The 57,671-nt window shown below is 60.1% G+C and carries 46 protein-coding genes and 2 tRNA genes (1 of these 48 running past the window's edge); 14 read left to right on the top strand and 34 right to left on the bottom strand.

Annotated elements, in window-relative coordinates:
* The 10 genes from BK660_RS26980 to rnr form a co-directional block, all read right to left on the bottom strand.
* A protein-coding gene (locus BK660_RS26980) for a circularly permuted type 2 ATP-grasp protein (protein ID WP_123435900.1) crosses the window boundary here: on the bottom strand, window positions 1-549 show its beginning. Its footprint begins 1,938 nt before the window's first position; 549 of the gene's 2,487 nt are visible here — the first part of the coding sequence; the start codon lies at window positions 547-549; its stop codon lies off the left edge, out of view.
* Window positions 550-637: 88 nt separating this feature from the next.
* On the bottom strand, window positions 638-3,913 hold the full coding sequence (locus BK660_RS26975; protein ID WP_123435899.1) for a transglutaminase family protein: 3,276 nt from the start codon (window positions 3,911-3,913) through the stop codon (window positions 638-640).
* A 402-nt stretch (window positions 3,914-4,315) separates the two neighbouring features.
* Entirely contained in the window at window positions 4,316-6,619 is a 2,304-nt protein-coding gene (locus BK660_RS26970; protein ID WP_123435898.1) for a YgiQ family radical SAM protein, read from the bottom strand.
* A gap of 131 nt (window positions 6,620-6,750) precedes the next feature.
* Window positions 6,751-8,145, bottom strand: a complete 1,395-nt coding sequence (gene dnaB, locus BK660_RS26965) for a replicative DNA helicase (protein WP_007947521.1) — start codon at window positions 8,143-8,145, stop codon at window positions 6,751-6,753.
* Window positions 8,146-8,267: 122 nt separating this feature from the next.
* Entirely contained in the window at window positions 8,268-8,714 is a 447-nt protein-coding gene (gene rplI / locus BK660_RS26960) for a 50S ribosomal protein L9 (RefSeq protein ID WP_003197251.1), read from the bottom strand.
* Window positions 8,715-8,733: 19 nt separating this feature from the next.
* Entirely contained in the window at window positions 8,734-9,627 is an 894-nt protein-coding gene (locus BK660_RS26955; RefSeq protein WP_027921974.1) for a YybS family protein, read from the bottom strand.
* Between the two features lie 36 nt (window positions 9,628-9,663).
* Window positions 9,664-9,894: a 30S ribosomal protein S18 gene (gene rpsR / locus BK660_RS26950; protein ID WP_002551829.1), complete on the bottom strand. Its 231-nt coding sequence runs from the start codon at window positions 9,892-9,894 to the stop codon at window positions 9,664-9,666.
* A gap of 28 nt (window positions 9,895-9,922) precedes the next feature.
* Window positions 9,923-10,345: a 30S ribosomal protein S6 gene (gene rpsF / locus BK660_RS26945; protein WP_003217491.1), complete on the bottom strand. Its 423-nt coding sequence runs from the start codon at window positions 10,343-10,345 to the stop codon at window positions 9,923-9,925.
* 315 nt (window positions 10,346-10,660) lie between these two features.
* Entirely contained in the window at window positions 10,661-11,428 is a 768-nt protein-coding gene (gene rlmB / locus BK660_RS26935) for a 23S rRNA (guanosine(2251)-2'-O)-methyltransferase RlmB (RefSeq protein ID WP_123435896.1), read from the bottom strand.
* A complete protein-coding gene (gene rnr / locus BK660_RS26930; RefSeq protein ID WP_123435895.1) occupies window positions 11,425-14,055 on the bottom strand; it encodes a ribonuclease R in 2,631 nt (876 codons plus the stop codon). The genes rlmB and rnr overlap by 4 nt, the downstream gene beginning before the upstream one ends.
* A gap of 226 nt (window positions 14,056-14,281) precedes the next feature.
* On the opposite strand from rnr, the gene BK660_RS26925 reads away from it, so the two are divergent.
* From BK660_RS26925 to BK660_RS26910, 4 genes are all read left to right on the top strand, one after another.
* Window positions 14,282-14,368: transfer RNA gene (locus tag BK660_RS26925), tRNA-Leu, on the top strand.
* Window positions 14,369-14,535: 167 nt separating this feature from the next.
* Window positions 14,536-14,622: transfer RNA gene (locus BK660_RS26920), tRNA-Leu, on the top strand.
* 334 nt (window positions 14,623-14,956) lie between these two features.
* The gene (locus BK660_RS26915) at window positions 14,957-15,967 is read left to right on the top strand and encodes an iron ABC transporter substrate-binding protein (protein ID WP_123435894.1); all 1,011 of its coding nucleotides are present in this window, start codon (window positions 14,957-14,959) and stop codon (window positions 15,965-15,967) included.
* Window positions 15,967-17,532: an ABC transporter permease gene (locus BK660_RS26910; protein ID WP_123435893.1), complete on the top strand. Its 1,566-nt coding sequence runs from the start codon at window positions 15,967-15,969 to the stop codon at window positions 17,530-17,532. The genes BK660_RS26915 and BK660_RS26910 overlap by 1 nt, the downstream gene beginning before the upstream one ends.
* 97 nt (window positions 17,533-17,629) lie before the next feature.
* Here BK660_RS26910 and BK660_RS26905 read toward each other — a convergent pair whose 3' ends face one another.
* The 12 genes from BK660_RS26905 to BK660_RS26850 all read right to left on the bottom strand — a co-directional run bounded on the left by BK660_RS26905 (window position 17,630) and on the right by BK660_RS26850 (window position 32,629).
* On the bottom strand, window positions 17,630-19,564 hold the full coding sequence (locus BK660_RS26905) for a methyl-accepting chemotaxis protein (RefSeq protein WP_123435892.1): 1,935 nt from the start codon (window positions 19,562-19,564) through the stop codon (window positions 17,630-17,632).
* 150 nt (window positions 19,565-19,714) lie between these two features.
* Window positions 19,715-21,004: an adenylosuccinate synthase gene (locus tag BK660_RS26900; RefSeq protein ID WP_123435891.1), complete on the bottom strand. Its 1,290-nt coding sequence runs from the start codon at window positions 21,002-21,004 to the stop codon at window positions 19,715-19,717.
* A 54-nt stretch (window positions 21,005-21,058) separates the two neighbouring features.
* Window positions 21,059-22,246, bottom strand: coding sequence for an ATP phosphoribosyltransferase regulatory subunit (locus BK660_RS26895; protein WP_123435890.1), 1,188 nt, complete (start codon window positions 22,244-22,246; stop codon window positions 21,059-21,061).
* Window positions 22,247-22,545: 299 nt separating this feature from the next.
* Window positions 22,546-23,415 (bottom strand): protease modulator HflC, encoded by an 870-nt coding sequence (hflC, locus tag BK660_RS26890; RefSeq protein ID WP_027921982.1) that lies wholly within the window; start codon window positions 23,413-23,415, stop codon window positions 22,546-22,548.
* Complete coding sequence (hflK, locus tag BK660_RS26885; protein WP_123435889.1) at window positions 23,415-24,587, bottom strand: FtsH protease activity modulator HflK; 1,173 nt, start codon at window positions 24,585-24,587, stop codon at window positions 23,415-23,417. Before hflK ends, hflC begins: the two co-directional genes overlap by 1 nt.
* Window positions 24,588-24,683: 96 nt before the next feature.
* Window positions 24,684-25,985 carry a ribosome rescue GTPase HflX gene (gene hflX, locus BK660_RS26880; RefSeq protein ID WP_123435888.1) on the bottom strand — a complete coding sequence of 434 codons (1,302 nt, stop codon included), beginning with the start codon at window positions 25,983-25,985 and terminating at the stop codon, window positions 24,684-24,686.
* Between the two features lie 12 nt (window positions 25,986-25,997).
* Window positions 25,998-26,258, bottom strand: coding sequence for an RNA chaperone Hfq (gene hfq / locus BK660_RS26875; RefSeq protein WP_007902656.1), 261 nt, complete (start codon window positions 26,256-26,258; stop codon window positions 25,998-26,000).
* 92 nt (window positions 26,259-26,350) lie between these two features.
* Entirely contained in the window at window positions 26,351-27,322 is a 972-nt protein-coding gene (gene miaA / locus BK660_RS26870; RefSeq protein ID WP_123435887.1) for a tRNA (adenosine(37)-N6)-dimethylallyltransferase MiaA, read from the bottom strand.
* Complete coding sequence (gene mutL / locus BK660_RS26865) at window positions 27,322-29,232, bottom strand: DNA mismatch repair endonuclease MutL (protein ID WP_123435886.1); 1,911 nt, start codon at window positions 29,230-29,232, stop codon at window positions 27,322-27,324. Before mutL ends, miaA begins: the two co-directional genes overlap by 1 nt.
* Window positions 29,229-30,671 (bottom strand): N-acetylmuramoyl-L-alanine amidase, encoded by a 1,443-nt coding sequence (locus BK660_RS26860; protein WP_123435885.1) that lies wholly within the window; start codon window positions 30,669-30,671, stop codon window positions 29,229-29,231. The genes mutL and BK660_RS26860 overlap by 4 nt, the downstream gene beginning before the upstream one ends.
* Window positions 30,672-31,142 (bottom strand): tRNA (adenosine(37)-N6)-threonylcarbamoyltransferase complex ATPase subunit type 1 TsaE, encoded by a 471-nt coding sequence (gene tsaE / locus BK660_RS26855; RefSeq protein WP_123435884.1) that lies wholly within the window; start codon window positions 31,140-31,142, stop codon window positions 30,672-30,674. It lies immediately after the preceding gene.
* Entirely contained in the window at window positions 31,130-32,629 is a 1,500-nt protein-coding gene (locus BK660_RS26850) for an NAD(P)H-hydrate dehydratase (RefSeq protein WP_123435883.1), read from the bottom strand. Before BK660_RS26850 ends, tsaE begins: the two co-directional genes overlap by 13 nt.
* A 63-nt stretch (window positions 32,630-32,692) precedes the next feature.
* Between BK660_RS26850 and queG the strand changes: the two genes are divergently transcribed.
* Window positions 32,693-33,781, top strand: coding sequence for a tRNA epoxyqueuosine(34) reductase QueG (queG, locus tag BK660_RS26845; protein ID WP_123435882.1), 1,089 nt, complete (start codon window positions 32,693-32,695; stop codon window positions 33,779-33,781).
* On the opposite strand, the gene BK660_RS26840 is transcribed toward queG, so the two are convergent.
* The 3 genes from BK660_RS26840 to orn all read right to left on the bottom strand — a co-directional run bounded on the left by BK660_RS26840 (window position 33,778) and on the right by orn (window position 36,356).
* The gene (locus BK660_RS26840; RefSeq protein ID WP_123435881.1) at window positions 33,778-34,827 is read right to left on the bottom strand and encodes a Fic family protein; all 1,050 of its coding nucleotides are present in this window, start codon (window positions 34,825-34,827) and stop codon (window positions 33,778-33,780) included. The two genes, queG and BK660_RS26840, sit on opposite strands and share 4 nt — an antisense overlap.
* A gap of 155 nt (window positions 34,828-34,982) precedes the next feature.
* Window positions 34,983-35,594 carry a trimeric intracellular cation channel family protein gene (locus BK660_RS26835; protein WP_027921991.1) on the bottom strand — a complete coding sequence of 204 codons (612 nt, stop codon included), beginning with the start codon at window positions 35,592-35,594 and terminating at the stop codon, window positions 34,983-34,985.
* Window positions 35,595-35,813: 219 nt separating this feature from the next.
* Window positions 35,814-36,356: an oligoribonuclease gene (gene orn, locus BK660_RS26830; RefSeq protein ID WP_007995036.1), complete on the bottom strand. Its 543-nt coding sequence runs from the start codon at window positions 36,354-36,356 to the stop codon at window positions 35,814-35,816.
* 107 nt (window positions 36,357-36,463) lie between these two features.
* Here orn and rsgA point away from each other — a divergent pair, with 107 nt between their 5' ends.
* The 4 genes from rsgA (at window position 36,464) to BK660_RS26810 (ending at window position 39,562) form a co-directional block, all read left to right on the top strand.
* Complete coding sequence (gene rsgA / locus BK660_RS26825; protein WP_027921992.1) at window positions 36,464-37,495, top strand: small ribosomal subunit biogenesis GTPase RsgA; 1,032 nt, start codon at window positions 36,464-36,466, stop codon at window positions 37,493-37,495.
* Between the two features lie 212 nt (window positions 37,496-37,707).
* The gene (locus tag BK660_RS26820) at window positions 37,708-38,115 is read left to right on the top strand and encodes a TIR domain-containing protein (RefSeq protein ID WP_123435880.1); all 408 of its coding nucleotides are present in this window, start codon (window positions 37,708-37,710) and stop codon (window positions 38,113-38,115) included.
* 2 nt (window positions 38,116-38,117) lie between these two features.
* The gene (locus BK660_RS26815; protein WP_123435879.1) at window positions 38,118-39,077 is read left to right on the top strand and encodes a caspase family protein; all 960 of its coding nucleotides are present in this window, start codon (window positions 38,118-38,120) and stop codon (window positions 39,075-39,077) included.
* Window positions 39,077-39,562, top strand: coding sequence for a toll/interleukin-1 receptor domain-containing protein (locus tag BK660_RS26810; RefSeq protein ID WP_123435878.1), 486 nt, complete (start codon window positions 39,077-39,079; stop codon window positions 39,560-39,562). The genes BK660_RS26815 and BK660_RS26810 overlap by 1 nt, the downstream gene beginning before the upstream one ends.
* A 42-nt stretch (window positions 39,563-39,604) precedes the next feature.
* Here BK660_RS26810 and motB read toward each other — a convergent pair whose 3' ends face one another.
* Window positions 39,605-40,648, bottom strand: a complete 1,044-nt coding sequence (gene motB, locus BK660_RS26805) for a flagellar motor protein MotB (RefSeq protein ID WP_123435877.1) — start codon at window positions 40,646-40,648, stop codon at window positions 39,605-39,607.
* A gap of 162 nt (window positions 40,649-40,810) precedes the next feature.
* A complete protein-coding gene (motA, locus tag BK660_RS26795) occupies window positions 40,811-41,662 on the bottom strand; it encodes a flagellar motor stator protein MotA (RefSeq protein ID WP_027921997.1) in 852 nt (283 codons plus the stop codon).
* Window positions 41,663-41,828: 166 nt separating this feature from the next.
* On the opposite strand from motA, the gene BK660_RS26790 reads away from it, so the two are divergent.
* From BK660_RS26790 to BK660_RS26775, 4 genes are all read left to right on the top strand, one after another.
* Window positions 41,829-43,367, top strand: coding sequence for an HDOD domain-containing protein (locus tag BK660_RS26790; RefSeq protein WP_123435876.1), 1,539 nt, complete (start codon window positions 41,829-41,831; stop codon window positions 43,365-43,367).
* 42 nt (window positions 43,368-43,409) lie between these two features.
* Complete coding sequence (locus BK660_RS26785) at window positions 43,410-44,225, top strand: rhodanese-like domain-containing protein (protein WP_123435875.1); 816 nt, start codon at window positions 43,410-43,412, stop codon at window positions 44,223-44,225.
* Window positions 44,226-44,241: 16 nt separating this feature from the next.
* A complete protein-coding gene (gene asd / locus BK660_RS26780; RefSeq protein WP_077045404.1) occupies window positions 44,242-45,102 on the top strand; it encodes an archaetidylserine decarboxylase in 861 nt (286 codons plus the stop codon).
* Window positions 45,103-45,243: 141 nt separating this feature from the next.
* Window positions 45,244-47,001 carry a molecular chaperone gene (locus BK660_RS26775; RefSeq protein ID WP_123435874.1) on the top strand — a complete coding sequence of 586 codons (1,758 nt, stop codon included), beginning with the start codon at window positions 45,244-45,246 and terminating at the stop codon, window positions 46,999-47,001.
* 136 nt (window positions 47,002-47,137) lie between these two features.
* Here the strand turns inward: BK660_RS26775 and serB are convergent, their stop codons facing one another.
* Window positions 47,138-48,352, bottom strand: coding sequence for a phosphoserine phosphatase SerB (gene serB / locus BK660_RS26770; RefSeq protein ID WP_027922002.1), 1,215 nt, complete (start codon window positions 48,350-48,352; stop codon window positions 47,138-47,140).
* A 135-nt stretch (window positions 48,353-48,487) separates the two neighbouring features.
* On the opposite strand from serB, the gene BK660_RS26765 reads away from it, so the two are divergent.
* Window positions 48,488-50,020, top strand: a complete 1,533-nt coding sequence (locus BK660_RS26765; protein WP_123435873.1) for an AhpA/YtjB family protein — start codon at window positions 48,488-48,490, stop codon at window positions 50,018-50,020.
* Window positions 50,021-50,284: 264 nt separating this feature from the next.
* Here the strand turns inward: BK660_RS26765 and BK660_RS26755 are convergent, their stop codons facing one another.
* The 6 genes from BK660_RS26755 to BK660_RS26730 form a co-directional block, all read right to left on the bottom strand.
* Window positions 50,285-50,998, bottom strand: coding sequence for a PqiC family protein (locus BK660_RS26755; protein ID WP_123435871.1), 714 nt, complete (start codon window positions 50,996-50,998; stop codon window positions 50,285-50,287).
* A gap of 176 nt (window positions 50,999-51,174) precedes the next feature.
* Window positions 51,175-53,442, bottom strand: a complete 2,268-nt coding sequence (gene parC, locus BK660_RS26750; protein WP_027922005.1) for a DNA topoisomerase IV subunit A — start codon at window positions 53,440-53,442, stop codon at window positions 51,175-51,177.
* Window positions 53,443-53,449: 7 nt separating this feature from the next.
* A complete protein-coding gene (locus BK660_RS26745; RefSeq protein ID WP_123435870.1) occupies window positions 53,450-53,974 on the bottom strand; it encodes a retropepsin-like aspartic protease family protein in 525 nt (174 codons plus the stop codon).
* Window positions 53,971-54,960, bottom strand: coding sequence for an esterase-like activity of phytase family protein (locus BK660_RS26740; protein WP_123435869.1), 990 nt, complete (start codon window positions 54,958-54,960; stop codon window positions 53,971-53,973). The genes BK660_RS26745 and BK660_RS26740 overlap by 4 nt, the downstream gene beginning before the upstream one ends.
* Entirely contained in the window at window positions 54,960-56,864 is a 1,905-nt protein-coding gene (gene parE, locus BK660_RS26735; RefSeq protein WP_123435868.1) for a DNA topoisomerase IV subunit B, read from the bottom strand. Before parE ends, BK660_RS26740 begins: the two co-directional genes overlap by 1 nt.
* Before the next feature lie 54 nt (window positions 56,865-56,918).
* Entirely contained in the window at window positions 56,919-57,527 is a 609-nt protein-coding gene (locus BK660_RS26730; protein ID WP_123435867.1) for a YqiA/YcfP family alpha/beta fold hydrolase, read from the bottom strand.
* Between the last annotated feature and the right edge of the window lie 144 nt (window positions 57,528-57,671).

The raw sequence follows: 57,671 nt of genomic DNA, 5'->3' as shown, positions 1-57,671 counted from the left end.
GCGGTTTTCCAGGGCGTAACCGGCGCCTGAGGGGGCTTGAGTCCGGTCTGCGGTGACCCACCAGCGGCCATCGGGTGTGCGCGCCAGATCGACGGCGTACAGATGCAGAAAAGCCCCGTCGGGCGGAGTAATGCCCTGACAGGGCCAGAGGAAGTTGTTGTGACCGAACACCAATTCTGCCGGCAACAGGCCTTCGGCAATCAAGCGTTGCGGGCCGTACAGGTCCGCCAGCACTGCATTCAACAGACGCGCCCGTTGAGCGATCCCGGCCGATAACTGCGCCCATTCATCCGCGGCAATCACATGCGGCAACAGATCCAGTTCCCACGGCCGATCCGCGCCCTTGGGATCGGCGTAGACGTTGTAGGTCACGCCGTTTTCCTGGATCTGCCGGGTCAGCAAGGCCTGACGCTGCACCAATTGCGCAGGCGTGCTGCGTTGCAATTGGTCGATCAGCCGACGCCAGTGCGGGCGCACGGCGCCGCTGTCGTCGAGCAGTTCGTGATAAGTGCCCGCCGTCAGCGGGTAGCGGTCAAGCAGGTCAGGCATGGAAAGCTCGGCAGACAACAAAGAACAGTCAGACTAACGCACGCTCATGACGCCCGGATAGACGAAAAATCCGAGCGTCGCGTACGACTTAGAAACGTCGTAAATCGAGCGTCATCGGCAGCTCGTCGTTAATTTCCACAGTCGGTACCGGCAGTTTCCCCGGCGTGTGTCCGATACGGAAAAAGCGCGCCATGCGCCGGCTCTCGGCCTCATTGGCGTTCACCGGCAGGCTGTCGTAGTTGCGCCCACCCGGATGGGCCACGTGGTATTGGCAGCCACCCAGCGATCGTTGCATCCAGGTGTCGAGCAGGTCGAACACCAGCGGCGCATGCACCGGGATGGTCGGTTGCAGGCAGTTGGCCGGTTGCCAGGCGCGAAAACGCACGCCGGCGACAAACTCGCCAACCCGCCCCGTGGGCTGCAACGGCACCGGAATGCCATTGCAGGTCAGCAGATAACGTTGCGGTGGCAGGCCCGTGAGCTTGACCTGCAAACGCTCCAGCGACGAATCCACATAGCGCACCGTACCGCCAACCGCGCCCTCTTCGCCCAGCACATGCCACGGTTCCAGCGCTTGACGCAATTGCAGCTCGATGCCACTGACCGCGTAATCGCCGACCTTGGGAAAACGGAACTCCAGATGCGCGGCGAACCACTCGGCTCGCACCGGATAACCGGCGGCATTCAGATCGACAATGACGTCGGCGAAATCCTGTTCGATAAAGTGCGGCAACAGGAACCGGTCGTGCAGCTCCGTGCCCCAGCGCGCCAGCTTCGGCGGCGCATAAGGCTCACGCCAGAACCGCGCGACCAGCGCTCGCAGCAACAACTGCTGAGCCAGGCTCATGCGCGCGTGCGGCGGCATTTCAAACGCACGCAATTCCAGCAAGCCAAGGCGTCCGGTCGCACCGTCCGGCGAATAGAGTTTGTCGATGCAGAATTCGGCGCGGTGGGTGTTGCCGGTCACGTCGATCAACAAGTTACGCAGCAGCCGGTCCACTAGCCATGGCGCGCATTCCTCACCCGGTGCAGGCATTTGGGCGAAGGCGATTTCCAGTTCATACAGCGCATCATTGCGCGCTTCGTCGACGCGCGGTGCCTGGGACGTCGGGCCGATGAACAATCCGGAAAACAGGTAGGACAGCGACGGATGGTTATGCCAGTAGCTGATCAGGCTGCGCAGCAAGTCGGGACGACGCAGAAACGGTGAGTCGGCCGGGGTCGCGCCGCCGAGTACGAAATGGTTACCGCCACCGGTGCCGGTGTGTCGGCCATCGATCATGAATTTTTCGGTGGTCAGTCGGGTCTGGCGCGCTTCTTCGTACAGAAACTCAGTGCGCTCGACCAACTCGTCCCAGCTCGCCGACGGCTGCACGTTGACTTCGATCACGCCCGGATCCGGGGTGATGCGGAAGTTGCTCACGCGCGGATCACTTGGCGGTTCATAGCCTTCCAGCAGCACCGGGCAATGCAGTTCTTCGGCAGTGGCCTCGATGGCGGTGACCAGTTCCAGATAGTCCTCGACCCGTTCCAGCGGCGGCATGAACAGGTACAACCGCCCTTCCCGGGCTTCAGCGCAGAACGCCGTGCGCGTCAGCCAGTCGGCGGACTCGTCGATTTTCGGCTCGCGCTCAACTGCCTCGGCCGGCGTACCTGGACTGTTCAACGCCATGGTGTCGGGAAGCGCGGGGAATTCCTGATTCGGGTCGTTGGGATGAATGAACGGATACTCCGCCGCTTTCACCCAAGGTTGCGAGCCAAGCGGCAAGCGATAACCCAGCGGCGAATCCCCCGGCACCAACCGGCAATGCTCGTCACGCAAATACCAGCGACCGCTTTGCCATTGATCACCCTTGGCGGTGCGCGCCAGCGGCAGGACCTGGCCGATGATTTTATCCAGGCCTTGGCTGAAGACTTTACGCAGCCGTGCACGCTCCAGCGGCTCTTCCAGACGTGAGTCTTCGGCGCTGACGTTCTGCGGCAATGTGCCTTCACGCCAGAGGTAATAGAAATTATCTTCGTAGGCCGGGAACACGAAGCGTGTCGGAATCTTCAGCCGTTCGGCGACACTCGCCAGAAACCGACCGGCCAGTGCACCATCGGCGCCGTAGTCTTCCTGCTCATCGGCGATCAGCCCGCTGTTGTGCCAGATCGGTACGCCGTCGCGGCGCCAATAGCAATTCAACGACCAACGTGGCAGCTGCTCACCGGGGTACCACTTGCCCTGGCCGAAATGCACCAGCCCCTTGGGTGCGTAGTGTTTGCGCATGCGCTGGAACAGTTCGGCGGACAGTCGCCGCTTGTCCGGCCCGAGCGCGGCGGTGTTCCACTCGGCGCCGTCCGGGTCGTCGATGGAAACAAAGGTCGGCTCGCCGCCCATGGTCAGGCGCACATCATCTTCCAGCAGGTCGGCATCGATCTGCCGGCCCAGCGCCTGGATCGCCAGCCATTGATCGTCGGTGTAGGGCTTGGTGACGCGAGGGGCCTCCCAAATCCGTTCCACGGACATTTCGTGGGTGAACTCGCACTCACACGGTTCCACCAGGCCACTGATTGGCGCCGCAGAGCCCGGATCGGGGCTACACGCCAACGGAATGTGGCCTTCGCCGGCAAACAGCCCTGAGGTCGCGTCCAGGCCGATCCAGCCGGCACCGGGCAAATAGACTTCGCACCAGGCGTGCAGGTCGGTGAAATCCACGTCCGTGCCGGATGGGCCGTCGAGGCTTTTGACGTCGGCGGTCAGCTGGATCAGGTAACCCGAGACGAAGCGCGCGGCCAGCCCGAGGTTACGCAGCAGTTGCACCAGCAACCAGGCCGAGTCGCGGCAAGAACCGGACGCGTGTTCAAGGGTGTGCTCGGGTGTCTGCACGCCCGGCTCCATGCGGATCAGGTAACCGATGTCTTCGCTCAAGCGCTGGTTGAGCGCGACGAGGAAATCCACGCTGGGCAGCGGCGTGCGGTCGATGCCGTCCAGATAGGCCTTGAACTTCGGCGTCAGGGGCAGGGTTTCCAGGTACGGCGCCAGTTCCTTGCGCTCGTCGGCGGCGTAGGCAAACGGGATTTTTTCCGCGTAGGGCTCGAGGAAGAAGTCGAAGGGATTGAAGACTGCCATTTCTGCGAGCAGATCGACTTCGATCCGCAGTTCATCGGTTTTCTCCGGAAACACCAACCGCGCCAGGTAATTGCCCTGGGGGTCTTGTTGCCAGTTGATGAAGTGCTGCTCGGGCGAGACTTTCAGCGCATAGGACAGTATCCGCGTGCGACTGTGGGCGGCCGGGCGCAGGCGAACGATCTGCGGACCGAGCTCGACGGCGCGGTCGTAGCGGTAATGCGTGACGTGGTGCAATGCGACATGAATCGACACGGCGTGCCTCCTGCGAGCCCTAAGCGTTCTCGAAAGCGCGCAAGACTTATGCCATCACGGCACCGCTGGCGCTTTCTCCATTTGCTTGAGGCAGTACAGCACCAAAATCGGGCGATGCGGGAAATTGGTTGGGGGCAGTTGCACGCAAATGTTGCGAGCGGCGGGCTTCAGTCGGGTTTTGTAGCGGCTGGACTGGCCCCTTCGCGAGCAGGCTCGCTCCCACAGGGGATCTGCGGCGAACCGCAATTTCACTGAAAAAACACGATCCCATTGTGGGAGCGAGCCTGCTCACGAAAGGGCAGTTACCCCAATACAACTTCCTGCCCGGCGCCGCGTTTTCTGTGGCTCAGAAACGCAAAACGCCAACCCGAAGGTTGGCGTTCTTTTCAGTTCAAGCGAGGCTTAGCGCGGTACAACCGGCTTACGGGCAGGCTTAGGACCTTTGCCTTTGGCCGCGTCCTTACGTTCCTTGGCCGCCTGCTGGTTGCGGGCGAACGCCGCCGCCTTGGCCTGCTCACGCTTGTCCCACGGGTTGCCGCCATCGCTGGCACGCGGCGGCAGGCCGGTGTGCTGGGTCAGGATCTTGGTGGTTTTTTCCCCTGCAACCTTGTGACTGCCGGCCGGTGTCGAGTTCTTGCGACGGGCGCTCTGGTAGCTGTCGGTCGCCGGCTGATGCAGCGGGATCAACTGGTTCTTGCCCGGCCCGATCAGGTCGGCGCGACCCATGCGGGTCAGCGCTTCACGCAGCATCGGCCAGCCTTTCGGGTCGTGATAACGCAAGAACGCTTTGTGCAGGCGACGCTGCTCTTCGCTCTTGACGATGGTCACGGCATCGCTCTTGTAAGTGACCTTGCGCAGCGGGTTCTTGCCCGAGTGGTACATCGCGGTAGCGGTGGCCATCGGCGACGGGTAGAACGCCTGCACCTGGTCGGCGCGGAAGCCGTTGCCCTTGAGCCACAGGGCCAGGTTCATCATGTCTTCGTCGGTGGTGCCCGGGTGGGCGGCGATGAAGTACGGTATCAGGTACTGCTCTTTCCCGGCTTCCTTGGAGTACTTCTCGAACATGCGCTTGAACTTGTCATAGCTGCCGATGCCCGGTTTCATCATCTGGTTGAGCGGACCTTCCTCGGTGTGTTCCGGGGCGATCTTCAGGTAACCACCGACGTGGTGGGTCACCAGCTCCTTGACGTATTCCGGCGACTCGACCGCGAGGTCATAGCGCAAGCCGGAAGCGATCAAAATCTTCTTCACACCCGGCAAGGCACGGGCGCTGCGGTACAGCTGAATCAACGACGAGTGGTCGGTGTTCAGGTTCGGGCAAATGCCAGGGAACACGCACGAAGGCTTGCGGCACGCGGATTCGATTTCCGGGCTCTTGCAGGCGATGCGGTACATGTTCGCGGTCGGGCCGCCGAGGTCGGAAATGACGCCGGTGAAGCCAGGGACCTTGTCGCGGATCTCTTCGATTTCGCGAATGATCGACTCTTCGGAACGGTTCTGGATGATCCGGCCTTCGTGCTCGGTGATCGAGCAGAAGGTGCAGCCGCCGAAGCAGCCCCGCATGATGTTCACCGAGAAGCGGATCATGTCGTAGGCCGGGATTTTTTCCTTGCCGTACGCCGGGTGCGGAATGCGCGCATACGGCATGCCGAACACGTAGTCCATTTCTTCAGTGGTCATAGGAATCGGCGGCGGGTTGAACCAGACGTCGACTTCGCCATGCTTCTGCACCAGCGCACGGGCGTTGCCCGGGTTGGTTTCCAGGTGAAGCACGCGGTTGGCGTGAGCGTAGAGCACCGCATCGCCACGGACTTTTTCTACCGATGGCAGACGAATCACGGTCTTGTCGCGGGTCATTTTCGGGCTGGCCAGGATCTGCACGACCTTGGCTTCAGTCGGATCTTCAACCGGACCCTTTTCCTGCTCGATGGCACAGGCCTGGGTGTCCTGGGTATTCACGTACGGGTTGATGATCTTGTCGACCTTGCCCGGACGGTCGATACGCGTGGAATCGACTTCGTACCAGTCTTTCGGCGTATCACGACGGATGAACGCGGTGCCGCGCACGTCGGTGATGTCTTCGATCTTGTGACCGTAGGACAGACGCTGGGCAACTTCGACAATCGCACGCTCGGCGTTCCCGTACAGCAAGATGTCGGCGCAGGCGTCGATCAGGATCGAGTTGCGCACCCGGTCCTGCCAGTAATCGTAGTGAGCGATGCGGCGCAGGGAAGCTTCGATGCCACCGAGCACGATCGGCACGTGATTGTAGGCTTCCTTGCAGCGCTGGCTGTAAACCAGGCTCGCGCGGTCCGGACGTTTGCCCGCCAGGCCACCTGGGGTGTAGGCGTCATCGGAACGGATTTTTTTGTCGGCGGTGTAACGGTTGATCATCGAGTCCATGTTGCCGGCCGCGACACCGAAGAACAGGTTCGGCTCGCCGAGCTTCATGAAGTCGTCTTTGGACTGCCAGTTCGGCTGGGCAATGATCCCGACGCGGAAGCCTTGCGACTCCAGCAGCCGGCCGATGATCGCCATGCCGAACGACGGATGGTCAACGTACGCATCACCGGTGACGATGATGATGTCGCAGGAATCCCAGCCAAGCTGATCCATCTCCTCCCTGCTCATGGGCAGGAATGGCGCAGGACCGAAACATTCGGCCCAGTACTTGGGATAGTCAAATAACGGCTTGGCTGTTTGCATGACGATGACCGGTGTTGAGATGAAAAATCGCGGGCGCGGAATATAGCACAAAAAATAACCAATTCCGACGGCTATGGTCGGAAATTGCGACCAACCCCTGTGGGAGCGAGCAGGCTCGCTCCCACAGGTTTTTATTCGTCGTCGAAGTTATAGCTGCCCGGCGCCAGGTTTTCGAAACGGGTGTATTTACCGATGAACGCCAGTCGCGACGTACCGATTGGACCGTTCCGCTGCTTGCCGATGATGATTTCGGCGATGCCCTTGTGCTCGGTTTCCGGGTGATAAACCTCATCCCGGTACACGAACATGATGACGTCAGCATCCTGCTCGATCGCTCCGGATTCCCGGAGGTCGGAGTTGATCGGGCGTTTGTTCGGTCGTTGCTCCAGGGAGCGGTTGAGCTGGGACAGCGCCACCACCGGGCAGTTGAATTCCTTGGCCAGGGCTTTCAAGGAACGGGAGATCTCGGAAATCTCGTTGGTCCGGTTGTCACCGCCGGAGCCTGGAATCTGCATCAATTGCAGGTAGTCGATCATGATCAGGGCAACGTCACCGTGTTCACGCACCAATCGACGGGTCCGCGCGCGCATCTCCGACGGGCTGATACCGGCCGTATCGTCGATGAACAGCTTGCGGTCATTGAGCAGGTTGACCGCCGAAGTCAGGCGCGGCCAATCGTCGTCGTCGAGGCGACCGGCACGGACCTTGGTCTGGTCGATACGGCCCAGGGACGACAACATACGCATGATCAGCGATTCACCTGGCATTTCCAGCGAGTAAACCAGGACACACTTGTCGCTGCGTAACACGGCGTTTTCCACCAGGTTCATCGCAAAGGTGGTTTTACCCATGGACGGACGGCCGGCGACGATGATCAGGTCGGACGGCTGCAGGCCGCTGGTCTTCTCGTCGAGGTCGGTGTAGCCGGTGGACAGGCCGGTGATGGCGTTGTCGGTGTTGAACAGGGTGTCGATGCGGTCGATGGCCTTGGTCAGCAGGTCATTCACGCTCACCGGGCCGCCGGTTTTTGGCCGGGCCTCAGCGATCTGGAAGATCTGCCGTTCGGCTTCGTCGAGAATCTCTTCTGCCGTACGGCCTTCCGGGTTGAAAGCGCTGTCGGCAATCTCGGTAGCAATACCGATCAGTTGGCGCAATGTCGCCCGCGCACGAACGATCTGTGCATACGCCTTGATGTTGGCGACGGACGGCGTGTTTTTCGCCAGCTCACCAAGGTAACCGAGACCGCCGACTTGCGAGGTCTGACCTTCCTTGTCCAATTGCTCGGCAAGGGTCACGACGTCGATCGGGGAGTTCTGGTCGGCGAGCTTGGCGATCGCGCGGAAGATCAGGCGGTGATCATGTCGATAGAAATCGCCATCCGACACTTGATCAAGCACGCGTTCCCAGGCGTTGTTGTCCAGCATCAAACCACCGAGCACGGCCTGTTCGGCCTCGATGGAGTGCGGCGGCACCTTCAGGGAAGCGGTTTGCAGATCGTATTGCTCGGGTGCGGAGATATCGTTCATGGCCACTTGAATTGAGTGTGTGAAAATCAGGAACTGCAGAAAGACAAAGGGCACGACCTGTAAACAGGATCGTGCCCGATGTTACCGGCAAGCACCCGAGGGTGCCAGCCGACAAGTACTACTTAAGCTGCTACCACGACAACGCGTACGGTGGCTTCAACTTCAGCGTGCAGGTGCACGGCTACGTCGAATTCGCCTACGTTGCGGATGGTGCCGTTCGGCAGACGAACTTCGCTTTTTGCAACTTCAACGCCAGAGGCGGTCAGTGCATCAGCGATGTCGTGGGTGCCGATCGAACCGAACAGCTTGCCTTCGTCACCGGCGGTGGCAGTGATAGTCACTTCCAGCTCAGCCAGTTGGGCGGCACGGCTTTCAGCCGAGGTTTTACGGTCTGCTGCGGCTTTTTCCAGCTCAGCGCGACGCTCTTCGAACGCAGCCAGGTTGGCAGCGGTCGCAGCGGTAGCTTTGCCGTAAGGCAGCAGGTAGTTACGACCGTAACCAGCCTTAACGTTCACTTTGTCACCCAGGTTGCCCAGGTTGGTGACTTTTTCCAGAAGGATCAGTTGCATGTGAAAATCCTCTTAACTTTTAACCTTCACCGTTCGCGTTATCGGCATCTTTCGGTGCCGAACGACCGCGAAAATCAATCAGGCTGTCGACGATGGCCAAGACCACCAGCAACGGATAGATCAGCTGCATGAACAGCAACAGCGTGACGTACAACCCCACCAGCCAGAACCTGGCCAGTCGCTTTTGCGCCACCAGCCCGTGAATCAGGGCCAGCCCGGCGAACACCAGCGGTACGCTGCACAACGGCGTTAACATGGCCATCTGCGGACCGATGTTCGGCCCCAGAAGCATGCACGCCAGCAGCAACATCGCCGGCAAAAACGGGAATCGGATGGCGCGAAACTCGCGACCAAAACCACCCGGGTTGTACAACAACGCCTGCCAGTAGCGCCCGACAAGCAGGCTCAGCACACTGACGATTTGCAACAAGGCCGCAATCAGGCCGGTCAGGACCGGTGCAATCAGGGACGCAAAATGCGCTTGCTCGTCTACCGACAACTTCTCGTAGACATCACCGAGTAGCGACGGCATGACTTTTATCAAAGCCTGCGCCAGCATCTCGATTTGGGGACCAAACGTCGCCCCCAGCACCACTGAAAACACCACTCCCATCGCTATGCTGACCAGCAGCACGCGGTCCCAGGATTCGCTTGCGCGCAAAACCAACGCAAGGCTCGAAGAACCCAACAGCACCAGAAGTGCCCGAGGGTCATCCGAGTAAAGCCACCAGATCAACGCCGGTAGCATTCCCAGGGCAAGAACGCCAAGGGCGTCCTTCAATCCGCGCCGCAGAAGCACAAGGCATCCCGCGGCAGCACCCAACCAATACAACAACGGCAATGTTACGCATCCAGCCACTACGAGAGTGGCCTGCATGCGGCCGCGCATGATGAACTCAGCTATGGCGCGCATGCATTCAATCCTTTGCTACGTGTCGACTGCCCGGTCTCAGCGGCCGTGGCTGTCGGTGTAGGCCAGCAGGGCCAGGAAGCGGGCGCGCTTGATAGCGGTGGCCAGCTGACGCTGATAACGTGCTTTGGTACCGGTGATGCGGCTTGGAACGATTTTGCCGGTCTCGGATACATAAGCTTTCAGAGTGTTGAGATCTTTGTAATCGATCTCTTTCACGTCTTCAGCGGTGAAGCGGCAGAATTTACGACGACGGAAGAAACGTGCCATTTGATAGGCTCCTTAAAAGGTCCGTGGATTACTCGTCAGCGTTATCGCTGTTGTCGCTGTCATCACTATCAGCGCTTTCAGCGCCTTCGTGCTCAGGACGGTCGCGACGCTCACGGCGCTCACTGCGGTTTTCTTCAGCCTTGAGCATCTCGGATTGGCCGGTAACGGCTTCTTCGCGACGGATGACCAGGTTACGGATCACTGCATCGTTGTAGCGGAAGTTGTCTTCCAGCTCGGCCAGGGCCTTGCCAGTGCACTCAACGTTCAGCATCACGTAGTGAGCCTTGTGAACATTGTTGATTGCGTAGGCCAGTTGACGACGGCCCCAATCTTCCAGACGGTGGATTTTGCCGCCGTCTTCTTCGATCAGCTTGGTGTAACGCTCTACCATGCCGCCGACTTGCTCGCTTTGATCCGGGTGGACCAAAAAGATGATTTCGTAATGACGCATGAATGCTCCTTACGGGTTGTAGCCTGCCGCTCAAAAGCGGTCAGACAAGGAGTGAATGACACTTATGGACTTGCTTGCGATAGACACATGCGTGCCTGCCGTCACAGCAAGGGGCGCAATTGTAGAGAAGGGACAGGAGAGGTGCAAGGCAATTGGTGATTATTTGAACAGTTCGTTCACGCCACCAATCTTCGCCCCACCACAAACCACTGTGGGAGCGAGCCTGCTCGCGAAGGGGGCATAACATTCAACATTGATGCTGAATGTTACTCCGCTTTCGCGAGCAGGCTCGCTCCCACAGGGATTACAACCGGCTTAAGACTTCTTGCCGCCCGCCGCAGCCTTGACGCTGCGCTGACGCTGGGCTTCGAACAGGCACACGCCAGTTGCCACGGACACGTTGAGACTGCTGACGCTGCCAGTCATCGGCAAATGCACCAGGTAATCACAAAGATCGCGGGTCAGGCGACGCATGCCGCTGCCTTCTGCGCCCATGATCAGGATGGTCGGGCCGGTCATGTCTTGCTGATACAGGCTCTGTTCAGCTTCACCCGCCGTGCCGACAACCCACAAGCCGCGCTGCTTGAGCTTTTCAAGGGTGCGCGCCAGGTTGGTCACGGCGACCAACGGAATCACTTCCGCCGCGCCACAGGCCACTTTACGCACAGTCGGGGTCAGCGTCGCTGACTTGTCCTTCGGAACGATCACCGCCAGCGCACCGGCCGCATCGGCCGAACGCAGGCAGGCGCCGAGGTTGTGCGGATCGGTCACGCCGTCGAGCACCAGCAACAGCGGTGCGCCTTCGCTGCGATCGAGCAACTCGTCGAGCATCGCCTCACCCCAGACCTGGCTCGGACTAACGTCCGCCACCACGCCCTGGTGCACGCCATCAACCCAAGCGTCGAGTTCACGACGCTCGGCGTTGCCGACGGGCACGCGATTTTCATTCGCTAGCGCGATCAGCGACTGTACACGCGGCTCGCTGCGGCCTTCAGCCAACCAGATCTGCTTGACGCGTTTCGGGTGGTGACGCAGCAATGCTTCTACCGCATGCACGCCGTAGATCTTTTCCAACTGACTCATGGTTTAGCCTTAGGTTTACGCGCCCCGCCGCTTCTTCCGGCCGGAGCACCACCCGCTTTTGGCGGGCCTTTACGGTGTTTGCTCGGTTTTGCTGGCTTTTCGCCGGGGGCCTTGTCAGGCGCCGACCGTCCGGTCTTTCCCCCAGACGCCGCTTTACCGCCGCTTTTCGCTTCAGACAGCAACGCCTGTTTCATTTCACGGCTTTTACGCAGCTCGGCGTTTTTCGCCGCGGCATCGCTTGGGCGATAGGCTTCAACAGCCTTTTCCTTGGCAGGACGACGACCGGTTTTCGCCGGGGCCGGTTCTGCGGCGGTTTTAGCCGCTGGAGCGGTTGTTTCGGTTCCACGCTTCTTGCGGCCAATTGGCGCGCTGATGGTTTTTTCAGCCATCTCGAAGTCGATCTTGCGCTCGTCGAGGTCAACGCGCATGACGCGCACTTCAACGGTGTCGCCCAGACGGAAGCTGCGACCGGTACGTTCACCCGCCAAACGGTGGTGAACCGGGTCGAAATGGTAGTAATCGCCCGGCAGCGCGGTGACGTGCACCAGGCCTTCGACGTAGATATCGGTCAGTTCGACGAACAGGCCAAAACCGGTCACGGCGGTGATCACACCCGGGAACGATTCGCCCACGCGGTCTTTCATGAACTCGCACTTGAGCCAGTTCACGACATCGCGAGTCGCCTCATCGGCACGGCGCTCGCTCATCGAGCACTGCTCGCCGAGTTGCTCCAGCGCCGCTTCGTCGTACGGATAGATCCGCGCTTTCGGAATGGTCATCGCGCCAGCACGACGAACGTGCGGGGTGTCCTGCTTGGAATGGATCACGCTGCGGATCGCCCGGTGCGTGAGCAAGTCCGGGTAGCGGCGAATCGGCGAGGTGAAGTGGGTATAGGCTTCGTAATTCAGGCCGAAGTGGCCCTGGTTATCAGCGCTGTACACCGCCTGACTCAACGAACGCAGCATGACGGTCTGGATCAGGTGGAAATCCGGACGGTCCTTGATGCTTGCCAGCAATGCCTGGTAATCCTTCGGCGACGGGCCGTCCTTGCCTTTGTGCAGGGACAGGCCGAGTTCGCCAAGGAAGGCGCGCAGTTTTTCCAGACGCTCCGGTGGCGGACCGTTGTGCACGCGATACAGCGCAGGAATTTCGTGTTTCTTCAGGAATTCAGCAGTGGCCACGTTGGCCGCCAGCATGCATTCCTCGATCAATTTGTGCGCGTCGTTACGAACGGTCGGACGGATTTCGGCAATCTTGCGCTCGGTGCCGAAGATGATCCGGGTTTCCTGGGTTTCGAAATCGATCGCGCCACGCACGTGACGAGCGCCCAGCAGCACTTTGTACAGCGCGTAAAGCTGCTTGAGGTGTGGCAGAACGTCGGTGTACTCGCCGCGAAGCTGACGTGCTTCGGTGAGTTTCGGCGTTTCCAGCATCGCGCTGACTTTGTTGTAAGTCAGACGAGCGTGGGAGTGGATCACCGCTTCGTAGAAGCAGTAGTCGGTCATCTCGCCGGATTTGGAGATGGTCATCTCGCAAACCATGGCCAAACGATCGACGTGCGGATTCAGCGAGCACAGGCCGTTGGACAATTGCTCAGGCAGCATCGGCACAACGCGCTCGGGGAAGTACACCGAGTTGCCGCGAACCTGGGATTCGTTGTCCAGCGCCGAACCGATCTTCACGTAGCTGGAGACGTCGGCAATCGCCACGTACAACTTCCAGCCACCGGAGAACAGGCGCAGCTTGCCTGGCTTGGATTCGCAGTAAACCGCGTCATCGAAGTCGCGCGCATCTTCACCGTCGATGGTCACGAACGGCAGATGGCGCAGGTCGATGCGCTTCTCTTTGTCTTTCTCTTCGACTTCAGGCTTGAGCTTGGCGGCTTCTTTCAACACCGCCTCAGGCCATACGTGCGGGATATCGTACGCGCGCAGGGCGACATCGATTTCCATGCCCGGCGCCATGTAGTTACCCACGACTTCAACCACGTCGCCTTGCGGCTGGAAGCGTGGTGTCGGCCAGTGAGTGATCTTCACTTCAACGAATTGGCCGATCTGGGCGTTGGCGTTGCGGCCCGGCGTGACCAGCACTTCTTGCTGGATCTTCGGGTTGTCCGCAACGACAAAGCCGATGCCGCCTTCTTCGAAGTAACGACCGACGATGGTTTCGTGAGCACGGGACACCACTTCGACGATCATGCCTTCACGGCGACCGCGACGGTCGAGGCCGGAAACGCGGGCCAGAGCACGGTCACCATCAAAAACCAGGCGCATTTGCGCCGGGCTCATGAACAGGTCGTCACTGCCGTCATCCGGGACCAGGAAGCCGAAGCCGTCACGGTGACCGCTGATGCGGCCCAGGATCAGGTCGAGCTTGTCCACCGGCGCATAAGTGCCGCGACGGGTATAGATGAGTTGAGCGTCGCGCTCCATGGCGCGCAGGCGGCGACGCAGGGCTTCGATCTGGTCTTCTGTGGTCAGACCAAACTCTTCGACCAGTTGCTCGCGGTTAGCAGGCGAACCTCGATCAGCAAGGTGCTGAAGGATCAGTTCGCGGCTAGGAATAGGGTTTTCATATTTTTCCGCTTCACGAGCGGCCTCGGGATCGAGGGACTGCCAATCGGCCATTAGAGAGTTTTCACCTTGTCTATATGCGGGTTAGTTTGGCATAGGCGTAATGAAACGGGAAATTTCAAGCTATGACAGCCCTTCTAAAGCCCTTTATCGACATCGCAACACTGATTTAAAGACCACTGGCGAAATTTTCCAGGATTTTTTGATGTCGGGGGTTTACAGTTAAAAAGACGCTCCGTATAGTGCGCGCCATCGACGACGCAGACGCGCTGCCGATACTGCCCAGATGGTGAAATTGGTAGACACGCCAGCTTCAGGTGCTGGTGACCGCAAGGTCGTGGAAGTTCGAGTCTTCTTCTGGGCACCAATTTCGAGCTTGAGATTAGATCAATTTCAAGGCTCAAACAAAAACCCGCGAAAGCGGGTTTTTTGCATTCCAGGCTTCTGATTTATTAAATCTAAATCAGGGGTTTACAGATCAAAACGCTCTCCGTATAGTGCGCCACATCAACAGCGGCAACGCTGAAGATAAATGCCCAGATGGTGAAATTGGTAGACACGCCAGCTTCAGGTGCTGGTGACCGCAAGGTCGTGGAAGTTCGAGTCTTCTTCTGGGCACCAATTCAAATTCAAGGTTACGACCTTGAATTTCACAGAAACCCGCGAAAGCGGGTTTTTGCGTTTCTGGCATCCCGAAATCTGACAATGCTGCTTTTTTGTGGCGAGGGAGCTTGCTCCCGCTGGGGCGCAAAGCGGCCCTCTTCATACTTCCAATTGAACCGTATTGCCTGGTTTGCGACTGCTGCGCAGCCGAGCGGGAGCAAGCTCCCTCGCCACAGAGATTTGCACTGGACGCTCTAGCTGGCACTTCCCGACCCAGCAAGGCGCACTTGAGAAACAATATCGTTTATCATTGTTGCAAGTTTTTGCAATGCGACAGTGAGGAACCCTGCGAATGATGTTTCGAAATACCCTGCGCCGCGGCCTGACCTTCACCCTCCTCGGCCTGGTACTCGCCACTCCCCTCACCCAGGCTGCCGACCCGGTTTCCCTGACACTCTACAACGGTCAACACAAGGAAGTCGGCGACGCCATCGCCAAGGCTTTCGAAGCCAAGACCGGCATCCATGTGAATGTGCGCAAAGGCAGCAGCAATCAGCTCGCCAGCCAGGTCATGGAAGAAGGTGACCGCTCCCCTGCCGACGTGATCTACACCGAAGAATCACCACCCCTGAACAAACTCGGCGAGCAAGGTTTCCTCGCCAAGACCGACGACGCCACGCTGGCGGTTTTGCCCAAGGACTACGTTGCGGGTAACGGCACCTGGATCGGCATCACGGCCCGGGTTCGGGTGGTGGCCTACAATCCCAAGCTGATCGAGGAGAAGGACCTGCCGAAATCGGTGATGGAATTCTCCAATCCAAAATGGCAAGGCAAGGTCGGCTTCGTGCCCACCAGTGGCGCCTTCCAGGAACAAGCGGTCGCGATCATCAAAGTGCACGGCATGGACGCAGCCGAAGAATGGCTGACCGGCCTGCGCGCGTTCGGCAAGACCTACAGCAACAACATGGTCGCCCTGAAGGCCGTGGAAAATGGTGAAGTTGCCACTGTACTGGTGAACAACTATTACTGGTTCGCCCTGCAACGCGAGAAAGGCCAACTGGATTCGAAACTGCATTACTTCACCGGCGGCGACGTCGGCGGACTGATCACCGTTTCCAGTGCCGCCGTATTGAAATCCAGCAAACACCCACAAGAAGCCCAGGCATTTCTGGCCTATATGGCCAGCGAAGAAGGCCAGCGCGTGATCACCCAGACCACCGCCGAATACCCGCTGCACAAAGGCATGGAATCGGATCGCGGCCTCAAGCCATTCAGCGAACTGCAAGCACCCAATGTCACACCGGCCGACCTGGGTAACGCCGAACAAGCCCTGGACCTGGAACGCGACGTTGGCTTGAACTGATGAGCGCTTCACCAGCCTCCCCCGCTTCACGCGGGGTGTACGTGCCTCGGCGTAAACGGCCGTCGATCTGGCTGTTGCTGCCAGTCCTGTTGCTGGTGGTGCTCAGCCTGTTGCCTCTGATGTACGTCGGGCTCAAGGCCTGGCAAGCCGGTTGGGCCGAGGCGCTGCATCTGCTGTGGCGGCCTTATGTGTTTGGGCTGCTGCGCAATACGCTGGCGCTGATGGCCGGCGTGACGCTGGCGTGCGGCGTGATCGGCCTGTCGCTGGCCTGGCTGCTGGAACGCAGCAATCTGCCGGGGCGGCGATTGTGGGGCGTCATCCTTTGTTTGCCGTTCGCCGTTCCGGCGTTTGTCAGCAGTTTTACCTGGGTTTCGCTGAGCGCTCACTTTGAAGGCTTGGGCGGGGCGATTCTGGTGATGACGCTGTCCAAGTACCCACTGATCTTTCTGCCGGTCGCGGCGACCTTGCGCAATCTGGACCCCTCTCTCGAAGAATCTGCCCGGACACTTGGACAGAATCGCTGGGGCGTTTTTTTCAGAATCACGTTGCCGCTGCTCTGGCCGTCGTTGCTGGCGGGCTCACTGCTGATCGCACTGCACATGCTGGTGGAGTTCGGCGCGCTGTCTATCATCGGCCTGCAAACCTTTACCACGGCGATTTATCAGCAGTTCGAACTGGAATTCAGCAATGCCAACGCAGCCATGCTGTCGGCGGTGTTGCTGGCGCTGTGCCTGATGTTGCTGTGGCTGGAGCTGCGGGTTCGCGGCAAGGGCCGACATGTTCGTACCGGCCAGGGTGCAGCGCGGCATGCGGAACAGGTTCGATTGGGGCCTTGGGCAGGAGTCGGACAGTTTTACTGCCTGGCGTTGGCGATCATCGGCAGTGGCATTCCGCTGGGGATGCTGGGGTATTGGCTGGCGGTCGGCTCCTCGGCAGCATTCCCGGTCGCCGCAATCGGCGAAGCACTTCTGTCGTCACTGGCACTCTCCCTCGGTGGCGCAGCGCTTTGTCTGGTGCTGGCCGTGCCGGTTGGCTTGCTGGTGGTGCGTTACAAAGGCCAATTGGCGATCTGGGCCGAGCGCTTGCCATATCTGCTGCATGCGCTGCCCGGCCTGGTGATTGCGCTGACGCTGGTGTATTTCGCCCTGCACTATGTGCCGGCGCTGTACCAGACGTCCGCCTTGCTGCTGATCGCTTATGCGTTGTTGTTTTTGCCGCTGGCTCAGGCGCCGATTCGAACGGCTTTGAACAAGGCTGCGCCGCAACTGGAAGAAGCGGCGCGCACGCTCGGGGCGACGTCGTTCAGCGCGTTTTGCCGGATTACCTTGCCGATTATCTTCCCGGCGCTGGGAGCGGCGTTTGCGCTGGTGTTTCTGGATGCGATGAAGGAGCTGACGGCGACATTGCTGCTGAGTCCGACCGGACTCAATACCTTGGCGACAGAGGTGTGGGCGCATACGGCGAATGTGGAGTTTGCGGCGGCAGCGCCTTATGCGGCTTTGTTGATAGTGGTGTCGGGGGTGCCGGTTTATCTACTCACAACTCGGATGTATTTGAGCCGTTGAGATCGCCTTCGCGAGCAAGCCCGCTCCCACATTTGAAATGCATTCCAATGTGGGAGCGGGCTTGCTCGCGAAGAGGCCCGCCCAAACAAAGAAAATCCTAAGCCCTGAACTGCCCCAGGCTCGCCTTCAACTGCGCCGCCAGCCCGTCCAGCACCTTGCCGCTGGCCGTGGTCTCCACCACCGCCTGAGCCGCTTTCTCAGCCTGCGCATGAATGGTTTCAACCCGCCCCCGCACCGCCTGCGCACCTTGCGCCTGATGCGCTGCCGCCTGAGTCGCCAGGCCAATCGCCGCATGCACCTGCTCGACCGATTCCTGTACCGACTGCTGCAACCGCGCACTGTCGCGCAGCACCAGCAAACCTTCACTCGCCTGACGGCCGGCCTGACCAATCGCCGCCACCGCTTCGCGCGCACCTTGCTGCAAGGCCACGATGTGCGCCTGAATGTCGCCGGTCGAGCTCTGCGTCTTGCTCGCCAGTGCCCGCACTTCGTCAGCGACCACGGCAAACCCGCGACCGGTTTCGCCCGCACGCGCCGCTTCGATGGCCGCGTTCAGGGCCAGCAGGTTGGTTTGCTCGGCGATCCCGTGGATCACCGTCAGCACCACTTCGATCTGCTCACTCTGCTGCGCCAGACGCTCGATGACTTTCGCCCCGGTATCGACCTGCCCGGCCAACGCTTCGATCAAGCTGCCGACTTTTGCCGAGGTCCGGGTGTTTTCATCCGTGGCCGAACGAATGTCGACCACCTGCTGCAAAGCTGCCTGCATGGCGTGACTTTCAGACTGGGCTTCATCAGCCATTTGTGACAACGCGCGCAGGCTCTCAGCCACTTCATCGCGCTGCATGCCTGCGGCCTTGTCCGCCCCGGCATTTCGCAGGGTCATGGCACCAATTTCCACGCCGGTACGCTGAGCCACATCGCCCGCTTCACGCACAATCGGCTGCAACTTATCCACAAAGCGATTGACCGCCGACGCCATGTCGCCGATTTCGTCCTTGCTGTTGATCTGCACGCGCTTGGTCAGGTCACCCTCGCCTGCCGCCAGATCATCCATGGCGCTGATCAGCATCTTCAAGCGGTTGACCACGCGACGCCCCAGCACCACGGCCAGCAACAGCAGCACGCCGCAACCCACCAGCGCCAGGCCCAGGCCAATGCGCCAGCGCAAAGTCGCTGCAGCTTCCTGCACGGTGCTGGTGGTGTTGGCTTTCATTTCAGACGCCGTGGATTGCGCCGACTGCAAACGCGCGCCCATCGCCGCGGCACTGTCGGCGGCCGCGCCCTTGAGGCTGTCGCCCACAAGCTGATCACTGCTGGCAATCAGCGCCGAGAAGCGCTTGTCCAGGGCCGCGAGGTCGGTTTCCACCGACGCGGTGGAGACCCCCATTATTACCTTGCCGATTTCAACGCCATTGGGGTTGATCGAGGATTCGAGGTAATAGACCGAAGGATCGTTCTTCGCCGCATCCAGTACTTTGTCCAGCGCGCGTTCGCCCTGGCCTTTTTCAAGGAGGGCCTTGTTGATCGGGTTTTCGCGATTGAGGTAGCGCGTCAGGTGCTGCCCGGTTGCATCGTCATACACCACGAACAACACGTTGGGATTGCGCTGGGCCCGGCGGGCGAATTCGGACAGGGTTGGAACGTCGCTGTCCCACATCGCGCGGGGTGCGACCGAGGCCAGGAGCTGCGCCATATCATTGGCGGAGTCCTTCAGGTCTTTTTCCAGCGTCGCACGCAACTGAGCCTGCTCGTCCTTCAAACGCGAGGACAAACCAGCCGTGAGGCGCTGACGCGTGCTGCTCGAAAGGTTATCGAGGCTCGAGGTGACTTCACGTCCTGCCTGCTCAAGTTCGCCAGAGAGTTTTTGACTGTCGGCCCCCAGGCGCACACCCAGATCGGCTTCCAATGCAGTCACTGTGCTCCGGGTCAGAGCAACAGCCACCAGCACTTGCACCAAAAGGGCGATACCGAGGGTAACGAACACGGGCCGCAACAAACGGCTTTGTAACAATGAGAGAACTGCCGACACTTAAAATCCCTCTGCTTTGGCGCCATTAAATTGATGGCGCGCTGGAAGCGATGCTTTTATTCAACATCACAGCAAAGGTCATGCCGTCCAAGAGGCATAAACGACAAAGGGCCCTATTAAGGACCCTTTGTGTTTCACTTCAATGACTTATCAAGCAAACGGATGACGCAGAACGATAGTTTCGTTGCGATCCGGGCCCGTCGAAATAATGTCGATCGGCGCGCCGATCAACTCTTCAACGCGCTTGATGTAGGCACGAGCGTTAGCTGGCAGCTCTTCCAGGGTTTTGGCACCCTCGGTCGATTCGGTCCAGCCCGGCACTTCTTCGTACACAGGCTGAAGGCCTACGTAGCTGTCAGCGTCAGTCGGAGCAACGGCGTTGCCCTGCGCATCTTTGTAGCCGACGCAGATGTTGATGGTTTCCAGGCCGTCGAGTACGTCCAGCTTGGTCAGGCAGATGCCCGAGATGCTGTTCACATCGATGGCGCGACGCAGGATAACAGCGTCGAACCAGCCGCAACGACGAGCACGGCCGGTGGTAGCGCCGAACTCGTGACCTTGCTTGGCCAGGTGCGCACCCACTTCGTCAAACAGCTCAGTCGGGAATGGGCCCGAACCTACGCGAGTGGTGTAAGCCTTGGTGATGCCCAGGATGTAATCCAGGAACATCGGGCCAACGCCCGAACCGGTCGCCACGCCACCGGCGGTGGTGTTGGAGCTGGTCACGTACGGATAGGTACCGTGGTCGATGTCGAGCAACGAACCCTGGGCGCCTTCGAACATGATGTCTTTGCCAGCGCGACGCAGGTCGTGCAGCTCGGCCGTCACGTCCAGCATCAACGGCTTGAGCAGCTCAGCGTATTCCTTGCACTCGGCCAGGGTTTTTTCGAATTCGATGGCAGGCTCTTTGTAGTAACCCACCAGCATGAAGTTGTGGTAGTCCACCAGTTCACGCAGCTTGTCTTCGAAGCGCGGCATGTTGAGCAGGTCGCCAACGCGCAGGCCACGACGTGCAACCTTGTCTTCGTACGCCGGGCCGATGCCGCGACCGGTGGTACCGATCTTCAGCTCGCCACGGGCCTTTTCACGGGCCTGGTCCAGCGCCACGTGGAAGGACAGGATCAGCGGGCAGGACGGGCTGATACGCAGGCGCTCGCGCACCGGTACGCCTTTCTCTTCCAGCTTGGTGATCTCGCGTAGCAGGGCGTCGGGTGCAACCACCACGCCGTTACCGATCAGGCACTGCACGCCTTCGCGCAACACGCCCGACGGGATCAGGTGCAAGACGGTTTTCTCGCCGTCGATCACCAGTGTGTGACCAGCGTTGTGGCCACCCTGGTAGCGCACTACGGCGGCAGCATGTTCGGTCAGCAGATCAACGATCTTGCCTTTGCCCTCATCACCCCATTGGGTGCCCAGGACTACGACATTCTTACCCATAACACTTGTCCTCATTCGCGCAAACTTGGTGCCGGCAGCCGCCGGCGGGAAAACTCAAGAAGCCAGCGGCAATACTTGCCAAAGCCCGTTCTGCTGAATCAATTGCCGGTCGCAGTCCGCTTCACGGGCGGCGGCCAATGGTTGTCCAGGCAACGCCTGAACGACACGCTGACCCTCACTGCGCAACTGGCAAACCTGCTGCCAGAGTGCCGCATCCGTACTGTCAGGCATCCAGATACCGCCAGACGGTAGCTCGATCTCAGCACGCCCCAGGGTCACCAGGGTTTTCAAATCGGTAGAGAAGCCGGTAGCCGGACGCGCGCGACCGAAGTCGGCGCCGATGTCGTCGTAACGACCGCCCTGAGCAATGGACTGGCCAACACCCGGTACGAACACCGCGAACACCACACCGGTGTGGTAGTGGTAACCGCGCAACTCGCCCAGGTCGAAGTACAGCGGCAGTTCCGGGAAACGCACGGACAGACGCTCGGCAATCGCCAGCAGGTCGTCCAGAGCAGCCAGAACAGGCGCCGGCGCATTCGCCAGACGCTCGCGGGCGGCGCTCAACACTTCACGGCCGCCACACAAATCAACCAGCGCGCGCAACATGCCCGACAAATCGGCAGGCAGGCCTTCGGTCAAGGTAATGACCTCGTCGATGGCCTTGCGTTGCAACGCGTCAAACAATTGTTGCTCGACTTCACCGGACAAACCGGCGGCGCGAGCCAAGCCGCGATAGATGCCAACATGACCGAGGTCCATGTGCACATCCGGCACATCGGCCAGTTGCAGCATAGCCAACATCAGGCTGATGACTTCCACGTCGCTGCTCGGACTGGCATCGCCGTACAACTCGGCACCCAGCTGGATCGGGCTGCGCGAGGACGACAAGGCGCGAGGCTGGGCGTGCAGCACGCTACCGGCATAGCACAGGCGGCTCGGGCCTTCGCGACGCAAGGTGTGCGCATCGATGCGCGCCACTTGCGGCGTGATGTCGGCACGGAAACCCATCTGCCGGCCCGATTGCGGGTCGATGACCTTGAAGGTACGCAGGTCGAGGTCAGAGCCCGCGCCGGTCAGCAGGGATTCCAGGTACTCGATATGGGGAGTCACGACAAACTCGTAACCCCAGCTCTGGAACAGATCCAACACCTGACGACGCGCGACTTCAATGCGCGCCGCTTCTGGTGGCAGTACTTCTTCGATGCCATCTGGCAGCAGCCAGCGGTCTACCGTTGCCATTACGCCATTCCCCTATGATCCGGGCGGCAAGCCCTCGGGCGAGCCTTGAGTGAAGCAGAAAATGGTCGGCTCATACGCAAACCACGCGCATGGACGACATGGCGAAAAGCCTCAAACCGGCTTCGCCAACCACTTTCCTCGAAAAACCTGTTGAGCCTGCATAAAAACAGCAATCAAACGTGCAGACGCAAAAAAGCCGGGAATTTCCCGGCTGCCGCATCATACACACGTTTTCCCAAAGGATCACCCCGCCCGAGGCTTTAGCCGCCAGGCGGGGGATGATTCAGGTCAACGCAGTATCAAGGCTTGGCTTTTTCCAGGTAACGGAAGAAGTCGCTGCTTGGGTCCAGGACCATGACGTCGGATTTGTTCGCGAAGCTTTCACGGTAGGCACGCAGGCTACGGTAGAAACCATAGAACTCCTGATCCTGACCGTAGGCCTTGGAGTAGATCGCAGAGGCCTGGGCATCACCGTCACCGCGAACCTCTTCAGATTCACGATAGGCTTCAGCCAGCAACACGCGGCGTTGACGATCGGCGTCAGCACGAATGCCTTCGGCCAGCTCGTTACCCTTGGCGCGGTGCTCGCGAGCTTCACGCTCACGCTCGGAACTCATGCGCTCGAACACACTGCGGTTCACTTCTTTCGGCAGATCGATAGCCTTGACCCGAACATCGACGACTTCGATGCCCAGCTCTTTTTCCGCCATCTTGTTCAGCGAAGCCGTGATGTCGGTCATCAGCGCATCGCGCTCACCGGATACCACTTCGTGCAGCGTGCGCTTACCAAACTGGTCACGCAGGCCCGACTCCAGACGACGGGAAAGACGTTCGTCGGCAATCTGCTTGAGGCCAGACGTCGCGGTGTAGAAGCGCTCGGCATCTTTCACGCGCCACTTGGCGTAGGCATCCACCATGACGGCTTTCTTTTCCAGCGTCAGAAAGCGTTGCGTCGGTGCATCCAGCGTCATCAGGCGTGCGTCGAATTTACGCACCTGGTTAACGTAAGGCACTTTCACATGCAGGCCCGGCTGAACATCAGCCTGGACCACACGACCGAACTGCAGCAACACCGCACGCTCGGTCTGAGCGACGATGTAGAAGCAGTTCCAGGCAGCGATCGCCACGACGACGCCGACAATAAGGGCGATCAGCGATTTATTGCTCATCAGCGACTCTCCCTGGTACGTGCTTGCTGTTGCTGCAGATCAGCTGCCGCACGCGTATTCGCTTCATTGCTGGTGGCTGCCGCACCGGTCACCGGAGTGCTGGTGTTGCGACCACTTTCGACCATCTTGTCCAGCGGCAAGTACAGCAGATTGCTCTGGCCATTCTTGTTGCCGGTCACGAGAACCTTGCTGGTGTTGCTGAAGACTTCCTGCATGGTGTCCAGATACAGACGCTCGCGGGTGACTTCAGGGGCCTTGCGATACTCGGCCACCAGTTTGGTGAAGCGATCGGCCTCACCCTTGGCGCGCGAGACGGTCTCGTCACGGTAGCCGTTGGCGTCTTCAAGGATGCGCTGGGCCTGACCACGGGCTTCCGGCACGACGCCGTTGGCATAGGTTTCAGCCTGGTTACGCGAACGCTGCTCGTCTTCACGGGCACGGATCACGTCATCGAAGGCTTCCTGCACTTCACGCGGTGCAGCTGCGCTCTGTACGTTGACCTGAGTGACGGTGATACCGGTGCGATAGGTATCCATGAAGCGTTGCAGACGCTCCTTGATTTCGCTGGCCATCAATTCACGGCCTTCTGTCAGCACCTGGTCCATCGCGGTGGAACCCACCACATGGCGCAAGGCACTTTCGGTCGCGTGCTGCAGGCTGATTTCCGGCTGGTCAACGCTCAGCACGAAGTCCTGCAGGTTGCTGATCTTGTACTGCACGGTCAGCGGCACTTCGACGATGTTTTCGTCTTCAGTCAGCATTTGACCCTGCTTGGTATAGGCACGCTCACGCGTGACGTTTTCCAGGTACTTGCGATCGATCGGCGGGAAATAGATGTTCAGGCCCGGGCCGACGGTTTCGTAGTACTTGCCGAAGCGCAGCACCACGGCTTGCTCCTGCTCGTCGACGACGTAGACCGCGCTGTACAGCCAAACGGCCGCCAGCACGACAAGGCCGATGCCAAGAATGCCGCCGAAGCCGCCGCTCTTGCCCGAACCACCGCCGTCATCACCACGTTTCTTACCACCACCGAACAACCCGTTCAGGCTTTCCTGCAGCTTTCGGAAGGCCTCGTCGAGATCCGGTGGTCCCTTGCGGTCGCCGTTATTGCGGCGCTTGCCACCCCAAGGATCCTGATTATTCGAGTTGCCACCCGGCTCATTCCAAGCCATAGCGCTCTCCATCTGATAAAGCAAAGACGCACCCACGGCGCGCCGACCAATGCTACAGAATGCCTGTCACCACGGCACAACCGCTTTCTCAGGCTTTTATTGCAAAGTGTGTTGCTCGATGAATTCATTCGGCTGCAAACCTTCACGGCTCACCAATCGATTCAACTCGATCCGTGGCAAGCGAACGGCCAGCAAGCTGATGCCTTCTTCGTCGTGTTCTTCTTTCTGCACCGCACCGAGTTCGAAAAACTGCGCACGCAGTCGAGCAAAACGTTGCGGCAAGCGCAAGGTACCGATAAACAAATCACTGCCAAGCAACTCGGCAATGGCTTGCTCAAGCAATTCCAGACCCGTGCCATCACGCGCCGACAGCCAGACCCGCAGGGGTTTGCCGCTTTCGTCGCGCTGGATTTGTGGCTCAACGCCTTCAAGCAAATCGAGTTTGTTATAGACCTCGAGTATCGGCAAGTCCTGGGCACCAATCTCGCCCAGCACCACCATCACCTGCTCGATCTGCAACATGCGATCCGGTTCGGCCGCATCGATCACGTGCAACAACAGGTCGGAATTGCTCGACTCTTCGAGGGTAGACCGAAATGCCTCGACCAGCTTGTGGGGCAAGTGGCGAATGAACCCTACGGTGTCCGCCAGGACAATCGGCCCCAGGTCGTCCAGATCGAGACGGCGCAGGGTCGGGTCCAGCGTGGCGAATAATTGGTCAGCCGCGTAAACGTCGGATTTCGTCACGTTATTGAAGAGCGTGGATTTACCGGCGTTGGTATAGCCTACCAGCGACACGGTAGGGATATCCGCACGCATACGGCCACGTCGCGACTGTTCGCGCTGGCTGCGCACCTTCTCCAGCCGGCCCTTGATCTGTCGCAGGCGAACCCGCAGCAAACGGCGGTCGGTTTCCAGCTGGGTCTCACCCGGGCCACGCATGCCGATACCGCCACCCTGGCGCTCAAGGTGAGTCCAGCCACGAACCAGACGGGTGCTCATGTGGTCAAGCTGGGCCAGTTCTACCTGGAGCTTGCCTTCATGGGTACGGGCGCGTTGGGCGAAAATATCGAGAATCAGACCGGTGCGGTCGATCACGCGACACTCGAAAACACGTTCGAGGTTACGTTCCTGACTGGGCGTGAGGATGTGATTGAAAATCACCAGATCGGCCTCTTCGGCCTTGACCAGGTCGCGCAGTTCCTCAACCTTGCCACTGCCAATGAGGAATTTGGCGGTTGGCCGATGACGCGGCACGTTAAAAAACGCAACGGTCTCGGCGCCCGCCGAATTAGCCAGTTCCTGAAACTCCTGCGGATCTTCGCGCGCCTCAGGGTCCTGTCCATCCAAGTGAACGAGGATCACTCGCTCACCACCACCGTGGCGCTCAAAGAACAAAGGAGACTCCTATCAGGCGTTACCTGGCTCAGCGTCACCAGCTTCGGATTCGGTTGCGCTTGGCAGACGAATTGGACGAACCGGCACCACTGTCGAGATAGCGTGTTTGTAAACCATTTGGCTAACGGTGTTTTTCAGCAGGATAACGAACTGGTCGAAAGACTCGATCGTGCCTTGCAGTTTGATCCCGTTGACCAGGTAGATGGACACCCCAACTTTCTCTTTACGTAAAGTATTCAAGTAAGGGTCTTGTAGCGAATGCCCTTTTGACATGTGCCGCACTCCTTTAAGGATTCAATATAAAAATAGGTAAACAGATGGCTTTAGCCGTCACACCCCCAAGGATAGACGGCAATTGCAAGGACTCAGCTCAATATGGAGATGGTCCCCAAGTATTTCAAGGCGCGCGGCAGATTGTCGCAATCGAGGCTGTCCAGCCAGTGTAAATCAGCCCAACTGCGCAGCCAGGTGAACTGACGCTTTGCCAATTGGCGCGTGGCAATGATTCCACGCTCCTGCATCTCGGCTTGCGTCAGCTTGCCATCCAGGTAATCCCAGACTTGTCGGTAGCCTACCGCACGTATAGACGGCAACCCGGAATGCAGGTCACTTCTCTTACGCAGGGCTACGACCTCGTCAATGAATCCCTGTTCCAACATATTCGTGAATCTTTGTTTAATTCGCTCGTGCAGTACCTGGCGATTTGCCGGAGCAATGGCCAAGTTCGCGACAGTATAGGGCAATTGTTGCAGTCCCGAAGCGGCTGCTTCGGTACTTTGCACAGATTGTCTCAGCCGCAGCTCGGTCATGCTCTGACCGCTGACGCGATAAACTTCCAGTGCCCGACTGAGTCGCTGCGGATCGTTTGGATGAATACGCGCGGCAGACTCAGGGTCAATCAGCGCCAATTGTTCGTGCAGCGCTTGCCAGCCAAGGCGCGCAGCCTCTTCCTCGATCTGCGCGCGGACTTCGGGATCGGCCGCCGGCATGTCCGCCAGACCTTCGACCAAAGCCTTGTAATAGAGCATTGTGCCGCCCACCAGCAGCGGAATTTTTCCCCGCGCAGTGATCTCGGCCATCGCTTCCAGGGCATCACGACGGAAATCGGCGGCCGAATAGCTCTCGGCCGGGTCGAGAATGTCGATCAAACGGTGCGGGAATTCAGCCAGGATTTCTTTCGAAGGCTTGGCGGTGCCGATGTCCATGCCCCGATAGACCAGCGCCGAATCGACACTGATCAGCTCGCACGGCAGAACCTTGGTCAGCTCGATGGCCAGGTCGGTCTTGCCCGCAGCGGTCGGGCCCATCAGGAAAATCGCTGGAGGGAGCTGGCTCATCAACGACCGCGCAAGAACAGTTTGTCCAGATCGTCCAGGCCCAATTGGGTCCAGGTCGGTCGGCCATGGTTGCATTGACCGCTGCGCTCGGTGTTTTCCATGTCGCGCAGCAGACCGTTCATTTCCGGGATCGCCAGCCGCCGATTCGCACGCACCGCGCCGTGGCAGGCCATTGTCCCGAGCAACTCATTCAAATGTGCCTGAATCCGGTCGCTGGTGCCGTATTCCATCAGGTCTGCCAAGACATCGCTGACCAGCCGATTGGCTTCCGCCTGCTTGAGTAAAGCCGGAATCTGCCGGATGGCCAGGGACTCAGGCCCCAGGCGCTGCAATTCAAAGCCCAGACGCTGGAACAACGCAGCGTGCTCTTCGGCGCAATCGGCTTCGCGCTGACTCACCGCCAGGGATTCCGGCACCAGCAGCGGCTGGCCGCTCAGGCCTTCGCTGGCCATGGCGATTTTCAGGCGCTCGTACATGATCCGCTCGTGAGCCGCATGCATGTCCACCAGCACCAGCCCCTGAGCGTTTTCCGCCAGAATGTAGATACCCTTGAGCTGCGCCAGGGCGTAACCCAGCGGCGGAATGTCGTCCTGCCCGGCCGGCAGCGCAACCGCATTGGCCTCTGGCAACGGCGCGAAGAACTCACGATACGCGGCCTGGGCTTCGGCAACCGGTACACCGGATTGAGGGCGTGGCGTGTATTGATACTGATAACCGGCGCCAGCGCCCGAACCAGCCGGGGTGGTGAACGACGGCTGCGCCTGAGGTTGCTCCAGCAGCGCATTGGCCGCCAGACGCATTTCGCCCTGCGGGCCGAATTCACCGGCATCGAGGCCGGTTGGACGCACGATAGCCGTTGCCACCGGTGCAGCCAGATGATCTTCGGGACGCACATCGCCCAAGGCGCGGTGCAAGGTGCCGTAGAGGAAATCGTGAACCATGCGCCCGTCACGGAAGCGCACTTCGTGCTTGGTCGGGTGCACGTTGACGTCGACGCCCGCCGGATCCACTTCGAAAAACAGCACGAACGTCGGATGCCGGCCGTTGAACAGCACGTCGCGATAGGCCTGGCGCACCGCGTGGGCCACCAGTTTGTCGCGCACTGCGCGGCCATTCACAAAGAAATACTGCAAGTCTGCCTGGCTGCGGTTGAACGTCGGCAAGCCGACCCAGCCCCACAAATGCAGGCCATTGCGCTCGATTTCGATCGGTAATGCCTGCTCCAGAAACCCCGAACCGCAAATCGCCGCCACACGCCGGGCGCGGGCCGCGTCGTCATGGGCTTCGTGCAGGCTGAGGATGGTCTTGCCGTTGTGGCGCAGGTGGAACGCGACATCAAAGCGCGCCAGCGCCAGACGCTTGATCACTTCTTGCAGGTGATCGAATTCGGTTTTTTCGGTCTTGAGAAACTTGCGTCGCGCCGGGGTATTGAAGAACAAGTCCCGCACTTCCACCGAGGTGCCCACCGGATGCGCGGCTGGCTGCACGCGCGGCGCCATGTCCCGACCTTCGGTTTCGACCTGCCAGGCCTGATCGGCATCGCGGGTGCGGGACGTCAGGGTCAGGCGCGCCACGGAGCTGATGGACGCCAGTGCCTCACCACGGAACCCGAGGCTCATGACCTGTTCGAGGTCTTCCAGATTGCGGATCTTGCTGGTGGCGTGTCGCGCCAGCGCCAGCGGCAGGTCATCGGCAGAAATGCCGCTGCCATCGTCGCGCACTCGCAGCAGCTTGACGCCGCCCTGCTCGACATCGACATCGATGCGCTTGGCACCGGAGTCGAGGCTGTTCTCCAGCAGCTCCTTGATCACCGAAGCCGGACGCTCGACCACCTCGCCGGCGGCAATCTGGTTCGCCAGTCGCGGGCTGAGCAGCTCGATGCGCGCGCCGTTGATCACGACCTGATTCATTCTTTGGCCGCCAGCTCAGTGCCCGGAATGGTCAGGTGTTGACCGACCTTCAGCTCATCACTGGGCAGATTGTTGGCGCTGCGCAGCGTGGCGGGCGATACCTGATAGCGCACGGCAATCATCGCCAGGGTCTCACCCGGGCTGACGCGGTGATCACGTGGGCCTTGGGCGATTTTTCCGGAATCGCGCAGCCAGGCAATGTAAGTGCCCGGCGGTGGATTCTGCTGGAAGAACTGCCGCACGCCGCTGCTGATCGAACGCGCCAGCGCCTGCTGGTGATTCGAGGAGGCCAGTTTGGACGCTTCGTTGGAGTTGGAGATGAACCCGGTTTCCACCAGGATCGACGGGATGTCCGGCGATTTCAGCACCATGAACCCGGCTTGTTCCACACGCTGTTTGTGCAGCGGCGTGACCCGACCGATGTTGCTCAGGACTTTCTGGCCGACGTTCAGGCTGGACGTCAGCGACGCGGTCATCGACAGGTCGAGCAGCACGCCCGCGAGCATGCGGTCCTTGTCATCGAGGCTGACGTTGCCGGCACCGCCGATCAAGTCGGAGCGGTTTTCACTGTCGGCCAGCCAGCGGGCCGTTTCCGAGGTCGCGCCGCGATCAGACAGGGCGAACACCGACGCACCGAAGGCGGCGGCCGACGGCGCGGCGTCGGCGTGGATCGAAACGAACAGGTCGGCGCCCTTCTTGCGGGCGATTTCAGTACGCCCGCGCAATGGGATGAAGTAATCACCGGTACGGGTCAGTTCGGCGCGGAAGCCTTTCATGCCATTGACCTGACGCTGCAATTCACGGGCGATGGCCAATACCACGTCTTTTTCCTTCTGACCGCGAGAGCCTGAAGCACCCGGGTCTTCACCGCCGTGACCGGCGTCGATCACCACCAGGATGTCGCGTTTGCCAGGAGGCGCAGGAGGAAGCTTGATCGCAGGCTCAACCGGCGTGACGGGCACGGCCGGCATTGTGGCGACCGAAGGGGTCGGCGTCGGAGCCGGGCTTGGCGACGGCGCGGCATCGGCGGCGTTATCAAACAGATCAACCACCAGCCGGTTGCCGTACTGGGCGTTGGGGGCCAGAGAGAAGCTTTTCGGGGTCACGGCCTTCTTCAGGTCGATGACCACCCGCAGGTCGGTCGGCGTGCGTTGCGCCGAGCGCATGGCGGTGATGGGGGTATTGGAGGTATTGACGTTCAGCGGCGCACCGAGTGTCGCGCCATTGATGTCGATCACCAGCCGATCCGGAGCGGTGAGGGTGAACACGCTGTGTTGTACCGGCCCGGTCAGGTCGAACACCAGCCGTGTGTTGTCCGGCGCCCGCCACAGGCGAACACTGTTGACCTTTGAGTCGGCCACAGCGTCGACGGTCACCGCCAAAAACAACAACCCTACGGCAGCTACCATCGCGCGAAAGCGCATACCTGACCCCATCATTTAATTGGATTCCAATGCCAAAGCGGCACACCAGGCCTCGCCGCGCGAGCCCCGGGATAAAATTTTCAGCGAACGCCCGCTGTCTTGCGGGCTAATGGTAATGGTCAGGTCAGGCTTTGGCAAAAAGCCTGCACCTTTATCGGGCCATTCGATCAGGCACAGCGCGTCATCGTCGAAATAGTCGCGAATGCCGAGGTACTCCAGCTCTTCCGGATCGACCAAACGGTACAAGTCGAAATGGAAAGCGCGGATGTCGCCGATCTCATAAGGTTCGACCAGGGTGAAGGTTGGACTTTTCACCGCGCCTTCATGCCCCAGGCCGCGGATGATACCCCGCGACAACGTGGTTTTACCCGCCCCCAGGTCCCCTTCCAGAAAAATCAGACCGTGCCCTTGGGTGGTTTTTGCGATGCGTGTGCCAAAGGCTGTCATCGCCTCTTCATCAGCCAGGTACAGGGTTACTTCAGACACGGTGCTTGCTCCTCCAACAACTGACGAATGGCCGGGATCAGATCACTGGCCGCCAGCCCACGGCCATTTTTACCTTGTTGCTCACCCGCATTGGCGTGCAGCCAGACCGCCAGGCACGCGGCGTCGAACGCCTGCATGCCTTGAGCCAGCAACGCGCCGACCAGACCGGCCAACACATCCCCCAAACCCGCGGTGGCCATGGCCGGGTGACCTTGATGACACACGGCGAGGCGCCCATCGGGACTGGCGATCAGGCTGCCAGCACCTTTCAACACCACGACCGCTGTATATTTTTTGCTCAACGCATGCGCCGCCGCCGGGCGATCCGCCTGCACTTGGGCAGTGCTGATCCCGAGCAACCGCGCCGCTTCGCCCGGATGCGGTGTGATCACGCAATCCTTGGGCAAGTTCACGCGTTCTTCGGCCAGCAGGTTCAAGGCATCGGCGTCCCAGACTTGCGGCAATGGTGCATTGGCGGCCGCCGACAACAAACTGCGCCCCCAAGACGCCTGCCCCAGGCCAGGACCCACCACCAGCACGGACACTTTTTGCAGCAAATCCATCAACTGGTTGGCCGATGAAGTGCCCAGCACCATGACTTCAGGAATTCTCGCCAGCGCGGCAGGTACATGCTCACTGCGGGTTGCCACGGAGACCATGCCGGCGCCGCTGCGCAGGGCGCTTTGCGCGCTCAGCAGGATCGCACCGCCAAAACCGAGATCACCACCGATCAGCAGCACATGGCCGAATTTGCCTTTGTGCGACGTCGGCGCTCGCGATGCAAGACGCGGCAAATTACCGACCGTCAGGCGCCGGGCGCTGATCGCAGCGGCCTCGACCAGCTGCGGCTCGGCGTGCAAATCATTGAAAACCAGCTCTCCGACCACGTCTGCCGCATCCCCGGTGAACAGCCCCAGCTTCAATCCGATGAACGTGACCGTGAGATCGGCGTGCACCGCAGCACCGAGGATCCGACCGGTATCGGCGCACAGGCCCGAAGGGATATCCACCGCCGCCACTGGCAATCCGCACGCATTAATCGCCGCGATAGCGTCAGCGTAAGGCGCACGTACCTCACCCGTCAGACCGGTGCCGAGCAAAGCATCGAGCACGACGCCGCGCAATCCGGATTGTGCAGACCAGGGTTCGACCAGTACTTTTTCCGACACCGCCTCGGCATGCGCCAACGCCGCATCCCCCTGCAAACGCTGGGGATCGCCCACTGCCAACACGCGAACCGACCAACCCGCGCGTTTGGCCAGTACTGCCACCAGATAACCGTCGCCCGCGTTGTTACCGTGACCGGCCAGCACCGTCAATTCAGTCGCCGACGGCCATTGGCGGACGATCGCTCGCCAGGTCGCCCGCGCCGCGCGTTGCATCAACTCGAAGCCCGGTGTGCCGGCCGCGATCAGGCTCGCATCGAGCCCGCGGACCTGCGCAGCGCTATACAGCGCGTCGGGTAAATCATCTTTAGTGTGCGGCATGCGTCTTCGGGCTCCGATGTCTGGCAGAATTATACGCACCTCAGCTCCGGTTTCTCTCGCCTCATGCCTGCAATTACCACAGACCTGCCCGCCCTCGCCCAATCCATCAAGGACTGGGGCCGCGAGCTGGGCTTTCAGCAAGTCGGCATCAGCGGCCTGGACCTGGCCGAGCATGAGCAGCACCTGGAGCGCTGGCTCGCCGCCGGCTACCACGGCGAAATGGACTACATGGGCGCCCACGGCAGTAAACGCTCCCATCCGGAAGAGCTGGTGCCCGGCACCTTGCGCGTGGTTTCCCTGCGCATGGACTACCTGCCCGGCGACACTCAAATGGCGCAAATGCTGGCCCAACCGGAAAAAGCCTACGTCTCGCGTTATGCCTTGGGCCGCGATTACCACAAATTGATTCGTAAACGCGTGCAACAACTGGCCGACAAAATTCAGGCGCAGATTGGCCCGTTTGGTTTCCGCGCCTTCGTCGACAGCGCCCCGGTGCTGGAAAAAGCCATTGCCGAACAGGCCGGTCTTGGCTGGATCGGCAAAAACACTCTGGTCTTGAATCGCAAGGCCGGCAGTTACTTCTTCCTCAGCGAACTGTTTGTCGATCTGCCGCTGCCGGTCGATCCGCCCCACTCCACCGAACATTGCGGCCGCTGCACCGCGTGCCTCGACATCTGCCCGACCAACGCCTTCGTCGGCCCTTACGTACTGGATGCCCGGCGCTGCATTTCCTACCTGACCATCGAACTTAAAAGCGCGATCCCGGAAGATCTGCGGCCATTGATCGGCAACCGGGTGTTTGGTTGCGATGACTGTCAGATCGTCTGCCCCTGGAACCGCTTCGCCCGTCCGTCCGGCGAAAGCGACTTCAAGCCACGACACAATCTGGACAATGCGGAGTTGGCCGAGTTGTTCATGTGGGACGAAGATAAATTCCTCAGCAGCACTGAAGGCTCGCCGTTACGCCGGGCGGGTTATGAGCGCTGGTTGCGTAATCTGGCAGTGGGGCTGGGGAATGCGCCGTCGAGCATCCCGGTGCTGGAAGCGTTGAAGGCCCGCAGGGATTACCCGTCGGAGTTGGTGCGTGAACATGTCGAATGGGCGCTGAAACAACATGCCGAGCGTGCGGGCAACAATGGATCACGTCTTTAGCTTTTCAGATTTATCCACTTGGCACTGCGCCCCTTCCCTGTCGATTCAATTAGGCCCTCAGCTTTCAAAGAACGCAGAACCATACGCACGGTATCGCGACTGACACCAGGGCAGGCTTCCTCAATTTCGGTAATCGAATACGGCAGAGTGCGCTTCAACGCCTCAACTCGAACTCGATCGCTTTTGCCCCCATGTCGCTTGTCAATTGTGCCGACACGCTCCTCAAACTCCTTGTAAGCACGCAGCAACGCCCCCCAGAAATAGTCGAGCCATGGCTGAACATCGTGTTTGCCTTCATGCCAACCTTGGGAGCTGATTTCAAGTGTCTCGTAATAGCTTTCCTTTGAGTCTTCAAAAATTCGCTCAAGACTGATGAAACGGCCTACGCGATAGTCAAACTGATACAGCAACAGCAAAGTCACCAATCGAGCTACGCGCCCGTTGCCATCTGAGAACGGGTGAATGCAGAGAAAGTCGAGAATAGTCAGCGGGACCAAAACCAACGGATCTGCCAGATTCTGATCCAATGCGCTTCGGTACTGAGTAACCATATCGACCATTGCAATAGGTGTCAGATGTGCAGCCACCGGCTGGAACCGGATGCGTGTACTGCCGTCTGGATGTCGCTCAACAATGTCATTGTTCGTAGCTTTCCATTCCCCGCCATTCTGTGGCAGATAGCGATAAATCAAGCCATGTAACTGCCGAATGACGCCCTCGGAGAATGGCATCCCTTCAGCCGCTTCATGGATCAGCGAAAGCGCATCGCGGTAACCCGCAACTTCCTGCTCGGAGCGACTTTTCGGGTCGGCATTTTTAATCATCAGCAACTTCAATCGGGCGGGAGAAATAATCACTCCTTCCAATCGGTTCGATGACTCTGTGGACTCGATGACAGCAAGCTGCTTCAGGCCCTGCAAAATTTCTGGGGATTGAGAAACAAACAATTGTTGCTTGCCACGGTACTCACCAAGAGCACGCAATGTCGCGATCTGCAATCCGTTGTAGCGAAGTGTTGAGAGAAAATCTGGAGTGAGCGACCGCATCCGGGTTTACCTGCCAAATAGGGTAATACAATGCTAAACAGGGTAATTCACCAACCAATTACCTCATTTACAATCTTTTTACCCCATTTCCAACGAACAACCCTAATCAACTTGCTCGACAGGATGTTTCGAAGCAAACCTTTACCCCACGCAACTTAAGCCTCGTCGTTATAGACGAACTTCGGCATTTCCCAGTGGAAACGAATCGCCAGCAGCCGCAGCAGAAAGCCGCCAAACAGCGTGATCAAAATCGCTTGTTCACCGGGTAATTGCAGGTAGATGCAGAGCATGTAGCACCACGCCGCCGCGAACGAGACGCTGGCGTAAAGCTCGCGGCGAAAGATCAGCGGGATGTCGTTGCAGAAAATGTCGCGCAGGATGCCGCCGAAGACGCCGGTGATCACGCCGCTGACCGACGCCACCAGCATGCCGTGGCCCATTTCCAACGCCGTCATGCAGCCGATCAGGGTGAATGCCACCAGGCCTACGGCGTCGAGCACCAGGAACAGCGAGCGCAGGTGGCGCATCCAGCGTGCGGTGAAGACGGTGACCATGGCGGCGACCGAGGTCAGCACCAGGTATTCAGGGTGTTTGACCCAGGTCAGCGGGTAGTGGCCGAGCAGGACGTCGCGCACCGAGCCGCCGCCCAATGCGGTGATACAAGCGATCAGCACCACGCCAAACCAGTCCATCCCGCGACGGCCGGCAGACAGCGCGCCGGTCATGGCTTCGGCGGTGATGGCAATCAGGTAAAGCATCAGCAACATGGCGGCGGTCCTTGCAGAAAGGCGCGCAGTCTAGCCATTTAGGGCCGGCACCAAAAGAGGGCGAGAAAGCATCACACGCAACCTGTGGCGAGGGAGCTTGCTCCCGCTGGAGCGCGAAGCGCTCCCCGGCATTCTTCCAGTCACACCGCATTTGCAGGTTTTACGACTGCTTCGCAGCCGAGCGGGAGCAAGCTCCCTCGCCACAAAGGCTCGGCAGCATCAGAACTTGATGAAATGCTTGCGGTAGTGCTGCAGCTCGGCAATCGACTCGCGGATGTCGTCCAGCGCCAAATGAGTGCTACCTTTTTTGAAGCTGTCGCGCACGTCCGGCGCCCAGCGTGCGGCCAACTCTTTGAGCGTCGACACGTCGAGGTTGCGGTAGTGGAAGTAGCTTTCCAGGGATTTCATGTGCGTATAAAGGAAGCGACGGTCCTGGCAGATGCTGTTGCCACAGATCGGCGACTTGCCCTTCGGCACCCATTTCTCCAGAAAGGCGATGGTCTCGGCTTCGGCTTCAGCCATGCTGATGCGGCTGTCGCGAACGCGCTGGGTCAGGCCCGAGCCGCCGTGTTGACGGGTGTTCCACTCGTCCATGCCGGCGAGGATCTCGTCGCTGTGGTGGATGGCGATCACCGGGCCTTCGGCCAAGGTGTTCAGGTCACTGTCGGTGACGATGGTGGCCATCTCGATGATGACGTCGGTATCAGGGTTCAGACCGGTCATTTCCAGGTCGATCCAGATCAGATTCTGCGGGTTTTGCATGTGTCGGCTCCTAGGCAATGCTGCGCAGTTTAGCCTAGGGCGGCGCACGGGCGTGCTAAACTCGCGGCCGTTTTACCTAATCGCTGCATTCTTGATACGGAACACCCATGGCCAAACGCCAACTCAATCGTCGTCAAAACTGGCGCATCGAAAAGATTCAGGGCGAGCGCGCTGCCCGCGCCGCCAAACGCGAGTCCTCGGCTGTCGAGGCACTTGAGGGCGGCGACCTGGGTCCGGAACAGACCGGCCTGGTGATCGCGCACTTCGGTGTGCAGGTCGAAGTCGAAGCCCTTGAGGGCGAACTGGCCGGCGAAGTGTTCCGCTGTCACTTGCGCGCCAACCTGCCTGCACTGGTGACCGGCGATCAGGTGGTCTGGCGCGCCGGCAACCAGGGCATCGGCGTAATCGTGGCGCAACTGCCGCGTAAAACCGAACTCTGCCGTCCGGACAGCCGTGGCCAGCTCAAGCCTGTTGCGGCCAACGTCGACATGATCGTCATCGTCTTCGCCCCGCTGCCCGAGCCTCACGCCAACCTGATCGACCGTTATCTGGTCGCCGCCGAGCACGCCGGGATTCGTCCGCTGCTGCTGCTGAACAAGTTCGACCTGATCGACGAGCAGAACGCCCCGGCCCTGAATGCCTTGCTGGCGGTGTACCGCACGCTCGGTTATCCGGTGCTGGAAGTGTCGGCGCACCACGGCAATGGCATGGAGCAACTTCAGGAACAGCTGGACGGACGCATCAGCGTATTCGTCGGCCAGTCCGGTGTCGGCAAGTCGTCGCTGGTCAACAGCCTGCTGCCGGAAGTCGAAGCCCGCGTCGGCCCGTTGTCCGAACTGTCCGGCCAAGGCACCCATACCACCACCACCGCGCGGTTGTTCCACTTCCCCGGTGGCGGTGAGTTGATTGACTCCCCGGGTATTCGTGAGTTCGGCCTCGGTCACGTCAGCCGTGCCGACGTCGAAGCCGGTTTCATCGAGTTCAACGACCTGATCGGCACCTGCCGCTTCCGCGACTGTAAGCACGACCGCGAACCGGGTTGCGCCCTGCTCAAGGCCCTCGAAGAAGGCCGCGTGCAGCAGCAACGGATGAACAGCTACCGCTCGATCATCGCCAGCCTGCCTGAAACCAGCTACTAAACAGACGCGCCCACCGCCCCGACACTGACGGGACGGTGGGCCGCTTGTTGCGACCTACACATTTCCCCACTGATTAAACGTCAGACACCTCTGTAGGACTTCCACGCGCCCGCTTGAAGGACTCTTCTCTTTAACCGCGCAGGCCTTGTTGCGGCCAATCAAGTGCATACATTCAAGCCCTCTTCGCATTCCGGCGATACCGAGGGACCACCATGCAAACCTATCATTTGTTCATCAGCCATTCGTGGAACTACCCCCACGCCCACGACAATCTCGTGCGCCTGCTCAACGCAAAACCCGGCTTCACGTTCAAAAACTTTTCAGTGCCGACGGACAACCCGATCGTCGACGCGCAGACCGACAAACAACTGGAAGCCGCCATCGAAAACAAGATTCGTCCGTGCTCGGCGGTGCTGATCATGGCGGGGATGTATTCGACCTACAGCAAGTGGATCAACAAGGAAATCGAGATCGCCAAGCGGATGGGCAAGGTGATCATTGCGGTCAAGCCGTTTGGGGCGGAGCGGATTTCCACGGTGGTGCGTGAGGCGGCACATGCCGAATGTGCGTGGAATACCAACAGCATTGTCAGCGCCATTCGTCTGCACACGGCGGTGTAACCATGCGCAAGGGACTGTTCATCGGCATTAATAACTACAGCCATGTGTCGCAATTGAGTGGTTGCAACAACGATGCAATGGCCATGGCTTCGGTGCTGAAAACCGACGCCAATGGCGATCCGAATTTCAAGAACCTGGTCCTGACCTCCGCCGAAGATTATCTGAGCCGTGAAAAGCTCGAAGGGCATATTCAGGAATTGTTTTCCGGCGATTGCAGCGTTGCACTCCTGTATTTCGCCGGACACGGCAACTTCGACGTCGACACGGACGAAGGAATGCTGATCCCCCAGGACTACAAATCCTCCAAGGATGGAATTCGCATCAGCGACATCCTGAATTGGGCGACCAAAGCCGTAAAAATCAAAAACAAGGTGATTATTCTCGACTGCTGCCAGGCGGGCTCGGCAGGCGAAGTGCGGGCGCTACGCAGCGAAAGCAGCATGGTGTGCGAAGGCATGACCATCCTCACCGCGTGCAAAAAGGAAGAGCCGGCGATGGAAGGCGCCAACCACGGTGTCTTCACGGGGCTGTTACTGCAAGCACTGCACGGCGGCGCCGCAAACATATTGGGGAAGATTACCCCCGGCAGCCTCTATTCATTCGTCGACAACGCTCTAGACGCGTGGGAACAGCGCCCGGTGTTCAAGACCAATGTGTCGCAGTTCATTTCATTGCGAGAAGTCTCACCGCTGATCCCCAAAGAGATACTGCGCAAACTGCCTGACTGGTTCGAGGAGGCGGAATCGATGTTCGCCCTCGATCCAAGCTACGAACCTACCGAAGTCACGTTCGACCCAGAACACGGTGAAGTCTTCTCCCAACTGCAAAAGTGCAACCGCCACAGCCTGATCGAACCAGTAGACGCCGAGCACATGTACTACGCCGCCCTGCACTCCACCGGCTGCCGCCTGACCGCCCTCGGCGCCTATTACCGCGAACTCGCAATCAAGGGACATTTCTGATGCCTGTGTTTATCAGCTACCGCCATAGCGACCGCCCCCACGCCATCGCCATCAACTCCCGTCTGATTCGGGCGAACATCAAGACTTACTTCGACGTGCTGGATCCGGAATCACAAACCACTGACGACATCACCGGGGTCATCACCCGCAACATCACCGCATGCACGCATCTGATAGCGGTGGTCTCGGGCAAGACCGCGCTGTCGTGGTGGGTGCCGTTCGAAATCGGCGAAGCGACTATCAGTAATCGACGGATCTGTTCATTCAAGACAGAACCGGCGGAACTGCCGCTGTATCTCGATAAATGGCCCAAGATCAGCACCGACAGGGATCTGGAGTTTTTCATTGATGCGTATCGAGAAGAAGTGGCGACCAAGCGCTCAATGACACTGGATTCAATCAGCGAATCCCTTCATGGCACCTACAAACGCAATGCCGAGCTGTTCCACGACCAGCTCAAGAACCGCATTCGACGGGGCTTCTGACAGGTACAAAAAAGCCGACATCACTGTCGGCTTTTTTGTGGGTCACTGCTTCGGCGGTTCCGCCGGTTTCGGTGCCGGGTTTTCAAAGATGTTCAAACGCTCGCGAAGCTCATGGGCCGGCAGCGGTTCTTTATCCGCCGGCAAGGCGTTCGGATCGACTGGTTTGGCCGGCACTTCACCCGGTCCGCCCTGCCCTTGTGCAGCGGGGGCCGGTGCCGGCTCTGGCGCAGGTTCTGCACCTTGCGAACCTTCGATGGCCTTTTGGGCTTTCTTGGTCAGTACCACGATGTCGATGCGGCGGTTGACCGGATTGAACGGGTGCTCACGGTCGAACAGTGCCGACGAGGCGTAACCGACCACCCGCGCAACCTGTTGATCCGGATAGCTGCCGGCGACCAGCGCACGGCGAGCGGCGTTGGCACGGTTGGCCGAGAGTTCCCAGTTGCCGAAATCGCCGGTGCCCGAGTACGGCTTGGCATCGGTGTGGCCGCTGATGCTGATCTTGTTCGGCACCGCTTTGATGGTGTCGGCCATGGCCAGCAGGATGTCTTCGAAGTACGGTTTCAGACGCGCACTGCCAGAGTCGAACATCGGGCGGTTTTCGGCGTCCATGATCTGGATGCGCAAACCGTCCTGCGTGATCTCGAACAGGATCTGGTCCTTGAATTTCTGCAGCTGCGGATTTTCATCGACCTTGTTCTGCAGTTCTTGCAGCAACAGTTCCAGGCGTTCCTTCTCGACCTGCTCGGCCATGCCTTCGACTTGTTCGGTGTCGACAGTGACGCGGTCTGGCTGCGGCTGGGATTTCACCTCAGGGTTGAGGGTTTTCTCCGGCGCCAGGGTCGGGGAGCCGCCCAGATCGATGATGTACGGCGTGCCACTTTCGGTAAAGCCGACCGGGTCCTTGAAGTAACCGGCGATGGCGATCTTTTGTTCCGGGGTGGCGGTGGACAGCAGCCACAGCACCAGGAAGAACGCCATCATCGCCGTCGCGAAGTCCGCGAAAGCGATTTTCCAGGAACCGCCGTGATGCCCGCTCGCGTATTTCTTGACGCGCTTGATGATGATCGGCTGGTTATTTTCCATACAGAGTGCTCTGTCTCACAAATACTGTTCCTTTTTGACGGTGCCTGTTGTCGCCATACGGCGTTGCCGCTCCTCGCCATAGCAAGCTATGACTCGTCGCGGCGCCTTGTCTGGCAACAACAGTCACTCGCCAAAAAAGGAACGTATTTGCAAAACAGAGCACTATCGACCGCGAACCGCTTGTTCCAGCTCAGCGAAGCTAGGACGGTGCGCCGGGTACAGAACCTTGCGACCGAATTCCACGGCCAGCGATGGCGGCATGCCGGACGCCGAGGCCACCAGCGAAGCCTTGATGGCCTCGTAGACGTTCAGCTCTTCCTTGGCATCGTGGGCCAGGGCATGGGCCAGCGGGCCGAAGAAGCCGTAGGCGGCGAGAATACCGAAGAAGGTACCGACCAGTGCCGCACCCACGTGCACACCGATCATTTTCTGATCGCTTTCACCCAGGGAGGCCATGGTCACCACGATACCCAGTACCGCCGCGACGATACCGAAACCCGGCATGGCGTCAGCAATACCGTTCACCGCGTGGGACGGGTGATCGAGGTCTTCCTTGAGGCTGGTCAGTTCCATGTCGAACAGACCTTCCAGCTCGTGGGGCGCCATGTTGCCGGACGACATGATGCGCAGGTAATCGCAGATGTACGCGGTCATGCGGTCATCTTTGAGCACCGCCGGGTACTTGGCGAAGATCGGGCTCGCGGCCGCATCTTCGATGTCGCCTTCGATGGCCATCATGCCTTCGCGGCGGCTCTTGTTGAGGATCTCGTAAATCAGCCCCAGCACTTCAAGGTAAAAGGTGTGGTTGAAGCGCGAGCTGAACATCCCGAAGGCTTTCTTCAGAACGTTTTTGACCATGTGGCCAGGGTTGGCTTGCAGGAATGCGCCAAAGGCTGCACCACCGATAATCATCACCTCGAAAGGCTGGATAAGGGCAGCAATCTTGCCGTGGGAGAGCACGTACCCGCCGAGCACGCTCGCGAATACGACAATGATGCCGAGAATTTTAGCCATAGGTAGGAGAGCACTTACTGAGTCGGGTTCAAGGTCATATTCGGAGGTCGAAAAATCTCTTCTTCTCCTTATCGGCAAAACTGCGCCAGACTATAGCCCGTTCAAGCGAAAAGCTAATTTAGCCTACTCCGGGCATAGGTAATGCAGACGAAGATTGCGTCCAACCATGGCTAACCAGACGAACACTCCAACTCAAAAACCAACGACACTTGAAGGCTGGGTCAAGCTTCTCGATGGCGTGCGCCTGCCGGTTCCGCAGGAAAGCCATGACCGTGTCTGCAGGGCCATCGCCGATAATCGCAGCTCGCTGCGCGATATCGCCGAACTGATGCAAGACAGCCCGGCCCTGGCCTTGAGCATCATTCGTGAAGCCAACCGCCATACCCACGGCAGCATGACCGAGCCTGCGGAAAACCTGGAAGTGGCGATCAATCGCCTCGGCTTGAAGCGCACCGAAGAACTGCTCGCCCGCCTCCCCGCCGAACCCCAAATGCAGATCCCGCTTGCCTTGCGCCAGCTGCAATTGATCAGCCAGCACGCGACGCAACAGGCCAATGGTTTTTTTGCCAGTCGCCTGGCGCGGCTGTGGCAGGACATTCATTGGGGCAGTTTGCTGTTTCTCTCGCCGCTGTGGCCGATGGCGCTGACTTATCCGCAATTGCTTGAAGAGTGGGAACTGCGGGTTATCCATAAAGGCGAATCGGCGCGCAAGGTCGAAAAACAGTTGTTCGGCGTGCGCCTGCTGGATATTTGCCAGGCCCTGGTGACCATTTGGCGCCTGCCGGTGTGGGTGGAACAGGGTTATCGCCTGCTGCTGACCGAGCAGCGCGAGCTGGTCAAAGTGCTGCGCATTGCCCGCGACAGCGAGCATCCCTTGCGCCAGCAAAACCGCCTCGATGACGATCCGACCCTGCGCCGCTGGCTCAATCAGCCGGCCAATACCGTGCTGCTGGCCAACGGTCTGGCGCTGTCGGCGCAACAGGCATGGGACAGCCCGCACAGTGAGCGCTGGCAATACCTGACCAGCCTTTACCTGCAAATGCCCATGGCCGACGTGCAGCAACAGTTGCACCAACAGGCCGCCAACAGCGCCCGGCTGCATGCCATGCCGGACCTCTGGCACCCCGCTGTTTCGCTGCTCTGGCCGTGGGGCATGAACCGTGTCCATGCCGCCTTGTTACCGGCCCCGGCGCCGACCACCGAAGACCTGGCGAAGTGGCGCAACCAATGCGCCGAGTTGCTGGTAGAACCAAGCCCGTTCACCAACGCGATGCACTTGACCACCTCCGCCCGGGACGCGTTGGTCGCGTGTGGCATGCGTCGGGTGATGATCTTGATGGCTGACCGCACGCACGCCAATCTGCGGGTGCATCAGACTGCCGGTTTGCCAACAGAAGCGGCCGGGCTGAATTTCGCGGTAAGCCAAAGCTCCGTGCTCCAACGTTTGCTCTCGCAGCAAGCCCAGGTGCGCCTGACACCGGCCAACACCGCGCAGTTCTCGGCGTTGTTGCCGGGCAACCTGCGCGCGCAGTTCCGTGGTGAACACTTGATCCTGCGCTCGCTGGTCAATAATGGTCGGGTGATCATGGTCGTGGTGGCGGATCAGGGCGGCGGGCCGTTCTCGGAAATCACCGTGCAAGCCTTCGGCAAAACCGCGCAGTGCATTGAGAAAGCCTTGAACACCTTTAGCCACCGCGGCCAATGACGCTGCGCTACAATCCTCCCTTTTGTGCCCTGGAGACCTCACATGTCTGACTTCTCTGGCTTGCCGCTGGTGATCGAGCCGAGCGACTTGCTCCCTCGCCTCGAGGCCCGCGATCTGATTCTGGTGGACCTGACCAGCAGCGCCCGCTATGCCGAAGGGCATATTCCCGGCGCGCGTTTTGTCGATCCAAAACGCACGCAACTCGGTCAGGCGCCTGCACCGGGGCTGATGCCGCCGCAAGCGGCACTTGAAGCGCTGTTCGGCGAGTTGGGCCACAACCCCGATGCGGTGTACGTAGTGTATGACGACGAAGGCGGCGGCTGGGCCGGGCGTTTTATCTGGCTGCTGGACGTTATCGGTCACCGTAAATACCACTACGTTGACGGTGGCCTGACGGCCTGGCTGGCAGAAGGCATGCCGATGTCGATCCAGATCCCGGCCGCCGTTGGCGGCCCGGTGAAATTGACCCTGCACGACGAACCCACCGCGACCCGCGAGTACCTTCAAAGCCGTCTCGGCGCCGCCGACCTGGCGATCTGGGATGCGCGCGGGCCGCTGGAATACTCCGGCGAGAAAGTGCTGGCGGCCAAGGCCGGGCACATTCCGGGTGCCGTCAATTTCGAATGGACTGCCGGCATGGATCAGGCGCGCAACCTGCGCATCCGCTCGGACATGCCGCAGATCCTCGAACAGCTAGGGATCAGCAAAGACAAAGAAGTCATTACCCACTGCCAGACTCACCACCGTTCTGGCTTCACTTATCTGGTGGCCAAATCCCTCGGTTATCCGCGGGTCAAAGGCTACGCCGGTTCCTGGGGCGAATGGGGCAACCACCCCGACACCCCCGTAGAGATTTAAGGTTTAAGGACAGTTAATGAACAAGCGTCTGTTTATCCTCAGCCAATACCTGCTGCCCCATCACTTGCTCTCGCGACTGGCCGGCTGCATTGCCGAATGCCGCGTGCGCTGGTTCAAGAACGCCTTCACCGCCTGGTTCGCCAAGCGCTATCAGGTGGACATGTCCCAGGCGCTGGTCGAAGACCTGACCGCCTACGAGCACTTCAACGCGTTTTTCACCCGCGCCTTGAAAGACGGCGCGCGTCCATTGGACGAAACCCCGGGCGCGATCCTCAGCCCGGCCGATGGCGCGGTCAGCCAGCTCGGCCCGATCGAACACGGTCGCGTGTTCCAGGCCAAGGGCCACAGCTTTAGCGTGCTGGAATTGCTGGGCGGTGACGCGGCCAACGCCGCGCCGTTCATGGGCGGTGATTTCGCCACGATTTACCTGTCGCCGAAGGACTACCACCGCGTGCACATGCCGCTGGCCGGCACCCTGCGCGAGATGGTCTACATCCCGGGCCGGATTTTCTCGGTCAACCAGACCACCGCCGAAAACGTTCCGGAGCTGTTCGCCCGCAACGAGCGTGTGGCGTGCATTTTCGACACCGAGCGCGGGCCAATGGCCGTGGTGCTGGTGGGCGCGATGATCGTAGCGTCGATCGAAACCGTCTGGGCCGGGCTGGTCACGCCGCCGAAACGCGAACTGAAAACCTTCCGCTACGACGAAGCCGCCCGCGCACCGATCCATCTGGAGAAAGGTGCGGAACTGGGTCGCTTCAAACTGGGTTCGACCGCTGTCGTACTGTTCGGCCCGGACCAGGTCAAGTGGGCTGAAGAACTGGCGGCCGGTTCGCCGGTGCAGATGGGCCAGGGCTTGGGTCTGCCTAAGGCCTGATCCGCTGATCCGCCCTTTCGAGCGACTTCGACAGGGCGGATATCATCGGTGGCGAGCCTTTTTGGTTGTCCCGCGCTGATGGACATAGCTGCTACAGTCAGGTCATTCACTGCCCATTGACCGGCTGGAGTTTTCCACGGCATGAATGAGACCAGTCCCCACCTGCTGCTAAGCGCCCCCGTCCCCGCGCAACTGCGCCTGACGTTCTGCGAAGCCACCCCGCGCGACCTCAAGCGCTGGATCGCCGCCCTGCCCAAAGCCAACATCGGCGAAACCGCCCGCCAGCTCTATCAAGCCCTGGGCGAACTCAACCAACTGCTGACCCCAAGCGCCAATCGCCTGCCCCTGCTCGAGCTGCTCAGGCCCGAGGTGTATTACGTCTGCAAACACCTGGAGCGGCATTTCCTGCACCAGGCGATTGTTCTCGACGAGCGTTCGCGCAAGATCGCCAACCTCTGCCAGGCCCTGCAAGGTCAATTGGCGATTGGCTACAAACAGATCGTCATCCGCATCTCTCCACGTTTCAGCAAGGACCGTGCGCCGCTGCTGGCGCAAGCGTTGCAGCGGGCCATTCATTGCCTGAATGGTCAGTTGATCCGCGCCACTCAGCTCTACTGCCCGGTGCCGGACGGTGTGTGGCTGGAGTTGCATCAGCTGTACCGGATCGGTTGCGAACATCGGTTGCAACACCTGAGCCTGCGCGATGAACTGACCAGCCAGACGCCCTCCCTGAGCATCGAACAGACTTACGTCGTCGCCCTGCTGCTGGGTGCATCACGCTGCAATCAATTGCGCCAGAACCAGATCGCCCGCCTCGCCGAAGCGCTGGAAGCCTGGAGTACTCGGGTCAAACTGCAGGCGGATGGACTGTTCGCCGTCGCGCCGGAGCTCGACACTGGCCCGCGTTACCGCACCAAGTTTCGGGCCGAGCAGCAGGCCGAGTTGCTGGGGATTGATCCGCAGCCACTGGTCGACGCCATCGAAACACACTTGCAAGGTACTAAAGGCGACTTGCCCGTGCCGACAGGCCTTAGCGTGGACACGCTGCAACACCTGCACGCGGCCTGGGGACAAGCGGCCGAGCGCAGTTTTCAGCGAACGGCCGGTCAAGGTACGTTGACCCTGTGCGTAGGGATGAGCGCGTTGCACTTTTATCTGGGCGGGCAGCGCTCGTTCAGCGACCTGTTGAAAAACCCTGGCAACCGGCTCGCACAGTTTTCGGCAATGCCTGCGGCCAGTCGGGACAGCGACCCCTGGCATCAGGCATTCGATGCCGCGTCCCAGGGCACTGGCGATGCCCTGCTGCCCTACGAAGAAATTGAATACCCGCAACTGCAAAACGACGACAGCCAAGAGGCCGACAGCAACCGGCATTTTCCGACCTATGCCCTGCCCGTCATCAATCACAGCCCCGGCGGTTATTGCCTGGCCTGGCCCAACGCGGTGCCCGCCGAGTTACAGGCCGGGGAAATGGTCGGGATCGAGGATTCAGTCAATAAAGGCTGGAGCATTGCGGTCGTGCGCTGGATTCGTCAGGTGCGCGGCGGCGGTACGCAGATGGGCATTGAACAAGTCGCGCCCTTCGCCGAGCCTTGCGGGCTGCAATTGGTGCGCAACCGGGATGACCACAGCCATTACTTGCGCGGCTTGTTGCTGCCGCAAATCAGCGCCATCGACCTGCCCGCCACCGTGCTCGCCCCGCGCTTGCCGTTTCAGGAAGGCAACAAGGTGCTGATCAACACCAACGGCCAGGAACACCGGGCTGGACTGGATCGGCGGGTGGCGAGCACCAACAGTTTTAATCAGTTTGCGTATCGGTCGCTGGAGGCGGGCAGAAACGACAACGCCGCGGGGAGCGGCGTTGAGGAGGTGTTTGATTCGTTGTGGCCTTCGCTGTGAGGGTCAGTCTTTGAGACCGCGGCGCGCCCTTCGCGAGCAAGCCCGCTCCCACATTTAACCGCGTTATCCCTGTGGAACACGGTTGAATGTGGGAGCGGGCTTGCTCGCGAAGACTGACTATCAGGCGCTACAAAACTCAGAGCTGCCCGTCACGATCCCGGAAACCCAACAGGTACAGCACGCCATCCAGCCCAAGGGTAGAAATCGCCTGCTTCGCCGACTGTTTCACCAATGGCTTGGCCCGGAACGCCACGCCCAACCCGGCAATCGCCAGCATCGGCAGATCGTTGGCGCCGTCGCCGACCGCGATGGTCTGCTCCAGACGCAAACCTTCTTTATGCGCCAGCTCACGCAGCAGATCCGCCTTGCGCTGCGCATCGACAATCGGCTCGACCGCCACACCCGTCACCTTGCCGTCGACCACTTCCAGTTCGTTGGCAAACACATAGTCGATACCCAACTTGGCCTGCAATTGCTTGGCAAAGTAGGTAAAGCCACCCGACAGAATGGCAGTCTTGTAGCCCAGACGCTTGAGTTCGGCGAACAGGGTTTCAGCACCTTCGGTCAGGCGCAGGGACGCGCCAATCGAGTCCAGCACGCTGACGTCCAGACCTTTGAGTAACGCCAGACGCTCTTTGAAGCTCGCACGGAAATCCAGCTCGCCGGCCATCGCCCGCTCGGTGATTTCAGACACCTGATCGCCCACGCCGGCTGCCTTGGCCAGTTCGTCGATCACTTCGGCTTCGATCAGAGTCGAGTCCATGTCGAACACCGCCAGACGACGGTTACGACGGAACAGCGAATCTTCCTGGAAGGCGATGTCGACGTTCAATTCCTGCGCAACGCTAAGGAATTCGGCTCGCAGCGCCTGCGGATCGGCCGCTTCGCCACGCACGGAAAACTCGATGCAGCCCTTGCCCTTGTCGGCCGGGGTGTCCAGCGGCATGCGCCCGGACAAGCGATCGATGTGATCGATGTTCAGGCCATATTTCGCAGTGATCGAGCTCACAGCCTGCAACTGCCCGGCGGTCACTTTGCGGGTCAATAGCGTCACGATGTGGCGCTTCTTGCCCTGATTGCCGACCCACTGCTGGTAATCCTCTTCGGACACCGGCGTGAAACGCACCTGCTGGTCGAGCTCGTAGCCCTTGAACAGGATGTCCTTGAGCACCGATTTACCTTGCTCGGTATCCGGAATTTCAACCAGGATGCCGAACGACAGGGTGTCGTGGATCACCGCCTGACCGATGTCGAGAATGTTCACACCACCCTGGGCCAGAACGCCGGTAATGGCCGCAGTCAGACCCGGACGGTCGACTCCCGTGATGTTTATCAGGACGATTTCGCGCAAGGCGCACCCCCGCAAGTGGAAAAAAACCGCATTCTACCCACTTTCAGTGACCATCGGGCACCGTGAGCGCTTTGCCGGTCTAGGGCCTGTCGCTATACTGCGCGTCAACTTCACGGACAAAAGAGCCGAGCTCAAGTGAACCGGCCCACGCCAGTAAAAACCGATAACTTCTTTCTGCTGATCTTCCGGGCACTGCGCCATCGCCGTGTACCGATTGCATTGCGCATCGCCAGCCATAACGTGATCCTGGTCGCTCTGGCCCTGGTGATCTACGCCTGCGTGATGGGTTTGCAGTTCAAGCAGGCCATGCACGAGCAGGCCGATGCGCTGGGCGAAAGCCTGACCACGCAGACCGCCACGTCCGCCACGGAGCTGTTGGTGTCCAACGACATCCTCAGCCTCAACGTGCTGCTCAACAACCTGACCAAGAATAAACTGGTGGCCCACGCCGCCATTTATAGCGTGGATAACCGCATCCTCGCCGAAGCCGGTCAGCGTCCCAAGCACAGCCTGCTGGGCGAAGCCGAGGGCATGTACCAGAGCAAGATCACGTTCCAGGACGTGACCGCCGGGCAGCTGCGCATTAGCCTGGACATGGATCAGTTCCAGCAGCCGATGACCATCAGCCTGCAAAGCATGGGCATTTTGAGTGCGATTCTGCTGGCCCTGTCCCTGGCCTTGAGCCTGCGACTGGGTCGGCACATCTCCACGCCGCTGCTGCAATTGCGCGTGTGGCTGCGCAATATCGACGAATACACCCCGGCCACCGAGCGCCAGGATGAAATCGGCGACCTTGCCCGCCAACTGCACGCCAATTTCGCTCCGGAGCCGGCCGAACCCGAGCCAGCGCCAGAACCGGAGTACGACGACAGCGATTACGAAGACACGGACGACAACGAGCCGACCTTCGAAGTGCGTAATCTGCGCGACCCGAGTTTCGATGAAACCAAGCCTGTGGCAGCCCTCAAACCTGCGCCACGGCACATTGTCAGCACCGCGGAAGACGATGACGACGATGATGCGTTTGCCGATCTGCGTGACGAGTCCGTCGCCAGCGCGCCGAAACCTGCCGCAAAACCGGTGATTTCGAACGTGCCACAACACAGTGCGGTCCTGGCCGTGCAACTGGGCGCCCAGGATCAACTGCGTCGCCTGCCCCGCACACGCCTGGAAGAGTTGCTGAAACGCTATCGCGACTGCCTCGATCAGGCTGCTTCGCTCTACCAGAGTGAACTGCACACCCTGAATGATGGCAGCACGCTGATGCTGTTCCACACCGAAGACAGCGGCGACGACTACCTGACCAACGCCATCTGCTGCGGTGAGCTGCTGCGGGCCCTGGGCCATCAGTTGCAGATCGAAGTCGCGGACAGCGGCATCACCCTGCAATTGCAGCTGGGCCTGACGCTGGGTGAGGAGTTGTTCGGTATGAGTCAGATCGACTTGCTGCTGACCGAATCCGCTCAGGACGCCCTGGCCCTGTCGCAACACAGCCGCAACCTGCTGCTGGTGGAACGCAAGATCAGTGACGATGCGCTGATCCGTCAGCGTGCACGGATTCGTCCGATTGCCAGCCCTGAGGGTGCTTGCTGCGTGGAGCGGTTGATGGAGCCTTATCCGTCGATGCTGGAGCGGCAGTTGGCGCGGATGCATGAGCGTCGGGCGTAAGCACTAGCCCCCGCTGTCAAGAAGCCCGCAGATGAGTGATTGTCTGCGGGCTTTTTGTTGCCTGCGGGAAAAGGTGTGTTGTCGGGTCTGGCCCTTTCGCGAGCAAGCCCGCTCCCACATTCGACCGGGTTCTTGCAATAGGAATACGGTCGAATGTGGGAGCGGGCTTGCTCGCGAAGGCGGTGGGACAGGCGGCAGATATCTCCAACCCGCAGAAACAACAAAGCCCGCACATGGCGGGCTTTGCTTTGGATCAGTCCAGGCTTAGAACCTGAACACTTCCATATCGGTGCGGATCGGCGAAGCCATCGGGATCTTCGGTTGTTTCTCTTGCTCTGCCGCCGGAGCCACGGGCTTGGCCGCCTGCTTCTTTGGCGCTTCAGCAATCGGCGGCTGGTTAGCCAACGGCTTCAACGCCACCGACAGTTGCTCCGCCAGACGCTGCAACAACACACCCTGTGCCTGAACCTGCGCCGCTGTACCGCCCGCGTGCTGTTCCTGCAAATGAATGATGCGGTTGTCGCGAACCTGACCGCGACGGTCGATCAAACGCCATTGCGCATCGAGGATGGCCGGTTGCGACTCACCAGAGTCCAGGCGTGTAATCGTCAGCAGCACTTGAACATCCGGCGTGAAACCGAGGGTCGCTGGCGCCAGCACAACGCGTTGACTGTCCAGACGACCGGCTACCTGACGCAGCAACAGCTGATCGATGTCCGAAGACAAGCTCCCGGCCCAACGACCGTCGGTCGATGCCTGAAGGCTGCCATCGGGCTGACGCTGCAACAGGGTTTCGCGTTGCAGGTAATCAGCGACCGTTACCGGGCCCAGCAATACCGCCATGCCTGAGCTTTGCGCAGGCGCAACCGGACTTCCGCTGTCCAGTTGATACAGGGACACCGGCTGGTGAACGCTGCAACCCGCCAGGCCTAAAACGCCAGCGAGCATCAAAATAAAAGGAAGGCGCAGAGCAGTCATCGTCCCATCCAGGTGGCCGCCACAAGGCTGACCACAGTGAAAATACTCAATAAATATGAAGAACGCTCGGCCACGCCGGCGCTTGAAAGGCCATATCATCCGTGAATATGCGTTCCGACTCCAGCGCCAATGCGTCGATCTACGCGTTAAATCGTAGATCGAGCGCTCTAGGACGCTTAATTGAGGTTTTCGACGAGCAGCGCATCTACCCTCTGGAAGCCACGTGGCAATTTGTTACCACGACGCCCACGTTCACCTTTGTAGTGTTCGAGGTCGTCTGCTTTCAGTGACAAGGTGCGTTTCCCGGCCTGCAACACCAAAGTGGCACCCTCCGGCAGCACGGCGATGTCCGTGACATATTCTTCGCGATTGGCCACACGCTCACCGGTGATGCCGATGATCTTGTTGCCTTTGCCCTTACCTAATTGTGGCAGGTCGCTGATCTTGAAGATCAGCAGGCGACCTTCGGTCGTGACCGAGGCCAGCCAGTTGCTCTCGCGGTCAGCCACCGGGCGCGGAAGAATGACTTTCGAGTTGCTCGGCAGGCTCAGCAACGCCTTGCCGGCCTTGTTCTTGGCCTGGAAGTCTTCACCTTTGACCACGAAGCCATAACCAGCGTCGGAGGCGATCACGTACAGCGAATCGTCTTCCGGCATCAACACGCATTCGAAGCTCGCGCCTGGCGGTGGCGTCAGACGACCGGTCAGCGGTTCGCCCTGGCCACGGGCCGATGGCAACGTGTGCGCGGCCACCGAATAACTGCGACCGGTGGAGTCGATAAACACCGCAAACTGGTTGGAACGACCGGCCGCCAGCGCCTTGAAGCCGTCCCCGGCCTTGTAGGAAAGCCCGGTGGCGTCGATTTCGTGACCTTTGGCCGAACGGACCCAGCCTTTTTCCGACAGCACGACCGTCACTTTCTCGTTCGGCAGCAGGTCGTGCTCGGTCAGGGCCTTGGCCTCGGCGCGCTCGACAATCGGCGAACGACGGTCGTCGCCATAGGTTTCGGCGTCTTTGATCAGTTCGGTGCGCACCAGTTTTTTCAGCTTGGCTTCGCTGCTCAGCAGCGCTTGCAGCTTGGCTTGCTCCTTGAGCAGTTCATCTTGCTCGGCACGCAGTTTCATCTCTTCCAGTCGCGCCAACTGACGCAAACGGGTGTCGAGGATGTAGTCGGCCTGAATTTCGCTCAGGGCGAAACGCGCGATCAGGGCGGCTTTTGGATGCTCCTCGGTACGGATGATGTGAATCACTTCATCCAGGTTGAGGTAGGCAATCAACAAACCGTCCAACAGGTGCAGGCGACGTTCAACCTTATCGAGGCGGAATTGCAGGCGGCGACGCACGGTCTGCACCCGGAATTCCAGCCACTCGACCAGCAGCGCACGCAGGTTTTTCAGCTGCGGCTTGCCGTCCAGGCCGATGATGTTGATGTTGACGCGGTAGCTCGACTCCAGCTCGGTGCTGGCGAACAGGTGCGTCATCAGTGCATCGTGGTCAAAGTTTTTGCGCGCGCCGGGAATGATCACGATGCGGCACGGGTTTTCGTGGTCGGACTCATCGCGCAGGTCAGCGATCTGCGGGGCCTTGGACGGCTTGGCCTGCATCATCGCGGCGATTTGTTCCAGCACCTTGGCACCGGATACCTGGTGCGGCAGCGCGGTGACAATGATGTCGCCGTCTTCGATGTGGTACACGGCGCGCATGCGCACCGAGCCCTTGCCGGTTTCGTACATTTTCAGCAGGTCGGCGCGCGGGGTGATGATTTCCGCTTCGGTCGGGTAATCCGGGCCCTGGATGTGTTCACAGAGCTGTTCGACCGTGGCTTTGGGCTCATCGAGCAAACGCACGCACGCCGTCGCGACTTCGCGCAGGTTGTGCGGCGGCACGTCGGTGGCCATGCCCACGGCAATGCCGGTGGTGCCGTTTAGCAGGATGTTCGGCAAACGTGCCGGCAACACCAGCGGCTCGTCGAGGGTGCCGTCGAAGTTCGGGCCCCAGTCCGCGGTGCCCTGGCCCAGTTCGCTGAGCAGCACTTCGGAATAACGCGACAGCCGCGCTTCGGTGTAACGCATGGCGGCGAAGGACTTGGGATCATCCGGCGCACCCCAGTTACCCTGACCGTCGACCAGCGTGTAGCGGTAGCTGAACGGCTGGGCCATCAGGACCATGGCTTCGTAGCAGGCCGAATCGCCGTGCGGGTGGAACTTGCCGAGCACATCACCGACGGTACGCGCCGATTTCTTGTGCTTGGAATCGGCGTCCAGCCCCAACTCGCTCATCGCGTAGATGATGCGTCGCTGTACCGGTTTCAGGCCGTCGCCGATATGCGGCAAGGCACGGTCCATGATCACGTACATGGAGTAGTTGAGGTAGGCATTTTCGGTGAAGTCAGCCAGTGACCGGCGTTCTACACCGTCCAGGCTGAGATCAAGGGAGTCGCTCATGCGGGCCTCATCGGTTCGTTGTCTGGCGCAGCAGCATGGTGCCACCGCGCTGGGTAAATTCAAGTTTGTTCAGTGCGCTCATGCCAAGCAGCACCTGTTTGCCTTCCAGGCCGGGTGCGACCAGCGCGCGAACATCACGCAACACAATGTCGCCCAATTGCAGCCGGTCGATGCGGGTTCGGTAGCCCTCGCTCAGACCGTTGGCCGTGCTCAGGGTCACCCCGAAGCCTTGTTCCAGTTTCAATCCCTCGGCCACACTGGCCGGAATTGACACATCTGTCGCCCCGGTATCGAGCATGAAATCCACCGGGTGGCCGTTGATCGCGCCGCTCGCAACGAAGTGCCCCTGGCTGTTGCTGACCAGTTTCACTTCGATAAACCCATCGCCCTGCTCGGAACTGACCACCACATTCGGGTTTTGCTGCCGCTCTTCCCACTGCCCGAAAAACCGCGTGGCCAGAAACAGCGCCGCGCACCAGGCCAGCACCATCAACACTCGACCGGCGCGTTTGCCCGGCGGTTGCTGACTCAAGGCTTGGCACTCCAGCCACCTTCAGGCGCGGCGAAGCGCCAGACGACCGGGCGGACTTCGCCATCGGCACGGGGCCCGAAATTGTTGTCGACGCCGATCCATGCACCGTCAGCGTCGATGATCAATGCCTCTTCCAGCCCGTAGTTCTGCGTATAACGACGGTTTTCCTGCAACAACTCGGCCGCATACGACCAGCAGCGTTCGACCTTGGCCGTCAGCGGGTCACGGCGACAAATCTGATAGGCATTGCGTTCGAGGGTAAACAGCTTGCCGTTGAACAATGACAGGTCGGAAAAATCCCGGTTGACCGGTCTGGCGTGAGGGAACTGCGGCGGCTGCATTTCCATGCCCGCTTCGCTCAGCAGCACGCAGCCACCGTCGCAATCCCAAACGGTCTGTTTGCGCTTGATCGTCAACAAGCCGCGGCTTTGACGTTCGGCAGCGAACCATATTTGATCGCCCGCCGGATTGATCGCCAGCCCCTCGAACAGCGCATTGAACTGCAACAGCATGCCGCTGGCCCGCGCTTCGCGAACGAGCATCGGCGAGATTTTCAGCCAGCTCGCCGGCCCTGTGGGGGGTACCAGGAGGACGGCCGCATGGCCTTCGCTGACGATGTAGCGATTGCCGGCGCTGTCGCAGGTAATGCCTTCGAAATCCAGATCGCCGCCACGTACGAACGACGCCACCCAGGTTCGCGAACGCAAACCCCAGGGCAAACCGGTGTCCGGCACCGGAGGTACGCCGATGCCCACGGTTTCGGCCTGCCAGGTCGGGTTGCTGGTATCGAGGCGGTAGATTTGATCATCGTCGCGATCCGAGACCGTCCACAGGTCCTTGCCGCATTGGGCCAGCCCCGACAGGTTGCCGCCGCGCATGCCGTCGACCGGATGCTCGGAGATCACGCGCAATTCTGGTGCCGGTTCAGCCAAGGCCAGAACCGGGGTCAGAAGTAACGCACACGCCAGGGCAAAGCCAAGCCGCATCAACCAAGAACCTCGGCCAGGTTGCCCTTTGATTCCAGCCAGGACTTGCGGTCACCGGCGCGTTTCTTCGCCAGCAACATGTCCATCATTTCCGAGGTCGCGGCGAAATCGTCCAGGGTCAACTGCACCAGACGCCGGGTGTTCGGGTCCATGGTGGTTTCGCGCAGCTGTGGCGGGTTCATTTCACCCAAGCCTTTAAATCGGGTGACCTGCGGCTTGCCGCGTTTCTTCTCGGCGACCAGACGATCGAGAATGCCATCGCGCTCGGCTTCGTCCAGGGCGTAGTAAATCTCCTTGCCCAGGTCGATGCGGTACAGCGGCGGCATCGCGACGTAGACGTGACCGGCATCCACCAACGGGCGGAAGTGCTGGACGAACAACGCGCACAGCAGCGTGGCAATGTGCAGACCGTCGGAGTCGGCGTCGGCGAGGATGCAGATCTTGCCGTAACGCAGCTGGCTCATGTCCGCTGCGCCCGGATCGACACCGATGGCCACGGCGATGTTGTGCACTTCCTGGCTGGCCAGCACTTCGCTGCCATCGACTTCCCAGGTGTTCAGAATCTTGCCGCGCAACGGCAGGATCGCTTGAAACTCTTTATCCCGCGCTTGCTTGGCGGAACCGCCGGCGGAATCACCTTCCACCAGGAACAACTCGGAGCGCATCGGGTCCTGCCCGGCGCAATCCGCCAGTTTGCCCGGCAGCGCCGGCCCGGCGGTGATGCGCTTGCGCTCGACCTTCTTGCTCGCCTTGAGGCGGCGGCCGGCGTTGTTGATCGCCAATTCCGCCAGGAGCATGCCGGTTTCCGGGTGGGCGTTGAGCCACAGGCTGAACGCGTCCTTGACCACACCGGAGACGAAGGCCGCCGCTTCACGGGACGACAAACGCTCTTTGGTCTGGCCGGAGAATTGCGGCTCCTGCATTTTCATCGACAGGACGAAGGCGATGCGTTCCCAGACGTCTTCCGGCGCCAGCTTCACGCCGCGTGGCAGCAGGCTGCGGAATTCACAGAATTCGCGCATGGCATCGAGCAAGCCCTGACGCAGGCCGTTGACGTGAGTACCGCCCTGGGCTGTCGGGATCAGGTTGACGTAACTTTCCTGAACCGAGTCGCCACCTTCCGGCAGCCACAACAGCGCCCAGTCGACCGCTTCTTTATTACCGGCCAGGCTGCCGCAGAACGGCTCGTCCGGCAGGCGTTCGAATTCGCTGACGGCATCGACCAGGTAGGAGCGCAGGCCATCTTCGTAATGCCATTCGACTTTCTCGCCGGTGGCTTTGTCTTCAAAACTGACCAGCAGCCCCGGGCACAGAACGGCCTTGGCCTTGAGCACGTGCTTGAGGCGGCTGATGGAGAATTTCGGTGAGTCGAAGTATTTCGGGTCCGGGGCGAAGAACACGCTGGTGCCGGTATTGCGCTTGCCGACGGTGCCGACCACTTCCAGTTCGGTTTTCTTGTAACCGTCGGCGAACGTCATCTGGTATTCGTTGCCGTCACGCTTGACGCGCACCCGGACTTCGGTCGACAAGGCGTTGACCACGGAAATACCCACCCCGTGCAGACCGCCGGAGAACTGGTAGTTCTTGTTGGAAAACTTGCCGCCCGCATGAAGCTTGGTGAGGATCAGTTCGACCCCGGACACGCCTTCTTCCGGGTGAATGTCCACCGGCATGCCACGGCCGTCATCGCTGACTTCCAGGGAGTGATCGGCGTGCAGGATGACCTGCACCGAGGTTGCATGCCCGGCCAAGGCTTCGTCGACGCTGTTGTCGATGACTTCCTGGGCAAGGTGGTTCGGCCGACTGGTGTCGGTGTACATGCCGGGGCGTTTACGCACCGGGTCGAGGCCCGAGAGGACTTCGATGGCGTCTGCGTTATAAGAGCTAGCGCTGGGAGTGGCCATGGGGTCTCGTCGTCCGCCTGTAAAAAGAGTGTTCGTTTAATAAGGGGCGAGGGTTCACAGTGCTGTGAAGTCGATCGCCTGATACAAATCTGCGCCGATGCCGGCAAAACTCAGCATCGCCGGCAATTGCGCGGCGAAACCCTGAAAACCATGGTCACCGCCAGCCTGAATGCGCAAGGCACAGGCCCGGTAATACTGCTGGGCGAGGCGATAATCCAGCGTTTCGTCACCGGTCTGCAACCACACTTGATACCGCTGCGGATCCTGGAGCGCCGGCACTTCCAGCTCGGCCAGGGCCGTCACGTGGTCGTGGGTCATTTCCCAGGCCTCATCGGTATACAGGTTTTTCTGCGTTCCCAGGTACCCGTCGAACATCCGGTGCGGACTGACGGCCGGGTTGATCAGCAAAGCCTTGAGGCCATGACGCTCGGCCAAGTGAGTCGCATAGTAGCCGCCGAGTGAGCTGCCGACCAGCAGTGGCCGCCCCAGCGCTTCAATCGCCTGCTCCAGCTGACCGATGGCCTCGCGCGGGTGGTGATGCAAGGCCGGAACGCGCAGTTGATCGCTCAGGCCGAGTCGGTCCATCACCTGCATCAACTGCGTAGCCTTTTTCGACGAAGGCGCGCTGTTGAAACCGTGGATATAAAGGATCGAACCAGACATTTGAGCTCCCTGTGCGTCGGGTGAAAGAGGCGCAGTTTACAGGGAGTCGGGGATATCTGCTGGAATTGGGTTGCTGTGCCGCCGCCTTCGCGAGCAAGCCCGCTTGTATGTTTAGACTTGAAGGGGTGGGTGGGACTAAAGCTC

It is taken from the genome of Pseudomonas brassicacearum (assembly GCF_003732265.1).
Lineage (GTDB): Bacteria > Pseudomonadota > Gammaproteobacteria > Pseudomonadales > Pseudomonadaceae > Aquipseudomonas > Aquipseudomonas brassicacearum_D.
This window is presented reverse-complemented; position numbering and strand designations above follow the sequence as displayed.

Coding starts and splice junctions, on each gene's coding strand:
- BK660_RS26740 (WP_123435869.1), bottom strand. CDS start 54,960: ATGCGGCTTGGCTTTGCCCTGGCGTGTGCGTTACTTCTGACCCCGGTT.
- rplI (WP_003197251.1), bottom strand. CDS start 8,714: ATGCAACTGATCCTTCTGGAAAAAGTCACCAACCTGGGCAACCTGGGT.
- hflK (WP_123435889.1), bottom strand. CDS start 24,587: ATGGCTTGGAATGAGCCGGGTGGCAACTCGAATAATCAGGATCCTTGG.
- BK660_RS26730 (WP_123435867.1), bottom strand. CDS start 57,527: ATGTCTGGTTCGATCCTTTATATCCACGGTTTCAACAGCGCGCCTTCG.
- BK660_RS26970 (WP_123435898.1), bottom strand. CDS start 6,619: ATGCAAACAGCCAAGCCGTTATTTGACTATCCCAAGTACTGGGCCGAA.
- mutL (WP_123435886.1), bottom strand. CDS start 29,232: ATGAATCAGGTCGTGATCAACGGCGCGCGCATCGAGCTGCTCAGCCCG.
- queG (WP_123435882.1), top strand. CDS start 32,693: ATGCCTGCAATTACCACAGACCTGCCCGCCCTCGCCCAATCCATCAAG.
- rnr (WP_123435895.1), bottom strand. CDS start 14,055: ATGGCCGATTGGCAGTCCCTCGATCCCGAGGCCGCTCGTGAAGCGGAA.
- BK660_RS26840 (WP_123435881.1), bottom strand. CDS start 34,827: ATGCGGTCGCTCACTCCAGATTTTCTCTCAACACTTCGCTACAACGGA.
- BK660_RS26910 (WP_123435893.1), top strand. CDS start 15,967: ATGAGCGCTTCACCAGCCTCCCCCGCTTCACGCGGGGTGTACGTGCCT.
- BK660_RS26955 (WP_027921974.1), bottom strand. CDS start 9,627: ATGCGCGCCATAGCTGAGTTCATCATGCGCGGCCGCATGCAGGCCACT.
- motB (WP_123435877.1), bottom strand. CDS start 40,648: ATGGAAAATAACCAGCCGATCATCATCAAGCGCGTCAAGAAATACGCG.
- asd (WP_077045404.1), top strand. CDS start 44,242: ATGAACAAGCGTCTGTTTATCCTCAGCCAATACCTGCTGCCCCATCAC.
- rlmB (WP_123435896.1), bottom strand. CDS start 11,428: ATGAGTCAGTTGGAAAAGATCTACGGCGTGCATGCGGTAGAAGCATTG.
- parC (WP_027922005.1), bottom strand. CDS start 53,442: ATGAGCGACTCCCTTGATCTCAGCCTGGACGGTGTAGAACGCCGGTCA.
- hflC (WP_027921982.1), bottom strand. CDS start 23,415: ATGAGCAATAAATCGCTGATCGCCCTTATTGTCGGCGTCGTCGTGGCG.
- orn (WP_007995036.1), bottom strand. CDS start 36,356: ATGCAAAACCCGCAGAATCTGATCTGGATCGACCTGGAAATGACCGGT.
- BK660_RS26895 (WP_123435890.1), bottom strand. CDS start 22,246: ATGGCAACGGTAGACCGCTGGCTGCTGCCAGATGGCATCGAAGAAGTA.
- BK660_RS26790 (WP_123435876.1), top strand. CDS start 41,829: ATGGCTAACCAGACGAACACTCCAACTCAAAAACCAACGACACTTGAA.
- rpsR (WP_002551829.1), bottom strand. CDS start 9,894: ATGGCACGTTTCTTCCGTCGTCGTAAATTCTGCCGCTTCACCGCTGAA.
- BK660_RS26810 (WP_123435878.1), top strand. CDS start 39,077: ATGCCTGTGTTTATCAGCTACCGCCATAGCGACCGCCCCCACGCCATC.
- BK660_RS26755 (WP_123435871.1), bottom strand. CDS start 50,998: ATGACTGCTCTGCGCCTTCCTTTTATTTTGATGCTCGCTGGCGTTTTA.
- BK660_RS26815 (WP_123435879.1), top strand. CDS start 38,118: ATGCGCAAGGGACTGTTCATCGGCATTAATAACTACAGCCATGTGTCG.
- BK660_RS26900 (WP_123435891.1), bottom strand. CDS start 21,004: ATGGGTAAGAATGTCGTAGTCCTGGGCACCCAATGGGGTGATGAGGGC.
- miaA (WP_123435887.1), bottom strand. CDS start 27,322: ATGAGCCAGCTCCCTCCAGCGATTTTCCTGATGGGCCCGACCGCTGCG.
- BK660_RS26915 (WP_123435894.1), top strand. CDS start 14,957: ATGATGTTTCGAAATACCCTGCGCCGCGGCCTGACCTTCACCCTCCTC.
- dnaB (WP_007947521.1), bottom strand. CDS start 8,145: ATGAACGATATCTCCGCACCCGAGCAATACGATCTGCAAACCGCTTCC.
- motA (WP_027921997.1), bottom strand. CDS start 41,662: ATGGCTAAAATTCTCGGCATCATTGTCGTATTCGCGAGCGTGCTCGGC.
- parE (WP_123435868.1), bottom strand. CDS start 56,864: ATGGCCACTCCCAGCGCTAGCTCTTATAACGCAGACGCCATCGAAGTC.
- BK660_RS26785 (WP_123435875.1), top strand. CDS start 43,410: ATGTCTGACTTCTCTGGCTTGCCGCTGGTGATCGAGCCGAGCGACTTG.
- hfq (WP_007902656.1), bottom strand. CDS start 26,258: ATGTCAAAAGGGCATTCGCTACAAGACCCTTACTTGAATACTTTACGT.
- rpsF (WP_003217491.1), bottom strand. CDS start 10,345: ATGCGTCATTACGAAATCATCTTTTTGGTCCACCCGGATCAAAGCGAG.
- BK660_RS26850 (WP_123435883.1), bottom strand. CDS start 32,629: ATGCCGCACACTAAAGATGATTTACCCGACGCGCTGTATAGCGCTGCG.
- rsgA (WP_027921992.1), top strand. CDS start 36,464: ATGGCCAAACGCCAACTCAATCGTCGTCAAAACTGGCGCATCGAAAAG.
- BK660_RS26835 (WP_027921991.1), bottom strand. CDS start 35,594: ATGTTGCTGATGCTTTACCTGATTGCCATCACCGCCGAAGCCATGACC.
- BK660_RS26860 (WP_123435885.1), bottom strand. CDS start 30,671: ATGATGGGGTCAGGTATGCGCTTTCGCGCGATGGTAGCTGCCGTAGGG.
- BK660_RS26775 (WP_123435874.1), top strand. CDS start 45,244: ATGAATGAGACCAGTCCCCACCTGCTGCTAAGCGCCCCCGTCCCCGCG.
- BK660_RS26820 (WP_123435880.1), top strand. CDS start 37,708: ATGCAAACCTATCATTTGTTCATCAGCCATTCGTGGAACTACCCCCAC.